This window comes from Rhizobium viscosum (assembly GCF_014873945.1).
Taxonomy (GTDB): Bacteria; Pseudomonadota; Alphaproteobacteria; order Rhizobiales; family Rhizobiaceae; genus Rhizobium; species Rhizobium viscosum.
In genome coordinates, this window is the sequence record NZ_JADBEC010000003.1 from 333,209 (window position 1) to 388,810 (window position 55,602).

55 protein-coding genes, 1 tRNA gene and 1 pseudogene (1 of these 57 running past the window's edge) are annotated in these 55,602 nt (G+C 60.7%); 27 read left to right on the top strand and 30 right to left on the bottom strand.

The window, feature by feature from the left end:
* Positions 1 to 175: 175 nt before the first annotated feature.
* Positions 176 to 505 (top strand): hypothetical protein, encoded by a 330-nt coding sequence (locus H4W29_RS33685; protein WP_112547690.1) that lies wholly within the window; start codon positions 176 to 178, stop codon positions 503 to 505.
* Positions 506 to 618: 113 nt separating this feature from the next.
* On the opposite strand, the gene H4W29_RS33690 is transcribed toward H4W29_RS33685, so the two are convergent.
* From H4W29_RS33690 to H4W29_RS33715, 6 genes are all read right to left on the bottom strand, one after another.
* The gene (locus H4W29_RS33690) at positions 619 to 1,782 is read right to left on the bottom strand and encodes a glutathionylspermidine synthase family protein (RefSeq protein WP_192733175.1); all 1,164 of its coding nucleotides are present in this window, start codon (positions 1,780 to 1,782) and stop codon (positions 619 to 621) included.
* Positions 1,783 to 1,931: 149 nt separating this feature from the next.
* Entirely contained in the window at positions 1,932 to 2,363 is a 432-nt protein-coding gene (locus H4W29_RS34630; RefSeq protein ID WP_246517656.1) for a DUF1190 domain-containing protein, read from the bottom strand.
* A 435-nt stretch (positions 2,364 to 2,798) separates the two neighbouring features.
* Positions 2,799 to 2,883 (bottom strand) — tRNA-Leu (locus tag H4W29_RS33700).
* Positions 2,884 to 3,077: 194 nt separating this feature from the next.
* Positions 3,078 to 3,449 (bottom strand): hypothetical protein, encoded by a 372-nt coding sequence (locus H4W29_RS33705; protein WP_192733177.1) that lies wholly within the window; start codon positions 3,447 to 3,449, stop codon positions 3,078 to 3,080.
* 329 nt (positions 3,450 to 3,778) lie between these two features.
* The gene (locus H4W29_RS33710) at positions 3,779 to 4,276 is read right to left on the bottom strand and encodes a BON domain-containing protein (RefSeq protein WP_192733178.1); all 498 of its coding nucleotides are present in this window, start codon (positions 4,274 to 4,276) and stop codon (positions 3,779 to 3,781) included.
* 79 nt (positions 4,277 to 4,355) lie between these two features.
* Positions 4,356 to 4,850, bottom strand: coding sequence for a peptide deformylase (locus tag H4W29_RS33715; RefSeq protein WP_192733179.1), 495 nt, complete (start codon positions 4,848 to 4,850; stop codon positions 4,356 to 4,358).
* A gap of 243 nt (positions 4,851 to 5,093) precedes the next feature.
* Here H4W29_RS33715 and mgtE point away from each other — a divergent pair, with 243 nt between their 5' ends.
* Together mgtE and H4W29_RS33725 are read left to right on the top strand one after the other, a co-directional pair.
* Positions 5,094 to 6,509 (top strand): magnesium transporter, encoded by a 1,416-nt coding sequence (gene mgtE / locus H4W29_RS33720; RefSeq protein WP_192733180.1) that lies wholly within the window; start codon positions 5,094 to 5,096, stop codon positions 6,507 to 6,509.
* A 63-nt stretch (positions 6,510 to 6,572) separates the two neighbouring features.
* Positions 6,573 to 6,965, top strand: a complete 393-nt coding sequence (locus H4W29_RS33725) for a MerR family transcriptional regulator (RefSeq protein ID WP_007826104.1) — start codon at positions 6,573 to 6,575, stop codon at positions 6,963 to 6,965.
* An 11-nt stretch (positions 6,966 to 6,976) separates the two neighbouring features.
* Here the strand turns inward: H4W29_RS33725 and H4W29_RS33730 are convergent, their stop codons facing one another.
* Together H4W29_RS33730 and H4W29_RS33735 are read right to left on the bottom strand one after the other, a co-directional pair.
* Entirely contained in the window at positions 6,977 to 7,996 is a 1,020-nt protein-coding gene (locus H4W29_RS33730; RefSeq protein WP_192733181.1) for a heparan-alpha-glucosaminide N-acetyltransferase, read from the bottom strand.
* Positions 7,997 to 8,764, bottom strand: coding sequence for a DUF599 domain-containing protein (locus tag H4W29_RS33735; RefSeq protein ID WP_192733289.1), 768 nt, complete (start codon positions 8,762 to 8,764; stop codon positions 7,997 to 7,999).
* Between the two features lie 213 nt (positions 8,765 to 8,977).
* On the opposite strand from H4W29_RS33735, the gene H4W29_RS33740 reads away from it, so the two are divergent.
* The gene (locus H4W29_RS33740; RefSeq protein WP_192733182.1) at positions 8,978 to 10,384 is read left to right on the top strand and encodes an L-serine ammonia-lyase; all 1,407 of its coding nucleotides are present in this window, start codon (positions 8,978 to 8,980) and stop codon (positions 10,382 to 10,384) included.
* Positions 10,385 to 10,565: 181 nt separating this feature from the next.
* Positions 10,566 to 11,003 (top strand): DUF1489 family protein, encoded by a 438-nt coding sequence (locus H4W29_RS33745; protein ID WP_192733183.1) that lies wholly within the window; start codon positions 10,566 to 10,568, stop codon positions 11,001 to 11,003.
* A 15-nt stretch (positions 11,004 to 11,018) separates the two neighbouring features.
* Here the strand turns inward: H4W29_RS33745 and H4W29_RS33750 are convergent, their stop codons facing one another.
* From H4W29_RS33750 to H4W29_RS33780, 7 genes and pseudogenes are all read right to left on the bottom strand, one after another.
* Positions 11,019 to 11,294: a hypothetical protein gene (locus tag H4W29_RS33750; protein WP_192733184.1), complete on the bottom strand. Its 276-nt coding sequence runs from the start codon at positions 11,292 to 11,294 to the stop codon at positions 11,019 to 11,021.
* Positions 11,295 to 11,406: 112 nt separating this feature from the next.
* Positions 11,407 to 12,990, bottom strand: a complete 1,584-nt coding sequence (locus tag H4W29_RS33755) for a serine hydrolase (RefSeq protein WP_192733185.1) — start codon at positions 12,988 to 12,990, stop codon at positions 11,407 to 11,409.
* 119 nt (positions 12,991 to 13,109) lie between these two features.
* Positions 13,110 to 13,870, bottom strand: a pseudogene (locus tag H4W29_RS33760) (hypothetical protein).
* A gap of 203 nt (positions 13,871 to 14,073) precedes the next feature.
* Positions 14,074 to 14,679: a transglutaminase-like cysteine peptidase gene (locus H4W29_RS33765; protein WP_192733187.1), complete on the bottom strand. Its 606-nt coding sequence runs from the start codon at positions 14,677 to 14,679 to the stop codon at positions 14,074 to 14,076.
* A 383-nt stretch (positions 14,680 to 15,062) separates the two neighbouring features.
* Positions 15,063 to 16,022, bottom strand: a complete 960-nt coding sequence (gene pip, locus H4W29_RS33770) for a prolyl aminopeptidase (protein ID WP_192733188.1) — start codon at positions 16,020 to 16,022, stop codon at positions 15,063 to 15,065.
* 207 nt (positions 16,023 to 16,229) lie between these two features.
* Positions 16,230 to 16,841, bottom strand: coding sequence for a PilZ domain-containing protein (locus H4W29_RS33775; protein WP_192733189.1), 612 nt, complete (start codon positions 16,839 to 16,841; stop codon positions 16,230 to 16,232).
* 122 nt (positions 16,842 to 16,963) lie between these two features.
* The gene (locus H4W29_RS33780; protein ID WP_192733190.1) at positions 16,964 to 17,581 is read right to left on the bottom strand and encodes a PAS domain-containing protein; all 618 of its coding nucleotides are present in this window, start codon (positions 17,579 to 17,581) and stop codon (positions 16,964 to 16,966) included.
* A 293-nt stretch (positions 17,582 to 17,874) separates the two neighbouring features.
* Between H4W29_RS33780 and H4W29_RS33785 the strand changes: the two genes are divergently transcribed.
* Both H4W29_RS33785 and H4W29_RS33790 read left to right on the top strand, forming a co-directional pair.
* Positions 17,875 to 18,654 (top strand): rhomboid family intramembrane serine protease, encoded by a 780-nt coding sequence (locus H4W29_RS33785; RefSeq protein ID WP_192733191.1) that lies wholly within the window; start codon positions 17,875 to 17,877, stop codon positions 18,652 to 18,654.
* A 98-nt stretch (positions 18,655 to 18,752) separates the two neighbouring features.
* Complete coding sequence (locus tag H4W29_RS33790) at positions 18,753 to 19,187, top strand: CBS domain-containing protein (protein WP_192733192.1); 435 nt, start codon at positions 18,753 to 18,755, stop codon at positions 19,185 to 19,187.
* 24 nt (positions 19,188 to 19,211) lie between these two features.
* On the opposite strand, the gene H4W29_RS33795 is transcribed toward H4W29_RS33790, so the two are convergent.
* The 3 genes from H4W29_RS33795 to folE form a co-directional block, all read right to left on the bottom strand.
* Positions 19,212 to 20,180 carry a patatin-like phospholipase family protein gene (locus tag H4W29_RS33795; RefSeq protein ID WP_192733193.1) on the bottom strand — a complete coding sequence of 323 codons (969 nt, stop codon included), beginning with the start codon at positions 20,178 to 20,180 and terminating at the stop codon, positions 19,212 to 19,214.
* 116 nt (positions 20,181 to 20,296) lie between these two features.
* Positions 20,297 to 20,749, bottom strand: coding sequence for a phosphoribosyl-AMP cyclohydrolase (gene hisI / locus H4W29_RS33800; protein ID WP_113202608.1), 453 nt, complete (start codon positions 20,747 to 20,749; stop codon positions 20,297 to 20,299).
* A 25-nt stretch (positions 20,750 to 20,774) separates the two neighbouring features.
* Positions 20,775 to 21,389, bottom strand: coding sequence for a GTP cyclohydrolase I FolE (folE, locus tag H4W29_RS33805; protein ID WP_192733194.1), 615 nt, complete (start codon positions 21,387 to 21,389; stop codon positions 20,775 to 20,777).
* A 341-nt stretch (positions 21,390 to 21,730) separates the two neighbouring features.
* Between folE and H4W29_RS33810 the strand changes: the two genes are divergently transcribed.
* From H4W29_RS33810 to H4W29_RS33830, 5 genes are all read left to right on the top strand, one after another.
* Positions 21,731 to 22,177, top strand: coding sequence for an iron-sulfur cluster assembly scaffold protein (locus H4W29_RS33810; protein ID WP_192733195.1), 447 nt, complete (start codon positions 21,731 to 21,733; stop codon positions 22,175 to 22,177).
* Positions 22,178 to 22,180: 3 nt separating this feature from the next.
* Positions 22,181 to 22,585, top strand: coding sequence for a membrane protein insertion efficiency factor YidD (gene yidD / locus H4W29_RS33815; protein WP_192733196.1), 405 nt, complete (start codon positions 22,181 to 22,183; stop codon positions 22,583 to 22,585).
* Position 22,586: 1 nt separating this feature from the next.
* Complete coding sequence (locus tag H4W29_RS33820) at positions 22,587 to 23,114, top strand: DUF1697 domain-containing protein (protein ID WP_192733197.1); 528 nt, start codon at positions 22,587 to 22,589, stop codon at positions 23,112 to 23,114.
* 120 nt (positions 23,115 to 23,234) lie between these two features.
* Positions 23,235 to 25,241, top strand: a complete 2,007-nt coding sequence (gene thrS, locus H4W29_RS33825) for a threonine--tRNA ligase (protein WP_192733198.1) — start codon at positions 23,235 to 23,237, stop codon at positions 25,239 to 25,241.
* A gap of 124 nt (positions 25,242 to 25,365) precedes the next feature.
* Positions 25,366 to 26,205 (top strand): lysophospholipid acyltransferase family protein, encoded by an 840-nt coding sequence (locus H4W29_RS33830; protein WP_192733199.1) that lies wholly within the window; start codon positions 25,366 to 25,368, stop codon positions 26,203 to 26,205.
* Positions 26,206 to 26,232: 27 nt separating this feature from the next.
* Here H4W29_RS33830 and H4W29_RS33835 read toward each other — a convergent pair whose 3' ends face one another.
* The gene (locus H4W29_RS33835; protein ID WP_192733200.1) at positions 26,233 to 27,342 is read right to left on the bottom strand and encodes an RgsD C-terminal domain-containing protein; all 1,110 of its coding nucleotides are present in this window, start codon (positions 27,340 to 27,342) and stop codon (positions 26,233 to 26,235) included.
* A gap of 113 nt (positions 27,343 to 27,455) precedes the next feature.
* On the opposite strand from H4W29_RS33835, the gene H4W29_RS33840 reads away from it, so the two are divergent.
* The 3 genes from H4W29_RS33840 to H4W29_RS33850 all read left to right on the top strand — a co-directional run bounded on the left by H4W29_RS33840 (position 27,456) and on the right by H4W29_RS33850 (position 29,895).
* On the top strand, positions 27,456 to 28,040 hold the full coding sequence (locus H4W29_RS33840) for a nitroreductase family protein (RefSeq protein WP_192733201.1): 585 nt from the start codon (positions 27,456 to 27,458) through the stop codon (positions 28,038 to 28,040).
* Positions 28,040 to 28,642, top strand: a complete 603-nt coding sequence (locus H4W29_RS33845) for a flavin reductase family protein (protein WP_192733202.1) — start codon at positions 28,040 to 28,042, stop codon at positions 28,640 to 28,642. The genes H4W29_RS33840 and H4W29_RS33845 overlap by 1 nt, the downstream gene beginning before the upstream one ends.
* A 122-nt stretch (positions 28,643 to 28,764) precedes the next feature.
* Complete coding sequence (locus H4W29_RS33850; protein WP_192733203.1) at positions 28,765 to 29,895, top strand: DUF2336 domain-containing protein; 1,131 nt, start codon at positions 28,765 to 28,767, stop codon at positions 29,893 to 29,895.
* On the opposite strand, the gene H4W29_RS33855 is transcribed toward H4W29_RS33850, so the two are convergent.
* A complete protein-coding gene (locus H4W29_RS33855) occupies positions 29,892 to 30,299 on the bottom strand; it encodes a hypothetical protein (protein ID WP_192733204.1) in 408 nt (135 codons plus the stop codon). The genes H4W29_RS33850 and H4W29_RS33855 overlap by 4 nt on opposite strands.
* A gap of 129 nt (positions 30,300 to 30,428) precedes the next feature.
* Between H4W29_RS33855 and H4W29_RS33860 the strand changes: the two genes are divergently transcribed.
* On the top strand, positions 30,429 to 30,890 hold the full coding sequence (locus H4W29_RS33860; RefSeq protein WP_192733205.1) for a GNAT family N-acetyltransferase: 462 nt from the start codon (positions 30,429 to 30,431) through the stop codon (positions 30,888 to 30,890).
* 20 nt (positions 30,891 to 30,910) lie between these two features.
* Here H4W29_RS33860 and H4W29_RS33865 read toward each other — a convergent pair whose 3' ends face one another.
* From H4W29_RS33865 to parE, 3 genes are all read right to left on the bottom strand, one after another.
* Positions 30,911 to 32,095 (bottom strand): AI-2E family transporter, encoded by a 1,185-nt coding sequence (locus H4W29_RS33865; RefSeq protein WP_192733206.1) that lies wholly within the window; start codon positions 32,093 to 32,095, stop codon positions 30,911 to 30,913.
* A 116-nt stretch (positions 32,096 to 32,211) separates the two neighbouring features.
* On the bottom strand, positions 32,212 to 33,348 hold the full coding sequence (locus H4W29_RS33870) for an esterase-like activity of phytase family protein (RefSeq protein WP_192733207.1): 1,137 nt from the start codon (positions 33,346 to 33,348) through the stop codon (positions 32,212 to 32,214).
* 142 nt (positions 33,349 to 33,490) lie between these two features.
* Entirely contained in the window at positions 33,491 to 35,563 is a 2,073-nt protein-coding gene (gene parE / locus H4W29_RS33875) for a DNA topoisomerase IV subunit B (RefSeq protein WP_192733208.1), read from the bottom strand.
* A 204-nt stretch (positions 35,564 to 35,767) separates the two neighbouring features.
* On the opposite strand from parE, the gene H4W29_RS33880 reads away from it, so the two are divergent.
* From H4W29_RS33880 to pyrG, 4 genes are all read left to right on the top strand, one after another.
* On the top strand, positions 35,768 to 36,652 hold the full coding sequence (locus H4W29_RS33880) for an alpha/beta hydrolase family protein (RefSeq protein WP_192733209.1): 885 nt from the start codon (positions 35,768 to 35,770) through the stop codon (positions 36,650 to 36,652).
* Positions 36,653 to 36,777: 125 nt separating this feature from the next.
* The gene (gene tpiA / locus H4W29_RS33885; RefSeq protein ID WP_192733210.1) at positions 36,778 to 37,548 is read left to right on the top strand and encodes a triose-phosphate isomerase; all 771 of its coding nucleotides are present in this window, start codon (positions 36,778 to 36,780) and stop codon (positions 37,546 to 37,548) included.
* 108 nt (positions 37,549 to 37,656) lie between these two features.
* Positions 37,657 to 38,232 (top strand): preprotein translocase subunit SecG, encoded by a 576-nt coding sequence (gene secG, locus H4W29_RS33890; RefSeq protein WP_192733211.1) that lies wholly within the window; start codon positions 37,657 to 37,659, stop codon positions 38,230 to 38,232.
* A 143-nt stretch (positions 38,233 to 38,375) separates the two neighbouring features.
* Entirely contained in the window at positions 38,376 to 40,004 is a 1,629-nt protein-coding gene (gene pyrG, locus H4W29_RS33895; protein ID WP_192733212.1) for a CTP synthase, read from the top strand.
* Positions 40,005 to 40,068: 64 nt separating this feature from the next.
* Here the strand turns inward: pyrG and H4W29_RS33900 are convergent, their stop codons facing one another.
* Positions 40,069 to 41,157 carry a citrate synthase/methylcitrate synthase gene (locus tag H4W29_RS33900; protein ID WP_192733213.1) on the bottom strand — a complete coding sequence of 363 codons (1,089 nt, stop codon included), beginning with the start codon at positions 41,155 to 41,157 and terminating at the stop codon, positions 40,069 to 40,071.
* 84 nt (positions 41,158 to 41,241) lie between these two features.
* Here H4W29_RS33900 and H4W29_RS33905 point away from each other — a divergent pair, with 84 nt between their 5' ends.
* From H4W29_RS33905 to H4W29_RS33920, 4 genes are all read left to right on the top strand, one after another.
* Complete coding sequence (locus tag H4W29_RS33905) at positions 41,242 to 42,381, top strand: citrate synthase (RefSeq protein WP_192733214.1); 1,140 nt, start codon at positions 41,242 to 41,244, stop codon at positions 42,379 to 42,381.
* A 117-nt stretch (positions 42,382 to 42,498) separates the two neighbouring features.
* The gene (locus H4W29_RS33910) at positions 42,499 to 43,026 is read left to right on the top strand and encodes a FecR domain-containing protein (protein ID WP_192733215.1); all 528 of its coding nucleotides are present in this window, start codon (positions 42,499 to 42,501) and stop codon (positions 43,024 to 43,026) included.
* 8 nt (positions 43,027 to 43,034) lie between these two features.
* Positions 43,035 to 44,897 (top strand): CHASE2 domain-containing protein, encoded by a 1,863-nt coding sequence (locus H4W29_RS33915; RefSeq protein ID WP_192733216.1) that lies wholly within the window; start codon positions 43,035 to 43,037, stop codon positions 44,895 to 44,897.
* 97 nt (positions 44,898 to 44,994) lie between these two features.
* Positions 44,995 to 46,887, top strand: coding sequence for a DEAD/DEAH box helicase (locus H4W29_RS33920; RefSeq protein WP_192733217.1), 1,893 nt, complete (start codon positions 44,995 to 44,997; stop codon positions 46,885 to 46,887).
* 53 nt (positions 46,888 to 46,940) lie between these two features.
* On the opposite strand, the gene H4W29_RS33925 is transcribed toward H4W29_RS33920, so the two are convergent.
* Positions 46,941 to 47,723: an alpha/beta fold hydrolase gene (locus H4W29_RS33925; protein ID WP_192733218.1), complete on the bottom strand. Its 783-nt coding sequence runs from the start codon at positions 47,721 to 47,723 to the stop codon at positions 46,941 to 46,943.
* A 166-nt stretch (positions 47,724 to 47,889) separates the two neighbouring features.
* On the opposite strand from H4W29_RS33925, the gene H4W29_RS33930 reads away from it, so the two are divergent.
* From H4W29_RS33930 to H4W29_RS33940, 3 genes are all read left to right on the top strand, one after another.
* Positions 47,890 to 48,552 (top strand): class I SAM-dependent methyltransferase, encoded by a 663-nt coding sequence (locus H4W29_RS33930; RefSeq protein ID WP_192733219.1) that lies wholly within the window; start codon positions 47,890 to 47,892, stop codon positions 48,550 to 48,552.
* A gap of 102 nt (positions 48,553 to 48,654) precedes the next feature.
* Positions 48,655 to 49,107, top strand: coding sequence for a MarR family winged helix-turn-helix transcriptional regulator (locus tag H4W29_RS33935; RefSeq protein WP_112968139.1), 453 nt, complete (start codon positions 48,655 to 48,657; stop codon positions 49,105 to 49,107).
* Entirely contained in the window at positions 49,104 to 50,345 is a 1,242-nt protein-coding gene (locus tag H4W29_RS33940; protein ID WP_312872546.1) for a multidrug effflux MFS transporter, read from the top strand. Before H4W29_RS33935 ends, H4W29_RS33940 begins: the two co-directional genes overlap by 4 nt.
* On the opposite strand, the gene H4W29_RS33945 is transcribed toward H4W29_RS33940, so the two are convergent.
* The 5 genes in view from H4W29_RS33945 to H4W29_RS33965 are tightly spaced (at most 13 nt apart) and all read right to left on the bottom strand, a layout consistent with a single transcriptional unit that may run on beyond the window.
* Positions 50,314 to 51,537, bottom strand: coding sequence for a molybdopterin molybdotransferase MoeA (locus tag H4W29_RS33945; protein ID WP_192733220.1), 1,224 nt, complete (start codon positions 51,535 to 51,537; stop codon positions 50,314 to 50,316). The genes H4W29_RS33940 and H4W29_RS33945 overlap by 32 nt on opposite strands.
* Positions 51,534 to 52,031: a cyclic pyranopterin monophosphate synthase MoaC gene (gene moaC / locus H4W29_RS33950; protein ID WP_192733221.1), complete on the bottom strand. Its 498-nt coding sequence runs from the start codon at positions 52,029 to 52,031 to the stop codon at positions 51,534 to 51,536. The genes H4W29_RS33945 and moaC overlap by 4 nt, the downstream gene beginning before the upstream one ends.
* Position 52,032: 1 nt before the next feature.
* Positions 52,033 to 52,845 (bottom strand): indole-3-glycerol phosphate synthase TrpC, encoded by an 813-nt coding sequence (trpC, locus tag H4W29_RS33955; protein WP_192733222.1) that lies wholly within the window; start codon positions 52,843 to 52,845, stop codon positions 52,033 to 52,035.
* Positions 52,846 to 52,854: 9 nt separating this feature from the next.
* Positions 52,855 to 53,871, bottom strand: coding sequence for an anthranilate phosphoribosyltransferase (gene trpD, locus H4W29_RS33960; RefSeq protein ID WP_192733223.1), 1,017 nt, complete (start codon positions 53,869 to 53,871; stop codon positions 52,855 to 52,857).
* A 13-nt stretch (positions 53,872 to 53,884) separates the two neighbouring features.
* A protein-coding gene (locus tag H4W29_RS33965) for a SurA N-terminal domain-containing protein (RefSeq protein ID WP_192733224.1) crosses the window boundary here: on the bottom strand, positions 53,885 to 55,602 show its 3' portion. 175 nt of this gene lie beyond the right edge of the window; the window shows 1,718 of its 1,893 coding nt (coding positions 176-1,893); its start codon lies off the right edge, out of view; it ends in the stop codon at positions 53,885 to 53,887.

Consider the following 55,602-nt stretch of genomic DNA (forward strand, 5'->3'; position numbering starts at 1 on the left):
TATGGACTTGGACGAAGGGTGATTCAATCGCTCTTTGCTGCACAACTCACGTCATGAACAAAACGCCAAACGCTCGCATCCGCCTGCGACACTGGGGATAACTTGGCCGGCTTATAGAGAAAAATTCAATCATCCAGATATTGCAACCTTGCAAATCATCTTATTGGGGTAATTCATGAAACGCATATTTCCCTCCGCGCTCCTCGTAGCGCTCCTGTCGGGCTGCGCTATGACGCTTCCTCTCAAGGGTCAGACGGAGAGTGGCGACGAGACGTTTACGGGCAAGGCGACAGGCTATGCCGACGGGGCCGGAACGCTCGAATTGACGAGCACCAAGGGTCTCAAATGCAACGGGAACTTCGTTTACGTCACGCACCGCAATGGCGAAGGCACGTTCACATGCAGCAACGGCCAAAGCGGTTCATTCAGCTTCGTTTCGACAGGCGTTCGAGGGACGGGATCAGGCTCGATTGGCAGCCGCAAATTCACTTTCACGTTTGGCTAACAGGAGCTGTGAGCGGCATGTTATGTCGCTCACATAGTTACGCGCAGCTATCCGATCGGCCACGTTGTTTTCCGTAATATCCGGGGAATCGGCCGCTGCAGCCCACCGTCATCTCAATCCATAATGAAATGCGGGACGAAACGGGAGAGGTTCTGGGTAATAGGCGATTTGTCCTCGCGGATGCAGATGCCGCAGGCTTCGCCGGCGACGACCCAAGAACCGATCACGGCATAGTCATCGCCGAACTGCGGGAGCAGGCGGGTTTCCTGGACGATGTAGCCCTCCGCCCCATATTCTCCCTCCACGGCGATCGTCGTGCCTCCTGACGTCAGCGTGACGTTTGCGCCTTCGCGCGACAGGAGCGGCTTTCTGACGGCGTTTTCCAGCCGCGGTGCCTGCGGATCGTCAGCGAAATAGGCGGGCAACAGGTTCGGATGGTTGGGCGCCATTTCCCAGAGGATGGGGAGGAGACCCTTGTTTGACAGGGTCATCTTCCACAGCGGTTCGTGCATCTTCGTGGGCGTGGAGATGAGATGCGCGCCAAACTCCTCGTGGACCATGAATTCCAGCGGGTAGAGCTTGAAGAGATTCTCCATTCGGCGGTCTTCGAGATCGGTGAACCAGTCCTCCGGGTCGATGCCGATCTCCTCCATATCGAGCAGCACGACTTCGAAGCCCGCCTGAAACGCGACATCGGCAAGATATTTCGTGGTGAGGTAATCCTCTTCGTTTTCGGTGATGCAGGCGAAATGGAAGACGCCGCTGTCGCTCGAATTCTTGAAATGCTGGAAAGCGCCGATCAGCTGTTCGTGGATCGAATTGAACTGGTCGGCATCGGCCTTCAATCGGCCGAGGCGCTTCATGTCCTGCAGCCATTCCCATTGAATGACGGCGCTCTCGAAAAGCGAGGTCGGGGTATCGGCATTGAACTCGAACAGCTTTGCCGGACCCTTGCCATCGTAACGCAGATCGAAGCGGCCGTAGATATCGCGATCGGACCATTTCCACGACCGCTGGATTGCCTCATGGAACGCTGCCGGGATCGCCATGCGGGTCATCAAGGCGGGATCGGAGCAGATGCGATCGACTGCCTTGTAGCAGAGCTGCAGGATCTCGTTGGTCGGGTCTTCCAGATCGTCTTCGATCTGAGCGAGCGTGAACTGATAGGCGTTGCGCTCGTCCCAATAGAGTTCGCCATACATATGATGGATGGTGAAATCCAAGGCCTCGACCTTCTGCGCCCAGTTCGGTCTTTCGCCGGTCGCGATACGCTTCATGGCGAGCCCTCAGGATGCAGAGACGTGGCGGGTGCCGAAGCCAGACCGGGCGAGCGTGGTCGTATGGACTTCTGGACGGATGGTCGCACCATTGCCATAAGTCATCTTGAAGCCGCCGAACTTATTGGTGACCAACTGGCCGGCAGCATTTACGAAGCCCGAGACATGGCTGCTTTCATAGAGTGCCGATGCCGGTACGGCCGGATAATAAATGCCATTGCCGCTCCTTTCGGGTTGGCCGATGAGGTAGCCTGACTGATAGGGCTGTAGTGCCCTCCACCGGCAAGATGCACTGAACTTGTCACCTCGCACTTGCCGCTGCCGAATTCCTCCTCGCAATCCTCGCGGCTCTGATAGGAAGGCGCATTCTTCAGATGCTCGGCACGAGCAGTCTCGAAGCTGTTCTTGCAGTCATCAGGGCCGAACTTGCTATCCTTGAGACACTCGTCGAGCGTCTTGTATGCCGCCGTCTCAGTCTCGCCCATTGAACGCGCTACGAGATAGAACGCGAAAACAAACGTTCCAAGAATGGCAAGCCTAACGCGTCCACTGACATGTCCATTGCGATCTTCCGGTGTCATGCGATCCCTAGCCGTAGAATGCCACGCAGTTGCGCAGGCAGAGCGAAATATTCGCCAAGCCGAATAGCCGGCTTGCGTTCGAATGATGAGAAAGAGTGGATTGCCGGTGAGCCCGCGGTATCGCGCATGAACCGGAATCAGCGGACGCTAGTTCCTAGCGACACGTCAAATATTACTGATCGAAATAAACTTCATGAAATGAACACCCCTGAAACCCCTAATCGTTCCAGTTATGTTCTCAATTCCAGATGGAAGTCAAGCAGAAGATTGCGCAGCAAAATTGTAACCGCCACCGGCAGACTCTGCGTTGACATCCAAGGGGAACACTTCGTCGGGAAGGGGCCACCGCGCGCCGTGTGTCGCGGTGTAAACTTTGGCACTGGATGGTGCCAAGCCTTTGGCAAAAAAGAAAAAACCCGCCGAAGCGGGTTTCTTTGGTGCGGTCGAGAAGACTCGAACTTCCACGGGTTGCCCCACAGCGACCTCAACGCTGCGCGTCTACCAATTCCGCCACGACCGCATCGTGGTAGGGCCGATTTGCGTCGGCGAGGCAGCATGTAGCAAAAGCCTCAGACGGACACAAGCGCGATGTGACAGTTTTTTTTAAAAGCTTGTCCGAGGTGTGGATTACGCGGCGTGGTGCATTGAAATTGCAAGAGAAAATGGGGATTTACAAAAGAAAAGGGCCGGAAACCGGCCCTTTCTCGGATCATGTCAGTGCATCGCACGGCATGCCTCGGTGCGGCTTGCGCCGCTATCGGCACCTTTCTGGCGGGAGCCCTTCGGGCCGATCATGCTATGGCAATCCGGAAGCGGCTTGATACTGGCGGTCGCGGTTCTGTCGACTTTCGCGGGCTTGGCCATCGCGGCCGGCGCGAAGCCGTCGCTGTCATTTGTATAGTCGCTGGAATAGGCCGGGGGCGCTACATGGGTCGGGTAGTGAACAGGCTTCGCCGGGGCGACCGGCGTCTGGTAGAGGCCATCACCATCGTTGGAATAATCGTCCATATATTTTGGCGCCGCGAAAGCAGCACTTGCCATGCTGACGGCAAACAGGGTGGCGGCGACGGCAAATTTCATACGCATGGGTCTATCTCCTCAATCTGCTGTTGAATTCAACAACGCAAAACCAACCCTCGGCAAGATGAGTTCGCGCCCCAATCTGGGCGATTTTGTGAGAAAGATGACGGTTGTCTTGCGGCGTTTTGTCCAAATGAAATCACATATTTGTCAACGTTTTTGACGAGCACGTTATCTTAGCCGGCACAGTTAATTGCCTGAGATGTCAGGGCTTTTGGCAAGATTACAATGTTGCAATCTTTGATTGATTAACTATTTTTAATTTTAGAGACAAGAAAACCGGGAAGCAGGCCACTTTCCGGTTTTCAAATGTGGCGACTTTGTGTTTTTTTGCCTCAATCCTCATTCGGGATATGGGCATCGACACCGTTCGTCCGCAGGTGGTTGCGGACGTGATGGACACCGTCCACCGACAGGGCGCCAAGTTCGACCTTGCGGGCGATGCCGATCGTTTCGACCGAACCCTCCAGCGTCACGGTGTGGCCGTCGGCGTGAACTTCCACACTGTCGATATCCACGCCGGGGATATTCTCCAGGTTCTCGGTCACGCGGGCTTCGAGGTCGTCGCTTTCGTCGCGGTCGATTGTATGAGGCTCGAGTGAATCCTTCAGGCGTTTTTCATTGCCGTCCTCGTCCGTGCCATCGATGCGGAAGCCGCTGTTGCGGTCACGATCGAAATTGGCAGAGGTTTCGCCATAGGCGCGGTTTTCGCTACCGGCAGCCCTGGCACCACTGCCGTCGGCATAGGGCCAGCCGTCGTCGAGATTGCGCTCTTCGAAGTCGCGGTAATCCTCTTCGCGGGAAAGCGAGGACTTGTCATTGATACCAGGCATTTCCGTCTCCTTCCGGTTTTCATCCTGCAAGGCAAACGCCGGAAGTGCGCCGTTGGTTCGCCCGATATTGACGCGGCCCTCAGCTTTTCGTCTTTTCCCATTTCCTGATCAGCCGATCACGCTTCAGCCGTGACAAGCGCTGCAGCCAGAAAATGCCGTCGAGCTGGTCGACTTCGTGCTGAATACAGATGGCGAGGAAGTCCGATGCCTCTTCTTCGTGCTGATGGCCATCCAGATCCTGATAGCGGAATCTTATTGTCTTCGGGCGCGTGACCTCGTCCGTTGCGCCGGGCATGGAGACGCTGCCTTCCATATGAACCATCGTCTCATCCGAAAACCAGATGATCTCGGGATTGGCGTAGATACGCACGCCATCCGCCTTGTCGAGTTCCAGCACCGTCAGGCGCTGGGGGACGCCGATATGGGCAGCGGTGATGCCGACGCCCGGTGCCGCACGCATCGTCTGCAACAGATCGTCTGCAAGGGCGACAAGGGCCGAATCGAACGCTGTCACCGGCGCGCAGACCGTCTTCAGGCCGGGATGCGGATAGCGGAGAATCGGGCGGATCGGCACGGCTGAGATTCCTTTCGATAAATGGCAGCGGAAACTATAGCTGGCCACAGGCATTGTCATCAGAAAGCATGGGTTTGCGCTTTACGGCAGAAATGCTTTCAGCTAGCAGGTCGATGTGCATTCCGGCGACCAAAAGGGCAGGGCGGAATTCGCTTATCCGCTTGTTGACAATGCATTTTCAGCCGACATTTTCGAATGCGGCGAGACAATCTTTGAAATCAGATAGAAATGCGAGGGCGGCATATGACGACGACCGATACCGAAGACCGCAATCGCAAACGTCCGGCAGACGAAGACGTCGATATCTATAATGAAGACGGCAACGTGCGCAGCGATTTCCTGGCGCGCCTCGGCGCCGCCATTGCCGATCGCGACACGCTGTTTCTCCGCCAGAACGTTGCACGCCTGCATGAATCGGAAATAGGCGACCTGCTCGAATCGATCCAGCCAGATCAGCGTCTGGCGCTGGTGCACCTGCTCGGCGACGATTTCGACATGACGGCGCTGACCGAGGTGGACGAGACGATCCGCCGCGAGATCGTCGACCAGTTGCCGAACGAACAGATTGCGGCAGCCATCGGCGAACTGGATTCGGACGACGCCGTCTACATTCTCGAAGATCTCGACCAGGAAGACCGGGAAGAGATTCTCGCGCAATTGCCCTTCACGGAACGGGTGCGCCTTCGCCGCGCGCTCGATTATCCCGAAAGCTCTGCCGGCCGCCGCATGCAGACGGAATTCGTCGCCGTGCCGCCATTCTGGACGGTCGGGCAGACGATCGACTACATGCGCGACGAGGAGGACCTGCCCTATTCCTTCTCACAGATCTTCGTCATCGACCCGACCTTCAAGCTGCTCGGCGCGGTCGATCTCGACCAGATCCTGCGCACCAAGCGGCAGACGAAGATCGAAACCATCATGCGGGAGACGAACCATCCGATCCCCGCCGAGATGGACCAGGAAGAGGCCGCCCAACTCTTCGAACAGTACGACCTTCTGTCGGCTGCCGTCGTCGACGAGAACGAACGGCTCGTCGGCGTGCTCACCATCGACGACGTGGTCGATGTGATCCATGAAGAAGCGGACGAAGACATCAAGCGCCTCGGCGGTGTCGGCGACGAAGAACTCTCCGACAACGTCGTTTCGACCGTGCGTTCGCGCTTCCTGTGGCTCTTGATCAATCTCGGCACGGCGATGCTGTCTGCCAGCGTTATCGGCCTGTTCGACGGCTCGATCGAGAAGATGATCGCGCTTGCCGTGCTGATGCCGATCGTCGCCTCCATGGGGGGCAATGCGGGCACGCAGACCATGACCGTGACCGTGCGTGCGCTCGCGACCCGCGATCTCGATATCTACAATGCCGGCCGCATCATCCGGAGAGAGGCCGGCGTCGGCATTCTGAACGGAATGCTCTTCGCCCTGCTCCTGGGCGTGATTGCCGGCACCTGGTTTCACAACTATCAGCTTGGCGCCGTCATCGGAGCGGCCATGATCATCAATCTGATTGCAGCTGCCCTTGCCGGCATCCTGTTGCCGCTGCTGCTCGACAAGATGGGAGCGGACCCGGCGATCGCCTCGTCCGTCTTCGTCACGACCGTCACCGACTGTACCGGCTTCTTCGCCTTCCTCGGCCTCGCAACATGGTGGTTCGGTATCTGACGCCCCCAGAAATTGACTATTACGTAAAAGTCAATATTATGTCAGGCCGATGACGGGGATGAGATGCTAGTGAACAAATACTATACCATAACGGAGCTGACGCGCGAATTCGGAGTGTCGACGCGCACGCTTCGCTTCTATGAAGATGAGGGTTTGATCCATCCGGAGCGCCGCGGACGCACGCGGTTGTTCCGGCCTGCCGATCGACGCCTCATTCAGGAAATCCTGCGCGGCCGGCGCATCGGCTTCACCATCGCCGAAATCCGCGAAATCATCCAGGTCTACAAGGAGCCGCCGGGCGAACTCGGCCAGCTCAAGCTTCTTATGAAGCGCGTGGACGAGAAGCGTGAAGACCTGCGCCAAAAGCGCAAGGATATCGACGAGACGATCACCGAACTCGACAATATCGAAGAGGCGTGCCTCGGCCGCCTCGCCGAAATCGGCGTTACCACCTGATCATTGCTTGATCACTGCTGGGGCTCGGGCTGCGACTGCGGCGCGGGCTCTATTTCGGCGCTGCACTGGCTGGCAAGCGCCATGATCCGCTCATCATCCGCCTTGACCTCACCTGCCTGAAACGGCGTGAAGAGCTGCTGTGCCTGCAGCTGATCGAGCGTGCATTGGCAGAAGCTGCGGCAGAGCGCTTCGCCCTGTTCGACCGCGCAGGACGTGTTGCATTGGCGCAGGTAGGTCGCAGCCGGATCGGGCTTCGGCGGCGCGACGATGAAGGTCAGGCCATAAGCAATGGCGATCAGCACCGGCTGGTGGATAAGGTAGAAGGCGAGGCTGTGGCGGCCGAGGCGCGCAAGCCATGTCTTACCCGTGCCCAATGATGCCAGCCGCTGCGGCAGGTTCGTGCGGAAAGCGAGGCGCGCCAGGCCCATGCCGAGGAGGAAGGGTATCGCCCAAGGAAAGAGCGGCACATAGTCGTTGGAGCGGTCGGGAGCCGCCGCGAAGCCGAGCCAGGCCAAGTATTTCGGGTCGAACAGGTGCGAGTCCAGTACGCCGGGCATGACGAAGGCATCGACGATCCAGGCAACGAACAGCGCCAGTGCGGCGAGCAGCGTCACGGGCAAGGGCAGGCGCAGGAAGATCACGCCGATCAGGCTCAGCACCGCGATGGAATGCAGGATGCCGAAATAGATCCATCCGCCGGGCACGAAATAGGCGGTCGCGGCCGATATGACCACGGCCGCGCCGGCGATCATGGCGAAGCGCTTCCAGAAGGACGGCCAGCGGATGTCCGGCCGGCTCGAAAGCACAAGGCTGACCCCGACGATGAAGAGGAAGGTGGTCGCGATCGCCCTGGCATATATCTTCAGCCAGCCGGTCTCGGCCGTTCCAGGCTGCAGGTAGCCCATGAACTCCAGATCCCAGCTGAAATGATAGGTGGCCATGGCAATGAGCGCGGCGCCCCGCGCCGTGTCCACGAGGCCGATACGCGGTGGCTTTGCGTCAACCGCCGCTTCCGTTGCCGACACCATCATTCACAATCCCTCGGACAGCTCATCACCGTCACTCGCTGACGGCTTGTTGCGCTGAACAGGAGAAAGGTGGAGATTTGGTGGCGGGTTTGCGTCCATGATGGCGAGGCGCGCTTCCGAAAAGAATTGCCGGCGGGTGAGGACGAAAACAACGATCGATGTCGTACCCATAAAAACATAGGGGTTAATGAACCAGCCGAGATAGCCGATCGACAGGAAGATCGCCCGAAGCCCCTCGTTGAAATGGCTGCCGGCAATGACGTTCATGCGGATGACGCGCTCCGCCGCCCGCTCCGCGGCAATGATGTCCTTCTCCGTATCATGTACCATCGGAATGCCGCCGAAAAGAATGGTACAATAATTAAAGAGCCGGTACGCCCAGCCGAACTTGAAGAAGGCGTAGCCGAAGAGGGCTGCAAGGCCGCCGATCTTCATTTCGAAGACGGCGTGGCCGCTATGGAAGACGAAAGGCAGGTCGGCAAAGACCGCATCCACCTTCTCCGTAGCACCAAGCAAGGCGAAGCAACTGCCGATCGCGAAAATGGATGTGGAAGCGAAAAAGGCAGTGCCGTTCTGCAACCCGGCCATTATCTGGGTGTCGATCATCTTCAGATCGCGGCGCAGGGAATTATATATCCATTCACGCCGCCGCTCCGCCATGGCATGGGTAAGGCTCGTGCGCCCGAAGAAGGTCTGGCCGTGCAACAGCCACGAATAGCCCATCCAGATAAAGATAAAGAAGGCAAGCGCGATATAATCCGCCGTCGTCATCATCAGTGATTCATTTCCCGCATCAAACGTGGCCACTCTACATATGCATGCGATTGCTGCAATGACCGGCAATATGAGAATGACTAGCAAGTTGGAGCGCTTCGAATTAGTGTCCCGCCGAATGTCGCACCGGTTCAAGGCGATGTCGGTCCGCCACGCGGATGCGGAGCCGGGCTCGCATAGTCTGCATCGTGCAATTTAAAAGGCGCTTCCATGTTTCTTTCGGTATTCGATGTGTTCAAGATCGGTGTCGGGCCGTCGAGCTCGCATACGATGGGGCCGATGACGGCTGCCAACCGGTTCCTCGAGCTCATCCTCTCCGATGAATGGCCGCGTCCTTCCATCGGCGCGCAGGTGGCCGCCATCAAGGTCAGCCTGCACGGTTCGCTCGCACATACGGGGATCGGCCATGGAACGGGCAGGGCGGTCATCCTCGGCCTGATGGGCGAGGCGCCTGACAAGGTCGATCCCGACCGCATGGATGCCATCATCAATGGGGTGGAAAAGAGCGGCCGGATCACGCCCGACGGGCACCCGGCCTACCAGTTCCAGCCGAAGACCGACCTGATCTTCGACAAGAAGCAGCCGCTGCCGGGTCACGCCAATGGCATGAGCTTCTCCGCCTATGACAAGGACGGTCGGCTTCTCGTCAAGCGCATCTATTATTCCGTCGGCGGCGGCTTCGTCGTCACCGATACCGAGCTGGAGCAGATGCGGGCGCGCAAGAAGGTATCGCAAGGCAATTACAAGGTGCCTTACCCCTTCGCCAGTGCCAAGCAGATGCTGGAAATGGCAGAACGTTCCGGCCTGTCGATCGCGCAGATGAAGCGTGCCAATGAGGAAAGCCAGCGCAGCCGCGAAGAGCTGGATGTAGGCCTCGACCGTATCTGGGACGCGATGCGCTCCTGTATCGAGCGCGGGCTGAAGGTCGAGGGCGTCATGCCCGGCGGCCTGAACGTCAGACGCCGCGCCAAGCATATTCACGACAAGCTGCAGGAAGAGTGGCGCAGCAACCGCGTCAACCCGCTGCTCGCCAACGACTGGCTGAGCGTCTACGCGATGGCGGTCAACGAGGAGAATGCCGCAGGCGGGCGCGTCGTCACGGCGCCGACCAATGGCGCGGCCGGCGTCATCCCGGCAACGATCCGCTACTACGAGCATTTCCATGAGGACTGGGACCGGAAGGGCATCCACGACTATCTGCTGACCGCAGCGGCGATCGGCGGTATCATCAAGCACAATGCGTCGATCTCGGGCGCGGAAGTGGGCTGTCAGGGCGAGGTCGGCTCGGCCGCCGCCATGGCAGCAGCCGGCCTCGCAGCCGTCATGGGCGGCACGCCGGCCCAGATCGAAAATGCCGCGGAAATCGCGCTCGAACATCATCTCGGCATGACCTGCGATCCGATCGCCGGTCTCGTTCAGGTTCCCTGCATCGAGCGCAATGCGCTGGGTGCGGTGAAGGCGGTCACGGCCGCATCCCTCGCAGTGAAGGGCGATGGCCAGCATTTCGTGCCGCTCGACGCCTGCATCGAGACGATGCGCCAGACGGGCTACGACATGAGCGAGAAGTACAAGGAAACCTCGACTGGAGGCCTTGCCGTCAACGTCGTCGAATGCTGATTTTGCCGACGCCCGTAGCTTCAGCTCTTTGTGTTACAGATGTCGTTACCGCAAAACCGCTGCACACTTTTGCGCGACATGCTTTGTTTCACGCATGTCGTTGACGCAAAACCGCGGTACACTTTTGCGCGACATGCTTTAGCCGCTTGACGCTGCCGATCAAAAGGATTTCAACGGCAGCATGGCACTAAATCTCATCAAACTCTGCGTCGGCTGCGACTCGATCGAAGACCTGCGCGAATGGGTGGCCGAGCGCTCGTTGCGCGCCATAGCCGCCGGACTGGAACCGCATTCGGTCCACACGACCCGAATGGTACCAAAGCGCGTGGAAGAACTGCTCGACGGCGGTTCGCTCTATTGGGTGATCAAGGGACAGGTACAGGCCCGCCAGAAGATTCTTGACGTCAGGACATTCACGGACGGAGAGGGGATCGGTCGCTGCCATCTGGTGCTTGGTCCGGAGGTGATCGAAACCTCGGTTCAGCCGAAGCGTGCTTTTCAGGGCTGGCGCTATTACCCTGATGAGGATGTGCCGCGCGATCTCGATAGCCTCGGCGCCGGCATTGCGGAAATGCCCGCGGATCTTCGCCGCGAGCTTTCGGAACTTGGGTTACTTTAGAACTTTTCCTGCACCTTATCGCAGGCGCAGTATCACGGGCGAATTGCCGTCAGGCGACGTGATGTGCAGATGGATATGCGCTTCCGGTTGCGAGTAGCGCCAGGCGCGCGCACCGTGGCAAAGCAACAGGTTGATGAGATCACGGGTCTTCGGCGATTTCGCCCTCGGGCGCTGCAGGCCGATTTCGGCAAGGCGAAGTGCCGCTTCGTGCAGCGGATGCAGGCCGGAGCGCCCCTTGCTAACCGCCCGGCGCCCCACAGGCGCATTTGGAACATTCTCGTTGATCGACATCGTCTTCCTCGTACGCAATACAAATCGAACTAGGATCGACTGCCGGCAGCGCGAACACCGCAGCCGGCAGGCAGGGGCGCCGCCAAATCAGTCATAGGCAGCGCCAGATATCTCATTGGGCAGCCGCCCAGCACTTGACGCCGGCCTTCTTGAGGGCCTTGCAGGCGTTGACCGCATCACGCTGGCCATCGAAGCCGCCGAAGCGGGCGCGGTAGATTTGATCGCCGTCATTGGCATAGGCGACGGCGAAGGGCTTGGCGGAACTCAGCGCCTTGCCGCCCTTAGCCTTGGCGTTTGCCAGAAGGTCCATCGCCATTTCACGGCTCGAGGAGACGCCGATCTGGACGACCCAGCCGGCTGGCTGCGGCACTTCCTTGGCGGCAATTTCCTTTGCCGGGGCAGCCTTGGTAGAGGCTGTCGTCAACTCGTCGACGGAGGTGTCGCCCTGTTCCGGCGGTATATAGGCAGGCGCCGGCGTCGGCACGGCGACGGAAGCCTGTTCCTGCCGCTGCTTGATCGCAACTGTCTTTACCTTGGTAGGAGACGGCATCGGCTGCGTCAGCAAGGGATTGTCCGTCTTGGGTGCCGCGGTTTCCGCATAGGCAACTTCGGTGCTTGCCGTCTGATAACGGCTGTCCGGAAGCGGGCCCTTGTGCGGCAGGCCGAGATCGGCAGCGGCTGCCGTGACCAGGGGCTGATTGGCTGATATCGTTTTCTTTTCAGCCACCAGGGCAACCTTAGCTGGGGAAACCGGAGCAGGCGTTTCGATCATCTCGGGCATCGGCTTCGCCTGGGCGACAAGCGCGCCGCCGCTGGCGGAAGCCTTCGGCATGTAGGTGGCGAGTAGCCTGCGCATCTGCGAGTCGCGGGCAGGGGTGGACGCACCGCCGAGGACCACACCGACGATCGACTTGCCATCGACCTGCAGCGAACTGACCAGATTGAAGCCAGCAGCGCGGGTGTACCCGGTCTTGATGCCATCGACGCCGCGCACGGAACCGACGAGGCGGTTATGGCTGCGGATCACGCGATTGCCGAACTTGAAGGCGCGCGTATTGAAATAGCCGTAATATTGCGGGAAATGCTGGCGAAGGGCGATGCCGAGGCGAGCCTGATCGCGGGCCGTCGTCATCTGCGCGGTATTCGGCAGGCCGTTGGCATTGCGATAGGTCGTGCGCGTCATGCCGAGCGCATGGGCCTTGGCTGTCATCATCTGGGCGAAACGATCTTCCGAACCGCCGAGCATTTCGCCGAGGGCGGTCGCGGCATCATTGGCAGACAGCGTCACGAGGCCGAGGATACCCTGTTCGACAGTGATCGTGCCGCCGGCGCGTACACCAAGCTTGGTCGGCGCCTGGGCGGCAGCGTGAGCGGAGAAAGGGACGGGCGTATCGAGGCGGATGCGACCCTGCTCGAGTGCTTCGAAGGTCATGTAAAGCGTCATCATCTTCGTGAGCGACGCCGGATATTGCAGACGGTCGGCATTCTCGCTGTAGAGAACATTTCCCGTCCGTGCATCGACGACGATACCGGCATATTTCGGATTTGCAGCTTCCGCTTCGGCATTGACCGAGTCGACCGCGACGATCGCGACGGCCATCGAAAGGATCGTCAGCACCTTTGCGAGGAAACCGGCAGACCGCGGCGATGATACGGAGGAAATTGACCTTGACACTATTCCACTCTTCGCTTGCATTTTGGATGTTCGGCGGGTCACGCGCCCCCTACTGCGTAACCGGCTGTCTTGGAAAACTACCGGTTCAGCGTTACCAATCCGTTTATGATGAATCGTTTCTTCAGACATTTGCGGGGATTTTAGCGGAGTGTTGCAGACCGGCTCATGAGCCGGGTTTCCACAAAGGTCCTGATCGCGGCATCAATATGGTCCCAGTCGGCCAAATGACGGCTTGAGAACCGGTAAAGCACACTTAAATCCTTGCCGACCTTGATATCGCGCTGGCAATCGCCGCTGGTGGCCATTTCTGCAGACGAGGGCAGGACGCAGCGCACGGCATAATCGGCCCTTCCTTCGCGCGGCGCGGTCAGCAGCACTTCGCCGTTGTAACCGGCATCAGCTCGCAAGCGATGCAGCGTCAGGCCATGCGCAAATGTTTCCGAGGCACCATCCATCAGGTGCGAGTAAATCGGCTCCAGCCGGCCTGACATGTCCCGCGACATCGTGCCTTGGGTGATCTGAAGGAAAATCAGGCCTGAGGATTGGGCGATGTCGTCGAAACGCTGGCGCGTTTCCTTGCCATAGCCCTGCATTTCCGGCCAGGTGAGATAGAGATCGACCCGTTCTGCTGCGCCATCACGGCGTTCGCTGGGGAAGCGGATCGTGTTGGCAGGCAGGCCGACCGTGTCGAGGCCGATGGTGAGCGTGATCCCGGCATTGCTTTCAGTATTGCCGGCGAGCGAGATGTGACGGCCGAACCAGCGGCCGGCAATGCTGATCGCAACCGTCAGCAGCGCCAGGACCGCAATCGTCGCCGTGACGCGGAGCAGGAAGCGGGTCGAAAGAAGGGGCTGCTCACCAAGATGGCCCACGGCAGAATTACTCATCGTCGTCCTCGGATATCGGGCCGCCGTAGGAAAAACGCGAGTCGTCGGTGCCGGTGAAGAATCTACAGACAAGGATGGAGTGACGGGAGTTAACGGGCCGTTAACTCAACCAAAAGGAAGTGCCGCGAAAGAAGCGAGCCGTTCCCGGGACAGCGGGAACGGCTCTGGGCGCCGGTCGGGACGGGGATGCGGGGACTGACCGGGGCCGGTATGCCTGTTACTTCACGCTACCCACAGCGACGGCGCGGCCGTCCTGCAGCTTCGTCCAGCGGGCCGGATCATCGGCGGACTGGCGCTTCAGGTAGGTGTATTCGGTATCCGACCACAGCAGCACCTTGTTGCGCATGTTGTCGAGAATGAAATCGCCGTGATCGGTACGCACCGTCAGCACGGCATGGCCTTCGCCATTTGGCTGAAGCACGACGGTTATCAGCGTATCTGATGGAGAGAAGCCGGCATCGATCAGCATCTTGCGCTTCAGCAGCGCGAAATCCTCGCAGTCGCCGACAGTGCGCGGATAGGCCCAGCGCTCCTCGACACCGTAGATCTCCTTGTCCGTCATCGGTTGGATGGCGGAGTTGACGGTGTAGTTGATCTTGAGAATCTCCTTCCAGCGATCCTCGGTCAGGATCGCCGGGCCGGCATCGCCGCCAGCATAGGCGCATTCACTCGGATTGGCCTGGCAGAATTCATAGTGCCCGATCGGCGGGCTCGCATTGCCTGCAAGCGTCATACTAGCGGGTGATGCCTGTCCTGCGCCCGCCATTGCCGCTATCATGCCAACGGCCAGAAGACCGCTCTTCAGTAGATTTCGAATTGACATTATCGTCTCCCCGTTATGAGGACGACAATGACACGGACGTTTTTATCTCACGCAAAATTACGCAATCAAATTAATGGCTTAGTTGATTCAAATACGCAGAGAACTTGAATCAAATCCATCTCGAATACGACTAAAATTAAAAACGCATTCGTCGCAAATTCGATTAAAATTGAAGCTTTGTGAAAAAGGCTTTTGGGCGGGAAATGGCCGAAAAGCGGACAGGCTGTTAACGATTTTCAATAAGCCGGGTAAATTTCTGCGACAAGCTGCAGTAGGGATGGCGGCCGGCGGATATCCGATTGAAGCCTACAAACAGGCGGAATCGCCATGGAGAAAGCCGATTCCGCCTTACATCCCGATTCTCCGCCGCAAAAATAATTTTATCAGAGATCGCGGAATCTGTTCGTCGCTGCGACAATTGCGGCGGCAATATCGGCATTTGCAGTAGAATGGGCCGCCTTTGGCAGCACGATGAGCTCGGCGTCCGGCCATGCGCGGGCAAGTTCCCAGGCGGTGACAAGCGGTGCTTCTATGTCGAAGCGTCCGTGGATGAGAAAGCCGGGGATGTCGGCGAGGCGATCGGCATTCTTCAGTAGGATGCCGTCCTCGAGCCACGCGCCCTCACGGAAATAGTGGGTGATGATGCGGGCGCGCGTCAGAAGGTAGCGTGGATCGGACCAGCGCCCGGGCAGACCGGCAGGATCGGCAAGAAGGATTGTCGCCGCTTCCCATTCATGCCAGTCCCGCGCCGCTTTCAGCCGCACCTGCTCTTCGGGATCGTTGAGGAGTTGATGATAGGCGCTCACCCTGTCGATGCCACGGAGTTCCGGTGGCAGCGCCTTGCCGAACCGGTGCCATTCCTCGGGAAAGAGCGGCGCCATGCCGCGATAGAGCCAGTCGATCTCGGAACGCCGTGTCGTGGTGACGCCTGCAATGACTATGCCGCTGACATGATTCGGATGGGATTGCGCATAGGCGAGCGCCAGCGTCGAACCCCAGGAATTGCCGAAGATGATCCACTTTTCCACATCGAGGAGGCCGCGAAGCTTCTCTATGTCCTCAATCAGATGGGCAGTCGTGTTGCGGGAGAGGTCGGTCGTAGTGTCAGCGGCATTCGGCAGGCTGCGTCCGCAATTACGCTGATCGAAGAGGATGATGCGGTAGGCTGAAGGATCGAAATAGCGCCGTGCCGTTGCCGAGCAGCCGGAACCCGGTCCGCCATGCAGGACGAGCGCAGGCTTGCCCGCAGGATTGCCGCAAGCTTCCCAGTAGACGAGGTTGCCATCGCCTGTGTCGAGCAAGCCATGTTCGTAAGGTTCGATTTCGGGAAACAGGACTGACATGACGGTGCCCTTCGGTGAGGCGCGCTGTATCCTTCAAGTCTGTAACGGATAGATGACGGACGTGGCACTCCACGGCATATGCCGCATAGGATGAGGATGACAGCCCCGAAACCGGACGCAAAACCGCTGCACACTTTTGCTGGATTTGCTTTTTTGCTTTACGCAATTCTGAACGCAAAACCGCTGCACACTTTTGCTGGATTTGCTTCAGAGAAATTCGCGAAGTGTCTCGCGCGACTGGACCGACAGGAATTCGATCGCAACGCCTTCCGAGAAATGGCGAACGACGCGACCGCGCATGTTGCCGAGACGAACAGGCGTGCCGAGCGGCGGGCGCACTTCGCAATCGACGGCAGCGCCCGAGAGCGAAAGGTCCATGATGCGGCAGATGTAGCGTGTGCCGTCTTCAAGCGTGAGGTCGGTCTTGGTCTCGCGCGGGGTCAGACGATCATGACGGCGATCTTCCGGCAGGCCGAGCTCGTGTTTGTTGGCAAGCCAGGTGAGCTGGGCCGCGAGTTTCTCGCGCTTGCGCTCGGTGGCGTTGATCGACATGGTGAAGCCGCGCATATCGACGGTCTGTACATGGCCTTCGACGCGGCCGAGATGGTCGATATAGGCGACGATGCGTTCATTGGCGCGCGGGCGGCCAGCGCAGGTGACATACATGTCGCCGGGCGACATATCGATCACCATGCACTCGAATTCCTCGTAGTTCGCAAGCATCAGTCGGCCCTGCATATTGATGGGCACGCGCTGGAACACTCCCTGTTCTGGGCGCGGCGCAGGCCGGTGCGTCTGAGCGGGCTGGAACGAGTGCATCAAAGGGCTTCTTTATGAAATCTCTAAGCCCAATCCTTACCCGCAATCCCTTAACAGAAGGTTGTGGAACGAGCCGCCGCATAACCCTAAAGTACTATGGGCGGCGACCCAAAATGAAGCGGTCAGCGGGCGGCTGCCCCATGCAGGAAATGCGACATGGCGCGCAGCATGGCCCGGCCGAACGTGGCCTGTTTTTCAGCGGCGACCTCGACAGGGCGACGCGGTTCAGCCTCGGCCATGCGGCCGAACTTGTCGTGCAGCAGCCGGCTGCGATCGAGGGCGAGAAGTTCCAGCGGCACGATCTCCAGCCAGCTTGCAGCAGTGGCAGGCGCGATGGCACCGAGCAAGCGGTCGCAGCCGCCTTCGGGCGAACGCAGCGGCATCATGATGATCTCGAAGGCTGCGTGATGGCCGGCGGTACTGTAGCCCGTCGCGTTGAAAAGCGTTGGGATGGCGTGAGTCATGACGCCCTGCGCCGTTCTTTCGATATCCTCATGCTGGCCGTTGGCCCAGAGGGCGGAGAAACGCTCGCCGCGCAGATCGCGGCCGAAGAGATCGCAGATCTTTGTGCCGGCGAGGCGGAAGCGGATATGCCGGTCCGCCTCGGTCTCCAAGATGAAGAGGCTCGACAGGAGATGAGGGATCGCGCCGGGCTCGATCTGCGATTTCAGCGGGGCATCCCGCCCGCCGCGCAGAGCATTCCAGTAGTCGAATATGTCGATCGTGATCTGAAGGCGCATGGCAGTGTCTCATTTCGGTTCATTAGGGCGCGGTTTTCGCCCCTTCACCTTCTACCTTGCGGATTTCATGCCAAATCCGGCGAGTTAAGGTTAAGAAAGGGTTTTGCTTGAGTGCGGGGGCCCGCCATGAGACCGTCTCTCCATCACTTCGAACAGTGAAGTTCTGCACAAAGACTGCCAGGGGAGGGGTCATCCTTCGGGGAGCCCTGGCTAGCCGTCCGGCCAAATCCGGACGGCTTTTTTTTTGATGCCGGCTCCTGTATGGCTGTGGCCTCCAATGAGGCGAGATGAGCATGAACGAACAGACGTCCGGGCCTGATCAGGCATTCCAGCCTTCACGGCCCGAACCGCCGGCCCGGCCGCCACGTCAACCGGTTTTCAATCTTCCGCCCGCGCTGTTTACCACGCTCCTGCTTCTGATCCTGATCTACGCCGGGCAGTCGCTACTGTCTCCCGACGGGCTTTCCTGGTTTCTGTTCAACTTCGGCTTCATCCCGTTGCGCTATGCCGTTTCGCTTGCTGAGCAGGGGCCGCAGCTCTACTGGACGCCGGTCACCTATTCGCTACTGCACGGAAGCATTGAGCATATCGTCTTCAACGGTCTCTGGCTGATGGCCTTTGGCGCGCCGGTGGTGCGCCGCATCGGCACGTTCCGCTTCATCATCTTCTGGATTCTCTCCTCTGTCGCCTCGGCAGCGCTGCATGCGGCCCTGAACTGGGGGAGTGAAGGGCTGCTCATCGGTGCATCGGGTGTGGTCTCGGGCCTCATGGGCGCGGCCTGCCGCTTTGCCTTCCCTTCCGGGCGGCAGATGGTCCGCCCCGCGCATCTCAATCCGCGACTGTCGGTGCTACAGGCGATGCAGAGCCGCACGGTGATCATCTTCACGCTGTTATGGCTGGTCGGCAATGCGCTGATCGCCGTCGGCATCCCGCTCGTCGGCGACGGCAGCCAGGAGATTGCCTGGGATGCACATATCGGCGGTTTCGTCTTCGGCTTCTTCCTTTTCGCGTTCTTCGACCGGAAACTGCCTGAAGAACCCGTGCCCCGCCCTGACGACGAGTTGCAATCCTGACCCAAGCAGTGCACCATTGATCAATCCGCGTTGGGAGGAGAACCTCCGCGGAGCCTGTGTTCCCGACAAGTGTTTCACTTTCGCCATGGGAGGTACAAATGGCCAGTTCCGTCAAGGCAATACTCGATCTGAAGGGTCGTGACGTCGTCACCGCCGGGCCGAATACCACGGTTGCGGAAGCGGCTGCGATTCTCAGCAAAAAGAAGATCGGCGCGATCGTCGTCGTCGGCATGGAAAACAAGATTTCCGGCATGTTCACCGAGCGCGATCTCGTGCATGTCATCGCCAAGTCCGGCAAGGACGGGCTCGATCAGACGCTTTCTTCCGTCATGACCTCGAAGGTCCTCCGCTGCAACGAGCAGACCTCGGTCAACGAGCTCATGGAGCTGATGACCAGCAAGCGTTTCCGCCACGTTCCAGTGGAAGCCAACGGCAAGCTTGCAGGCATCATTTCGATCGGTGACGTCGTGAAATCACGCATCGCCGAAGTCGAGCGCGAGGCCGAAGAGATTAAGGCTTATATTGCAAGCTAAGGGAACGACGCTTTTCGCTAGGCACTAGGGGTGCCTGCCGTAGAGTTCCTGCATACGCTGCAGCTCGGGCAGCCTTGCCCGGGCTTCCTCATAGCCACGTTCGATGGCTTCCCCCGCACGATGGAATTCCGAAAGACCGATATCCGACAGTCGCGGCTGCAGCGAAATGTCCGGCGGGTCGCCGGCAAGCCGGGCCCGCGCGATACGATCCTGGATGATGTTGAAGGCCTGCACCATGACGCCGGTCATGCCCATACGCGCGGAATAGGGAGCCTGCTTCTGCTGCTGCACTTCGGCGGGCGATAGGCTGGCATTGTGGCGGACGACAGCGGAGCGGCCGTAGAGATCATAATTGAGATTGACGGCGACGACGAGCGGCTGCTCGTAGCTGCGGCAGACGGAAACCGGCACGGGATTGACGAGCGCGCCATCGACCAATGTGCGGTTATTACTGCGTACCGGCTCGAAAATGCCGGGCAGGGCATAGGAAGCGCGGATCGCGGTGATCAGCGAGCCGTTGGCGATCCAGACTTCGTGGCCTGTGTTGACCTCTGCCGCGACGGCGACGAAGGGCCGGTCGAGCTCCTCGATCGTCAGTCCTTCCAAATGTTCCTGCATGCGCTTGGTCAGCCGCATGCCCCCGAAGAGACCGGAGCCGCCGATCGTCAGGTCGAGAAGGCTTGCGATGCGGCGCATGGTGAGGGAACGGGCGAAATTTTCCAGCTCGTCGAGCTTGCCGGCGAGATAGCAGCCGCCGACGAGCGCGCCGATCGATGTGCCCGCGATCATGCCGATCTCGATGCGGGCTTCATCGAGCGCACGCAGCACACCGATATGCGCCCAGCCGCGGGCTGCGCCGCCGCCGAGCGCCAGGGCAAGCTTTGCTTTCTTTTCCGATGAGGTCTCGACTGGGGGAATTGCCCTATCCTGGAGCGCTGTTGTGGCAGAACCTCCGCCCTCGGCGCTTTGACGATGCATATTCCAGCCCAGCATGGCGTTCCTCCCTCCCGGCAGAACACTCGGGTTCCCATTAACAGCCCCAAACCCTTTCCAAAGGGTATATGGAAGCGACTTGCGTCGCAATAAGGGGCAGGCGACGGGGATTCAGTCTATTTTCCGTACACATCCTTGGGATCGAAATGCAGGTCGTCATCGACGATGGTCAGCATGGGCTTTCCATCCTCCAGGGTGACGGTGCGATAGAAGCAGGAGCGGCGGCCCGTGTGACAGGTCGCATCATGGCCGGCGACCTCGACCTTCAGCCAGATTGCGTCCTGGTCGCAATCGGTGCGGATTTCCTTGACGGTCTGCAGGTTGCCCGAGGTTTCGCCCTTCTTCCAGATCTTTCCGCGCGAGCGGCTGAAATAGTGGGCGATGCCGGTCTGGATGGTCAGCGCCAGCGCATTGGCGTTCATATGAGCGACCATCAGCAATTCGCCGTCGCCGGCATCGGTGACGATGGCTGTGATCAGGCCGCGATCATCGAAGCGCGGCGTAAAATCGCCGGCGTCCTCCAGCTCGGATTTATCGTCCGATGGCTGATTGAAAATCAGTTCACTCATCGCGGCCCTCCTGAGGGAGCCGGTATCAGCGGCCCCTAACCATTGTCATGAATCGGACCTGATCGGCCGGTTCAGTCTTGAACGTTCCTGTAAAGGTTGTCGTCAATGTGGTCGAGCCCTGCTTCTGAACGCCGCGCATGGCCATGCACATATGTTCGGCCTCGATCATGACCGCAACGCCGCGCGGACGCAGCGTTTCGTCGATGGCCTTGGCGATCTGCGAGGTCATCGTTTCCTGCGTCTGGAGGCGGCGACCGTAGATTTCGACGACGCGGGCGATCTTGGAAAGGCCGAGAACGCGTCCGTCCGGCATATAGGCGACGTGCGCCTTGCCGATGATCGGCACCATGTGATGTTCGCAGTGAGAGAAGAAGGGAATGTCCTTCACCAGCACCATGTCGTCGTAACCGGCAACCTCCTCGAAGGTCCGGCCGAGCACGTCTTCCGGGCTCATTTCGTAACCGGCGAAGAGCTCGCGATAGGACTTGGCGACACGGGCAGGCGTATCCAGCAGGCCTTCGCGCGACGGATCGTCGCCGGCCCAGCGCAGCAGCACGCGAACGGCGTCCTCTGCCTCCTGCTGGGAGGGACGATCGGTTTCACGGACGGTATGCGGAAAATTCTTGACGATGGCGTCCATATTCAATGGTCTCCTGGCCCGCAACGCGGACCGTATTCGGACTAGCCACTGGTACCCCAAGCGGGAATTCTTGCACCTTTGGCAGGCTCCGGGGCTTTCCAGGTTCGCTTTCTCGAACCCTTCCGGCACGGTTTCCCAATCAAACTCAATTGGCAAACTTATTGGTTTCCCAATCAAAGTTATTCAGGGCCATTGCATTTCGATGACCCTCGAACGACATACATATAGGAAGACGACCCTGGTATGTAAGTATGTTGTCGTTTGACTGTGTGTTTTTTGTTTACACGACAATCACATAGGAATTAGCGTCTCTTTTAGGCGTTTTTGGAGCCAAATCCGTCATGGACGACATCTATAACAGCAAAATCCTCGAATTTGCCGGCAATATTCCTCTGATCGGCACGCTTGATGACGCGGATGGGACCGCCCAGGCGCATTCGAGACTGTGCGGTTCGAAAGTGCGCATCTGGCTGAAAATGGATGGCGATACGATCAGCGCCTTTTCGCATGACGTGAAGGCCTGTGCGCTCGGCCAGGCGTCCTCCTCGATCATGGCCCGCCATGTCGTCGGCGCGACATCAGACGAAGTGCGCAGGGCGCGAGAGGATATGCTCGCCATGCTGAAGGCGGATGGCGAGGGACCGGATGGACGGTTCGCCGACATGCGCTATCTTCTTCCCGTGCGTGATTACAAGGCGCGTCACGCCTCCACCATGTTGACCTTCGATGCCGTCGTTGACGCCATCAGCCAGATAGAGGCGAAACGCGCCGAAGTCGTCGAGGCGTGAACTATGTGCGAATTCTGTCTGCTGCGTGAGGAGGAGGAAGACGAGGGTGGTGCCGCCGCGCCGAAGCCTCGTGCCCAGTCGCCGCAGAGATTTTCACGAAATTACACTGGTCCCTTCAGCAAGACGCCTGACCGCCTTTTCGGCATGGGGCTCATCCGCCTCTATCAGCTGACGCTTTCCGGCTTCGTCGGCAATTCCTGCCGGCATATCCCGACCTGTTCCGAATACGGCTATGAGGCGATCGCCCGCCACGGGCTCTGGGCCGGAGGCTGGATGACGCTCTTTCGCGTCGGACGCTGCGGTCCCGGTGGCACGAGCGGGCTCGACCCGGTGCCGGAACATCTTGCAATGCGTTATCGCTGGTTCACGCCCTGGCGCTATTTCGCGCTCGGGCGAAAGGAGGCATAAGGTGTGTACCTTCATCGCACTTCTGCACAGCATCGTCCTGACCTCCGAGCGACGCGTCATCATGGAGGATCTACGCACGCTTGCCAAAGAGCTCGGCTATCGCGATCCCCGCACATTGGTTTCCACCGGCAACCTCGTTTTCGAGGCGGACGACATGCGGCCGCATGAAGTCGAAGAGCAGCTGGAAGAGGCTTTTGAGGAAAAGTTCGGCAAGCATGTCGATATCATCGTGCGCAGCGACTGCACTTGGATGGCACTGTGCAGCGCCAATCCCTTCAAGGACGGCGTCGGCGATCAGGTAATCGTGCGCGTCAACCGCCTGCCGATCGATCCGGAAAAAGTGGAAGCGCTGAAGCCGCTTCTTGCCGAGGGGCAGCGGATGAAGCTGATCGGTTGCGATCTCTGGATCGATTTCCACGGCAAGCCGAGCCAATCGAAGCTGCTGTCGGCACTCACCACCAAGCGCATGGGTGTGGGAACAATGCGCAACTGGAACACCGTGCGCGGCCTTTTCGAAATGGTTCTTTAAGCCGGGTTCTTCTTTACTCAGACAGCAAATATCAGTATCAGGCGGCTGCGCATCCGCTAAGGATGACGCTCCGTTTCAACCACCCGCATTCGTTGGCGGGACTGGACAAGGAGAATTTCAATGTCCCAATCCGTTTCCCTGACATTTCCCGATGGTTCGGTGCGCAGTTTCCCAGCTGGCGCGACCGGCAAGGATGTCGCCGAATCCATTTCCAAGTCGCTTGCCAAGAGCGCCGTCGCCATTGCGATCGACGGCACTGTGCGCGACCTTTCCGATGCCGTAACCGACGGCAAGATCGAGATCATCACGCGTAAGGACGGCCGCGCGCTGGAACTCATCCGGCATGACGCAGCGCACGTGATGGCCGAGGCCGTGCAGGAACTGTGGCCCGGTACGCAGGTGACGATCGGTCCCGTGATCGAGAACGGCTTCTACTACGATTTCGCCAAGAACGAGCCGTTTACGCCCGACGACCTGCCCAAGATCGAAAAGAAGATGAAGGAGATCATTGCCCGCAACGCGCCCTTCACCAAACAGATCTGGTCGCGCGAGAAGGCCAAGGAAGTTTTCGCCGCCAAGGGCGAGCAGTACAAGGTCGAGCTCGTCGACGCGATCCCCGAAGGCCAGGATCTGAAGATCTACAATCAGGGCGAATGGTTCGACCTTTGCCGTGGCCCGCACATGGCCTCCACCGGCCAGATCGGCAGCGCCTTCAAGCTGATGAAGGTTGCCGGCGCCTATTGGCGTGGCGACAGCAATAACGCCATGCTGTCGCGTATCTACGGCACGGCATGGGCCGAGCAGGCCGATCTCGACAATTACCTGCACATGCTGGCGGAAGCCGAAAAGCGCGACCACCGCAAGCTCGGCCGCGAAATGGACCTGTTCCATTTCCAGGAAGAAGGCCCGGGCGTCGTCTTCTGGCATGGCAAGGGCTGGCGCATCTTCCAGTCTCTGGTTTCCTACATGCGTCGCCGGCTCGCTGTCGATTATGAAGAAGTCAACGCGCCGCAGGTGCTCGACACTTCGCTCTGGGAAACCTCTGGGCACTGGGGCTGGTATCAGGAGAACATGTTCGCGGTGAAATCGGCGCATGCGATGACGCATCCCGAAGACAAGGAAGCGGACAATCGCGTCTTTGCGCTGAAGCCGATGAACTGCCCCGGTCACGTGCAGATCTTCAAGCATGGCCTGAAGTCCTACCGCGAACTGCCGATCCGCATGGCGGAATTCGGCCTGGTGCACCGTTACGAGCCTTCGGGCGCGCTGCACGGGCTGATGCGCGTGCGCGGCTTCACGCAGGACGACGCGCACATCTTCTGCACCGATGAGCAGATGGCGGCGGAATGCCTGAAGATCAACGACCTGATCCTGTCGGTCTATGAAGATTTCGGCTTCAAGGAAATCGTCGTCAAGCTTTCGACCCGTCCGGACAAGCGTGTTGGCTCCGATGCGCTCTGGGATCGTGCGGAAGCCGTCATGACCGACGTGCTGAAGACGATCGAGGCGCAGTCCGAGGGGCGCATCAAGACCGGCATCCTGCCAGGCGAGGGCGCTTTCTACGGACCGAAGTTCGAATATACGCTGAAGGACGCGATCGGACGCGAATGGCAGTGCGGCACGACGCAGGTCGACTTCAACCTGCCGGAACGCTTCGGCGCCTTTTACATCGACAGCAATTCCGAGAAGACACAGCCCGTCATGATCCACCGCGCCATCTGCGGCTCGATGGAACGTTTCCTCGGCATCCTGATCGAGAACTTCGCCGGCCATCTGCCGCTGTGGGTATCGCCGCTGCAGGTCGTCGTTGCGACGATCACGTCTGAAGCCGACGCTTACGGCCAGGAAGTGGCCGATGCGCTGCGCGACGCCGGACTGCATGTCGAGACTGACTTCCGTAACGAGAAGATCAATTACAAGATCCGCGAACATTCCGTTACGAAAGTTCCCGTCATTATCGTCTGCGGCAAGAAGGAAGCGGAAGAGCGCACGGTCAATATCCGCCGCCTCGGCAGCCAGGAGCAGACATCGATGTCGTTGGATTCGGCAATCGAAAGCCTTGCCCTGGAGGCGACTGCGCCCGATATCCGTCGTAAGCTCGAGGCAAAGAAGGCGAAAGCCGCCTGAAAATTGCTTTTGGATAAGGACAGCGCCCGGCATTGATCTGCTCGGCGCTGTCAGAAATCTGACATGCAACAGTAATATAGCCGCCACAAAACAGGGGACGGGTTTCATCCCGGCAGGCATTCGAGTGCGCTTCAAAGAGCTTTCCTACGCGAATGAACGGGATCCACGCTTCAAGCGCTGGCTCATCCGCTCCATCGAGGGGCTTTCGGGCCGTGACCGCTATGTACGGCTCTATGATATCTGGCGCAGCGATATCGTCGGCAAGAGCGACCGCGTCTTCGGCAAGATGCTCGATCTCATCGATGTTGAGATCAATGTGAAGGGCAGCTGGCCGCTTGAGCCGGTACCGAACGAGCCGATCGTTATCGTCGCGAACCATCCTTTCGGCATCGGCGACGGCATTGCAGTGCTGGCGCTTGCCGAGCAGCTTGGCCGCCCGTTCCGGGTGCTGATTCACAATGATCTCCTGAAGGTGCCGGAAATGGCCCCTTATTCGCTGCCGATCTCCTTCGAGGAGACAAAGGAAGCGATGGCGATGAACATGAAGAGCCGTCACGAGGCCGTTCGCCTGCTGAAGGAAGGTACGACGATCGTGGTTTTCCCGGCCGGTGGTGTCGCCACCGCCAAGAAGGGTTTCGGCCGCGCCGAGGACCTTCCTTGGAAAATGTTCCCGGCCAAGCTCATCCAGGCGGCGCGCGCTAGCGTGCTGCCGATCTATTTCGAAGGCCAGAACGGCCGGCTCTTCCATCTCGCCAGCCGGGTTTCGATGACGCTGCGCCTATCGCTGCTGATCCGCGAATTTCGCCGTCTCTCAGGCAGCACGATCATTGCGCATGTTGGCAGCGTATTATCCTGGGAGGAATTGAGCAGCGGCAGCGATCGCAAGGACCTGCTCGCCCGTCTCTTTGACGCCGTCTTCTCGATGGCGCCGAAGAAGAAGGTCTTCCTCAAGCGCGCAAGCTGAGAATTCCCTGATACTCCGGATGCGGCGTCAGTCGAGGCTGGCGCCGTCGCCACCGTTCTGCAGGTCTTCGTATGATGGCAAGGGCGGCTGCGGCGGGATCTCGCCGCCAGGCTGAGGCACACCCTTCGGGCCGGCGGCGGTCTGTCCCGGCGGTACGGCCGTGGCGGCGGGGGCAATCGGCTGCTGGGCCTGCAGGTCCTTCATCAGCACTTCGACATCGGTATTGACACCGGCAGCGACCGTGAAGTCGCGCTGATAGATCTTGTCCTTGTTGCGGGCGACCGCCGTATATTCACCTTCCGACAGGACCATGGTCGGAAATGCGCTCACACTTTCGCCGACGCTGTCGCCTGCTGCCGTCAGGATCGACCAGGCCGTATCGGCAATCGCTTCGCCGCCGGTTTCCGACACCAGCTTGAAATTGATCTGTGCCGCCCTGTGCTGGATCGTCGCTTCGGTGAGCTTGCCGGCCTCGACCTGGATATCGGCGCGGATGCTGGCGTTGACGTTGCCGTATTCGGAAACGATGTGATAGGTGCCGGCATTGAGGCGCACGACCGTATTCGGCGGCACATCGGCCATGACAAGGCCGCGCTCGCCGTCGTCGCGGATCTCCGCGGAGTAGATCGAAAAGCTTAGCTGGTTGGGTCGAATGCGGACGTCGGAGCCGGAGACGGCATTAAGCAGCAGGCCGCCAGCATCGAGCACCATGACCTGTTTGTCGACCTCGCCTTCATCCGGCACCGTCAGCTTCTTGGTGACGCCGGCGCGGCCGAAGGAAACGTTGACAAAATAGTCGCCGGCAGCGAGCTGGAAGGCTGCGGTGCCGCCACGAGAGCTGGCGATGAGCGGCAGCTTGCCATCATTTCCAGCGACGGGACTGAATACATACCAGGAAAGCCCGTCTTCCACAGGCGCGCCATCAGCCGTGAGTTTGGCCTCCAGGGAGACGTCACGCAGGTGCACGCCTTCCTGCGCCGAGCCTGGGGCGATGAAGGCGTTGAGCTTCGGCATTTTCGGCGTCGATTCGAGCTGCTTGAATTCCTTGAAGGCATCCTGAGCGGCAGCGCCAAACGGCGTCAGCATCATCAAGGCAATAGCAAGGCCGATCCGTGCAAAAGGCAAAATGCCAGACATCCTGTTCGTGAACCGATTGACTTCTGAAATCGCAGAGTCCACTTCAAGACCAATGCCATGGCAAATTCAAGACCTGTGGCCAGTCTCTGCATACAAATGAGAGTTTCTCCCGCATGAAATCCGACATCAAGCTGATCGATTATCTCGCCGTGCGCCGCTCCATCCCCGCGTTCCAGATGTGCGAACCGGGGCCGGAAAAGGCCGAGATCGAGGAAATCCTGCGCCTTGCATCGCGTGTTCCCGATCACGGCAAGCTCGCCCCCTGGCGCTTCATCGTCTATCGCGGCGAAGAGCGCGTGCAGCTCGGCGAGAAGCTGCTGAAGCTCGCTCTCGAAGCAAAACCCGATCTCTCGGAGGAGATGATCCAGGTGGAGCGTACGCGCTTTACACGTGCACCCGTCGTCGTCGGCATCGTCAGCAAGGCTGGCCCGCATTTCAAAATCCCGGAATGGGAACAGCTCATGTCTGCGGGCGCGCTGTGCCTCAATGTCATCCTGGCTGCTAATGCCCATGGCTATGTCGCCAACTGGCTGACGGAATGGTTCGCCTTCGACGAGCGTGCCTATCCGCTGCTCGGCGTCCAGCCTGGTGAAAAGGTCGCCGGCTTCATCCATATCGGCTCGACCACCTTCCCACCCGTCGAGCGTCCGCGCCCTGAACTGACCGAGACCGTGACCTGGGTCGGCGGCGAAGACTGATGTTCTACACGACGGACACCAACCGGCACGGGCTGGCGCACGATCCCTTCAAGGCGATCGTCGCGCCACGACCGATCGGCTGGATCGGCAGCAAGGGCAGAGACGGATCGCTCAATCTCGCGCCCTATTCCTTTTTCAATGCAGTGGCCGACAAGCCGAAGCTGGTGATGTTTTCATCGAGCGGGCACAAGCATAGCCAGAAGAACGCCAGGGAAACCGGCGTTTTCACCTGCAACTTCGTCAGCCGCAATCTGGCTGATAAAATGAACCTTTCCTCAGCCGGCTTGCCTTACGGAACGAGCGAATTCGAATTCGCCGGACTGACGCCGAAACAGGCCGAGCTCATCGACGCGCCCTATGTGGCTGAGGCCTTCGCTGTACTGGAATGCAAAGTGACCGAGATCATCGAGCCGAAGACGCTTTCCGGCGAAGAAACCGAGAATGTCTTCGTTTTCGGAGAGGTCGTCGGCATCCATATCGATGAGGCTATCATCAACAATGGCCGGTTCGATGAGGCGCTGGCGCGGCCGGTCGCACGCATGGGCTACATGGACTATTGCGAAGGCAGCGAGGTCTTCGAAATGTTCAGGCCGAAAGTCTGACGGTTTTCCGCGTAAGGCCGCGCAAATCCTAACAAATATGGTGAACCAATCATAAACTTTTTCCGGCTACCGTCTCTGTATTGAATGAGACGCGAAGGAATCGCGTTTGCTGGGGCGTGGTTGTGATCATAGAGGCATTTCTTCGTTGGGCCGAAACGGCCAAGACGGCTGACAGGGCGGCCGCTGCAAGTGCTCTGGGACGCGTCTATCTCAAATCCGAAATGTCGGACGAGCGGCGCGACGCGGCTGAAAAGGCGATGACCTACCTGCTCGACGATCCGTCGCCGCGTGTGCGGCTTGCGCTCGCCGAAGCGATTGCCTGGGCGCCACATGCGCCGCGCAACATCATTCTTTCGCTCGCCGAAGACCAGCCGGAGATCGCCTGCCACGCGGTGACCTGTTCGCCGATCCTGACCGATGCTGATCTCGTCGATCTTGCGGCACGCGGCAGCGGCGCAACGCGCATGCTGATTGCGGCGCGCGCCCATGTGACACGTCCGGTATCGGCGGCACTTGCCGAAGTCGGCGACGAAGATGAAATTCTCTGCCTGCTCGAAAATGACGGCGCCTCGATTTCCGCCCAATCCCTCAAGCGGATTGCCGAACGGCTCGGCGATGTCGGCGACATCAGAAACCTGCTTCTCGACCGCATCGACTTGCCGGCCGATGCCCGTCAGCTTCTGACGCAACATGTCAGCAATGCGCTGGTCGGCCTGCCGCTGGCGCAAGCGGCAATCGGCCTACAGAGGCTGCAGCGCATCAGCCGCGAGGCGACGGAAGCGGCGATCATTTCCATCGCCGGCGATATCGCGCCGATCGAAGTGCCAGATCTCGTCGAACATCTTCGCCTAAACGACCGTCTAACGCCGTCGTTCCTCATGCATGCGCTGTGCTGCGGCAAAGTGGAGTTCTTCGCCTGCGCCATCGTCAACCTGTCCGGCTGCAGCGATCGGCGCGTGCGGGCAATCCTCGCCACCGGCCGCATGCATGCGGTGCGCGCGCTTTATGAATCGGCAGGCCTGCCGCGCGATATCAGCATCATCTTCGTGGAAGCGACCTTCCTCTGGCGTGAGGCTTCACGCAAGACATCGGGCTCGTTGCTCGGCAGCATTTGCGGACGCCTGCTTCAGAAATTCCATAGCCGGATAGGGCAGCATGACACCGTCGGTGAACTGCTCGATATGGTCGAGAAGTTGCATGTGGCCGAGCAGCGCCGGTCGGCCCGGGTCTATGCGTCGCTTGCGGCCGCTTAATCGGTAAAGCGGGCCGCGGCCCAGGAATAGCTCGCAGAGACGAAATGCAATGGCTTCGCCAGGGTGTTCTTCACATCATGGCCGGAAGGCAGCTTGGCGCGAACACGCTCGGCGATATTGTCCACGAAACCGCCAAGGCCATCTCGCTGCTCGGTTACTTCGGGCGTTTCTGGTGCAGCACGCGCCGGCTTAGCCGGTTCGGCGGCGGCAAGCGACTTCGGCGCCTCGCAGACGGCGATGACGGTCGGATAGCTGGCATTGGCATAAGTCTTCAGCCGCTGTTCGGCCTCGGCATCGCAGGCGACGACGGTTTCCCAGTGCTTGTCGACCGTGGCGACGTAATTGCACTGGCTGACGGAATCATCGCAACCGAGGATCGTCATGGCGATGAGGACGGCTTGCATATTCTGGCTCCATGGCTATTGAGCATGTCACCATCTTCGAAAGCGCAATTCCAACGGAATGAAGGCAGCGACACTAACTTTTCGTCATATCGGCGAAAAATTGCGCCCTGTACCGGAAAAGGAGTGAGAATGTCCGTCACCATCGCCCTTGAACCGCCGCGTCAGGACGGCGTGATCCGCCTTCTCGATCTCTCGGATGCCTATGCGCAGTCGCTCTATCCGCCCGAGAGCAACCACCTCGTCGATATCTCCACACTGGAAAAGCCATCGGTGAGCTTCCTCGTGGCGCGCAACGGCGGCGAGATCGTCGGCTGCTGCGCGTTGGTGGAGGCAGGCGACGGGACGGCCGAGGTCAAGCGCATGTTTGTCGATCCCGAGGCGAGGGGCCTGAAGATCGCCAGCCGCCTGATGGACCGACTGGAGGAGATCGGCAGAGGGAAGGGTCTCGACGCAATCCGCCTAGAGACCGGTATCTATCAGCCGGAAGCGATCAGCCTCTACAGGAAATACGGATATATCGAGATCGAGCCTTTTGGCTCCTATCAGCCGGATCCGCTGAGCCTCTTCATGGAAAAACGGCTAACGGCCTGATCATCTTTTCTGGCGGGATATCAGCCGTCGGCCGCACGCTGCACAGGCGGCGCCTGCTCGTCAAGGATCACCTGTGGCCCTGCATCGGCGGTGCGGACCTCATGTATCCATTCGCGCCAGATCGCGACCAGCAGCGCCATCAGGACCGGGCCGATGAAGAGGCCAAGGAAGCCCATCGTCTTCACGCCGCCGACGAGACCGAAGAAGGTCGGCAGGAACGGCAGCTTGATCGGCCCGCCGACAAGCTTGGGGCGCAGCGTCTTGTCGACAATGAAGAGTTCGACCGTGCCCCAGACGAAGAGGCCGATACCGGCGACATGCGAGCCGCTGGCCAGCAAATAGACGGATACGAGCGTGAAGGAGAGCGGTGCTCCGCCGGGGATCAGCGCCATGACGCCGGTCAGCACACCAAGCGTGACAGGCGAGGGAACGCCAGCGATCCAATAGGCGACACCGAGCACGATGCCTTCGCCAATGGCAATCAGCGTCATGCCCATGACCGTCGAGCTGATGGTCGCAGGCACGACGCGAGAAATACGCTCCCAACGGTTCGGCAGAATGCGCTCGCCGAGCATGTCAATCTGCTTGGAGAAGGAGAACCCGTCGCGATAGACGAAGAACAGCGCAATCAGCATGAAAAGCAGCGTCAGGAACAGGTGGAAGGCACCGCCGCCCGCCGCCAGAACTGCGCGGTAGATGTTGCCGATATGGGCGCCGCTAACTGCCTGGATGAGCTCACCCATGGCGCCGGGGCTGCCGATATATTTCGTCCAGAGTTCATCGAGATAGGAGCCAGCGAGCGGGAGCGCGATGATCCATTGCGGCGTCTCCGCCCCGAAGCGGTTGGCGTGGATTGCCCATGCCACCCAAGTGCGCACTTCACCGGTCGTATAGGCAACCGCAAGGCTGATCGGAATGACGAGGAAGGTGACGATGAGGACAATCGCGATCGTCGCGGCGATCGTCGTATTGCCGCCGACACGGGCGACCAGTTTGCGGTAAAGCGGCCAGCTCGCAAAGCCGATGACGAGGGCTGCGAGCACCGGCACGACGAAGCCATAGAAGAAATAGACGCCGGCTGCGGCAACGAGCACAAGCAGCCAGCGGGCAGCCGAAATGGAGGGTATCAGCGGCGTACGTATCGTCGCCGACGGCCCCAGCCATCGCGGCTCCGTATTGGTTTTCTGACGATTAAACACACCCACGCGCGCCTCTTTTTATTGTTGCCCTAGTTTATGGGCCATGAACCGGGCGGTTTCAAGGTCCGCCCGGATAAAGCGTATACAAAGCGTGGTTATTTGGTGGCTGAATCCTCGAGATATTATTGCGGGCGGCGGTTGATCTTGAAGGCGTAAAACTGTGTCTTCTGGCCGGTCGAGAAATTATTGTCGGAACCGAGGATCAGGACATCCGTGCCATCCTTCGCCTTGCCGATCGCCATGGCTTCGATATTGTCAGGCGTCAGGCCGATGGCGCGCAGATCCAGTACCTGGCTCTTGCGAACCGGGACGACACGCTGATTGTTCCTGGCGAGAGAGGCGATGCCGGAAACGTCGGTCGCACCGTCGAGATCCATCATGAAAAGCTTGATGTTATTGCCGAAGCCCTGGGCATAGCTGCGCTCGACGGAGAGCAGGCGGTGATCGTCAAGGGCAATCATTTCCGACATGCCATTGTCGTTGCCGCCGTCGGGTTTAGCGGCAGCCTGGGGGATCGGTGAGATCGGATAGACGTATTGAGCCTTCGGCTCGCCGGTTGCGCCGTCATAGCGGATGATGCGCGAGAGGCTGCCGGTCGTCAGGCTGGGATTCGGGCCGTCCTGATAGAGGGCTGCCTCGACGCCCGCGAAGACATCACCAGATGGAGACACTGCGAGATCCTCGAAAGCAAGATTGTCTCGGATGCCGGTCGACTTGTCGGCGGTCGGTGCAAACCCGTCTGGCAGCTTGAACTCACGCACGAAAGCACCGTCCGGCGAGGTGACGCGGATGAAGGGGGCGATCAGTGCCTTGGCGTCACCTTCGCTGCCCCAATAGATGCCGTCCTTGGCGAAGCGGATGGATTCCGGATCGACGGTCTTGACGGCGAAGGGCTGGCCGTTCTTGTCCTGGAAGGTGGTGTGCTTGACGATGGTGACGCCCTTCAGGCCGGCGGCGCCGACATCGATATCGAGATCGTAGAAGCGGGCAGGAGCCTTTTCGGAGCGGTCGTCGCTGATGGCGATGTAATGGCCGGTGGCCGCATCAAAATCGAGGCCGGAAATGCCGCCGAATTCAACGCCATTTTCCATCTGTCCGGTCGGGATGACGAATTCACCGAGATAGGAAAGGGAGATCGCTGCCGCGCAATCGCCGAAGGGGCAGGCGGCATCGACGGTCGCGCCGATATCGGTAGCGAAAACGGAGGCGGTGCTGGACAGGAGAACGAAAGCGGCGGTCGCAAGAAAACGCTTGATCATGGCAAATATCCGGCAGGGGGTTGAAACAAAACGGCCGGCGCTGCAGTGACCTTTCGGGGGGCAGAGCGCCGGCCGTTCTATTGCGCCGGTATTTTGACGGAAGCGTAACGGTTCTTCGTCAGTTCGATGAATTCGCTACGGCTTAAATATCGAGGTCTTCCGCGAAAGCCGCGCGTTCCTGGATAAAACGGAAACGGGCCTCGGCCTTGGTTCCCATCAGGTCGTCGACTGCATTGCGTGTGCCTTCGAAATCCACCTCGTCGATCAGCACACGCAGAAGCGTGCGCTTGGACGGGTCCATGGTGGTTTCCTTGAGCTGGGCGGGCAGCATTTCACCGAGGCCTTTGAAGCGGCTGATCTCGATCTTGGCCTTGCCCTTGAATTCCGTCTCCATCAGTTCGGCGCGATGCTCATCATCACGAGCATAGGCGGACTTCGCCCCCTGCGTGATCTTGTAGAGCGGCGGCACGGCGAGGAACAGATGGCCGCCGCGCACCAGTTCCGGCATCTCCTGATAGAAGAAGGTGATCAGCAGCGAGGCGATATGCGCGCCGTCCACGTCGGCATCGGTCATGACGATGATGCGTTCGTAGCGAAGGTCTTCTTCGCGGTATTTCGACCGCGTGCCGCAGCCAAGCGCCTGGATGAGATCGGAGATCTGCTGGTTGGCCGACAACTTCTCGCGGCCGGCGCTGGCGACATTGAGGATCTTGCCGCGCAACGGCAGGATCGCCTGGTTGGCGCGGTTACGCGCCTGCTTGGCGGAGCCACCTGCCGAGTCACCCTCGACTAGGAAAAGTTCGGCGCCTTCCGCAGTGTTCTGTGAGCAGTCGGCTAGCTTTCCGGGCAGGCGCAGCTTGCGCACCGCGGTCTTGCGGTTGACTTCCTTCTCCTTGCGACGGCGCAGGCGCTCTTCGGCGCGCTCGATCACCCAGTCGAGAAGCTTTTCGGCTTCACCCGGATTGTCGGCGAGATAGTGGTCGAAAGGATCGCGCAACGCGTTTTCGACGAGACGCTGGGCTTCGACGGTCGCCAGGCGATCCTTGGTCTGGCCGACAAATTCCGGCTCGCGGATGAAGACTGAGAGCATGCCGACGGCAGAAATCATCACGTCGTCGGTGGTGATCTGCGCGGCGCGCTTGTTCTGCGTCAGTTCGGCGTAGCTCTTCAGGCCCTTTGTCAGCGCGATGCGCAGACCCGCCTCATGCGTGCCGCCTTCGGGTGTCGGGATGGTATTGCAATAGGAATGAACCTGCGGATCGCCGCCATACCAGGTGATCGCCCATTCCAGCGCACCGTGGCCGGCAACCTTTTCACTCTTGCCGGCGAAGATTTCGCGGGTGACGGTGAATTCCTTGCCCATCGTCGCCTGCAGGTAATCCTTCAGGCCGCCGGGGAAGTGGAAGACGGCCTTGTCAGGCACGTCGGAGCCCTCGGGCAGCACGCCCGGATCGCAGCTCCAGCGGATCTCGACACCGCCGAATAGATAGGCTTTTGACCGGGCCATGCGGAAGACACGGCCCGCATCGAACTTCGCGTGGTCGCCGAAGATCTGCGGGTCGGGGTGGAAGCGAACCTTGGTGCCGCGGCGATTGTGCACATCGCCCAGTTCCTCGATCCCGCCCTGCGGCACGCCGCGCGAGAAGCGCTGGCGGTAGAGCTTGCGGTTACGAGCGACTTCGACTTCGAGAACATCCGACAGTGCATTGACGACGGACACGCCGACGCCGTGCAGACCGCCGGAGGTCTCGTAGGCCTTGCCGTCGAACTTACCGCCGGCATGCAGCTTGGTCATGATGACTTCGAGCGTCGACTTGCCGGGAACCTGCGGGTGGTTCTCGACCGGAATACCGCGGCCGTTGTCGGTGACCGTGAGATAGCCCTGGATATCGAGATGCACGTCGATGAAATCGGCATGGCCGGCCACCGCTTCGTCCATCGAGTTGTCGATGACTTCGGCAAAAAGATGGTGCAGCGCCTTTTCGTCGGTGCCGCCGATATACATGCCTGGGCGCATGCGAACGGGTTCCAGACCTTCCAGAACGCGGATCGAGGATGCGCCGTAATCATCGCCGTTCGACGTCGTCGGGGCAGGGCGTGCGGTAGCGGGTGCCGCAGCCGCGGCGGGCCGTTCGGCGGGTGCTGCAGGCTTTGCAGCCTCCTCCTGCTTCTGCGTCAGGGGCATTCCGGAAAAGAGGTCGTTGCTGTCTTCCATGGAACCGTTCAGATCTTATTCTCGTGAAGGGCCGCCGCTGGCCCACAATAGTCACAGTCCGCGTCGCGTTTGCGAATCAGGGGGATTCTGACAGAAAGCGCCCCGATACGCGACGCGCCCCGGATTTGCGGAGCTTTTCAAGATGTGATTTGCGTTGCCGGGCGCCGAATGGCAAGTCGCGGCAGCTCTATGGGAACCATCTGCATGCCGATGTCCACAAGTCATTGCACCATAATCACTGCAATTGCGGCCTTTTTCCTGTCCGCGGCTGTCACGACCGCCGCGGCCGAGACGTTGCCGCCCTATAAGGACGATCTGTTTTCGGCGCAGACAGTGCTGCAGACGGGCGATGACGGCGCATCGGAAGTAATCGATTACGACGAGATGCGGGATATCAACGGGCGCGACCAGATCCCGCAAAAGCGGGTGCAGCAGAAATATGTCTCGCTCGGCGTCAAGAAGCTGCAGACAGATGAAACGCTGTCGCTCGACGGCATCAGGCTCGATGTCACCAGGGTGGGACCAGCCCAGAACGCCGCCTTCACGGTCATCTTCATCCACGGCCGCGACGGCGACCGACGGCTCGGCGCCAATGACTATTCCTTCGGCGGCAATTTCAACCGGCTGAAGAACCTTACGGCCGGCAATGGCGGCGCCTACTATTCGCCGACCGTGAAGAGCTTCGATGCCAATGGCGTTGCAGCCATTGCCGAGCTGATCCGCTATGCGAGCGCACAATCACCCGGTCGCCCGATCATCCTGAGCTGCGCCTCGATGGGCAGCCAGATCTGCTGGGGCATCACGCGCGATGCCGAAAGCGTCAAGCGGCTGAAGGGCATGCTGATCATGAGCGGTGTCTCGGATCCCGATTTCGTGAAAAGCCCGTTCTACAAAGCCAAGCTGCCGCTCTGGTTTGCACATGGCAGCCGTGACCCTGTCTATGCCGCCGCCGACCAGCAGGCGCTGTACGAAAAGCTCCACAAGGCGAAGTACCCGACACATTTCACGCTCTTCCAGAACGGCAATCATGGAACGCCGATCCGCATGGTCGACTGGCGCAGGGTGCTGAACTGGGTTTTGGCGTCCTGAGCGGGCGGATTCCAGGTCATATAGGGCCTTCAAGCCATCATATTTCGCCGGGACCATCCCCGGCGCTTTCCTTTGAGCCGCGCTTTTGCTAAGGCCGCCGGATATGCGGATTTTGGGAGAGCAGCATGACACCTGATGTACGCCCGCTCGTGGCGGGGAACTGGAAGATGAACGGCACGCGCGATTCATTGGACCAGATCAAGGCGATTGCCCAGGGCGTCATGATTCCCTTGTCGGAAAAGGTCGAAACGCTGATCTGCCCGCCGGCGACACTGCTTTACGTCTCGACCGCGCTTGCCACCGACAGCCCACTTGCGATCGGCGGACAGGATTGCCATCAGGCCCAGTCCGGTGCGCATACGGGCGATATTTCGGCTGACATGATTGCCGATTGCTTCGGCACCTACGTGATCGTTGGCCATTCGGAACGGCGTATCGACCATGCCGAGACCGACCATATGATCCGCGGCAAGGCGCAAGCCGCCTATCAGGCGGACCTGACGGCGATCGTCTGCGTCGGCGAGACTGGCGAAGAGCGCGACGCCTATCAGACGCTCGACATTCTCAAGCGCCAGCTTTCCGGCTCGCTGCCGGAGGAAGCAACCGCGGAGAATACCGTCATTGCCTATGAGCCCGTCTGGGCGATCGGCACCGGACTGACACCGACGGCAAAGGACGTGGAAATCGCCCATGCCTTCATCCGCTCCGAACTCGTCCACCGCTTTGGTGACGAGGGCAAGGGCATGCGCATCCTCTACGGCGGCTCGGTCAAGCCCGGCAATGCCCGCGAACTGCTCGCCGTCGACAATGTCGATGGCGCGCTGATCGGCGGGGCGAGCTTGAAAGCCACCGACTTCCTCGCCATCTACGGCACATACGAAGCGCTGCTTGACTGAGGCGATTGCATATTCCTGGCCGAAGGGCTTGGAATAGCAGAGGACCTCATGTAAAGAGCCGCCAGATTTTTACTTTATGTCCGTCCTCAGACGGGCAGGACTGGACCCATGCAGACAGTATTGATTGTCATCCATCTCATGATCGTGCTCGCGCTCGTCGGCGTTGTGCTCATCCAGCGCTCCGAAGGCGGCGGCCTCGGCATCGGCGGCGGATCGGGCTTCATGTCGGCCCGAGGCACGGCCAATGCGCTGACGCGCACGACGGCGATCCTGGCGACGCTGTTCTTCATCACCTCGCTCGGCCTCGGCATCCTGACCCGTTACGAAAGCCGTCCGACGGATATTCTCAACCGTATTCCGGCCACGAGCGGGCAGGGCAACGGCATTCTCGATTCGCTCGGCGGCGCCAACACGCCGGCTCCGGCCCCGGCTCAGCCTGCTGACAACAGCGGCATTCCGAATAGCGGCGCTGCTGCTCCGGCCCCGGCCGCTCCGCAGTCACCGGCTGCCCAGGCTCCGGCAACAGTTGCACCGGCAACCCAGGCACCAGCTACTCAGGCTCCGGCTGCAAGCGCCCCTGCGGCGACTGCGCCTGCAGCCCCGTCGACGACTGCTCCGGCTCAGCCCGAGGCCCCGGCCGCTACGCAGCCGGCCCAGCCTTCCGGCGTCCCCACGGGACAATAAGCCGGACCACAAAATAAACTGCCGGCAGGCCCTCGGGTCTGCCGGTTTTCTTTTGTTCAGATTCCTGCGCCACGCACCAAAAGTTCCGGAAAAGAATTTTTGGGCTGGTGGAATCGTTTTTGAAAAGGTATCCGGTGACTCCCATGGCGCGATACGTATTCATCACTGGCGGCGTGGTTTCTTCCCTCGGAAAAGGAATTGCGGCTGCGGCTCTCGGAGCGTTGTTGCAGGCCCGTGGTTATCGGGTCCGGCTTCGCAAACTTGACCCCTATCTGAACGTGGATCCGGGCACTATGAGCCCGACCCAGCACGGCGAAGTCTTCGTCACTGACGACGGCGCGGAAACCGACCTCGATCTTGGCCACTATGAGCGCTTTACAGGGCGCTCGGCGACCAAGACCGACAACATCACCACCGGCCGCATCTACAAGAACATCATCGACAAGGAACGCCGCGGCGACTATCTCGGCGCGACCGTCCAGGTCATTCCGCACGTCACCAACGAGATCAAGGATTTCGTCATCGAAGGCAATGACGACTATGATTTCGTCATCTGCGAAATCGGCGGCACGGTCGGCGATATCGAGGCGATGCCCTTCATGGAAGCGATCCGCCAGCTCGGCAACGACCTGCCGCGCGGCACCGCAATCTACGTCCATCTGACGCTGATGCCGTATATTCCGGCAGCCGGCGAATTGAAGACCAAGCCGACGCAGCATTCGGTCAAGGAACTGCAGGCGCTCGGTATTCACCCCGACATTCTGCTCGTGCGCGCCGACCGGGAAATCCCGGAAGCCGAACGCCGCAAGCTGTCGCTGTTCTGCAACGTGCGTCCCTCCGCCGTCATCCAGGCGCTCGACGTTGCCAATATTTACGATGTGCCGATGGCCTATCACAAGGAAGGCCTCGACGATGAAGTGCTGGCAGCCTTCGGCATCGAGCCGGCTCCGAAGCCGCGCCTCGACCAGTGGGAAGAGGTCTGCAATCGCATCCGCACGCCGGAAGGCGAGGTCACGATTGCGATCGTCGGCAAGTATACCGGCCTCAAGGATGCCTATAAGTCGCTGATCGAAGCGCTGCATCACGGCGGCATCGCCAACCGCGTCAAGGTCAAGCTCGAGTGGATCGAGTCCGAGGTCTTCGAGAAGGAAGATCCGGCGCCGTATCTGGAAAAGGTCCACGGTATCCTGGTACCGGGCGGCTTTGGCGAGCGCGGCTCTGAGGGCAAGATCCATGCAGCGCGTTTCGCGCGCGAGCGCAAGGTGCCGTATTTCGGCATCTGCTTCGGCATGCAGATGGCCGTCATCGAAGCTGCCCGCAACCTCGCCGACGTCCAGAACGCCTCCTCGACCGAATTCGGCCCAACGCCGGAGCCGGTCGTCGGCCTGATGACGGAATGGGTGAAGGGCAACGAGCTGCAGAAGCGCACCGCATCAGGCGATCTCGGCGGCACGATGCGTCTCGGCGCCTACAAGGCTTCTCTGAAGAAGGGCACGAAGATTTCGGATATCTACGGCTCGACTGATATTTCCGAGCGTCACCGCCATCGCTACGAAGTCAACATCGACTACAAGGACCGGCTGGAAGATTGCGGCCTCGTCTTCTCGGGCATGTCACCTGATGGTGTTCTGCCGGAGACGATCGAATACCCCGACCATCCCTGGTTCATCGGCGTTCAGTACCATCCGGAATTGAAGTCCCGCCCGCTCGATCCGCATCCGCTCTTTGCGAGCTTCATCGAAGCTGCAACGGAACAGAGCCGGTTGGTTTAATTATTCGCTGTTACACAATTCCAGCCGCTCCCTTTGAAACGAGGGAGCGGCTTTTTTCATTCCGTCATGCCGCTTCCGGCAGCGGTCCCACGTAGACCGAGCGTGGACGGATGAGGCGGCCTTCCAAGGCCTGCTCGCGGGCATGCGCAATCCAGCCGACGGTGCGGCCGATGGCAAAGACACCTGTGAAAGCTTCGCGCGAGAAGCCGAGGCTTTCCAAGAGCAACGCGGTATAGAATTCCACATTCACATCCAGCGACCGGTCCGGCTTGCGTTCCCTTAGAACCGCAAGCGCTGCCTGTTCCACCGCCTCGGCAAGCGCGATTCTGGCGGCATTGACCTGGCCGGCGGCAACAAGTGGCTTCAACGCATTTTTCAGGGCGTCAGCACGTGGGTCGCGCACACGATAGACGCGGTGGCCGAAGCCCATCAGCCGCTCACCGCGATCGAGCGCGGAACGCAGCCAGGGGTCGGCATTGGCCTCGCTTCCAATCCCATCGAGCATATCGAGCACCGGTCCCGGCGCGCCACCATGCAGCGGTCCCTTGAGCGCGCTGATTGCCGCCAGAACAGAGGAGGTGAGGCCGGCGCGGGTGGAGGCAATGACACGCGATGCGAAGGTCGAGGCGTTCAGGCCGTGATCCGAGATCGTCACGAGATAGGTGTCGAGGGCTGCGGTCTGCTCGGCACTCGGCACCGCACCTGAGAGCATGCGCAGGATATCGGTCGACTGTGAGAGGCCCAAATTGGGCTTTACCGGCTTTTCGCCTCGTTGCAGCCGCAGAACCGCCGGCAGGAAGACGGCGGGTGCGGCAAGCAGACGGAGCACGGTATCTATGTCCTCGCCGTCAGGTAGGCGGGCAACAAGAGCACGCATAGCATCGACCGGTGGCAGCTTCAGCAGGCGAGTGTCGGCAGTCTTGACTTCGGCGAAAACTTCCATTCGCGCCTGGCCGAGCCGGCGGCGCAATTCGCTTGCGTCGAGATGCGGCTCGATCAACCCGTCCAGCAGGAGGGCGGCGACATCCTCATAGGTGCTGCTTCCTGCCAGATGATCCAGGGATATGCCGCGGATGATCAGCCGGCCTGCTTCGCCGTCGACATCCGAGAGCTGGGTTTCAGCGGCAATGACATCTTCCAAACCATTTTTCATGGGTCTTTCTCCTTTACCGGAGGAAAGATCGGACCTAGTTTGGTTGACGTCAATCTTGATGTAATTGATCAATATGAGGCTGAGATGACCTGGCTGACAGCCGAGGAAGCGTTGGCGGAACTCGGGACCAAACCGCAGACGCTTTATGCCAATGTCAGCCGGGGCCGTATCCGTGCCAAGGCCGACCCAGCCGACCCACGCCGCAGCCTCTATCAGCAAAGCGACGTCAAACGGCTTGCTGAGCGGCATGCCGGCCGGCGCAAGAGCGAGACGGTCGCCGCCGAGGCGATCAGCTGGGGCGATCCCGTACTGACATCCGCGATCTCAACCATTGCCGCCGGACGATTGCTGTATCGTGGGCAGGATGCGGCGGAGCTTTCAGTGCATGCGACGCTGGAGGAGACTGCGCTGCTCCTTTGGAATGCGGAGAGTTTTGCCTGCGTACCATCACGTACCCCGGAGCCGGCAGCGCCTTCCGTTCACGCTGCACTTCTGGCGCTGGCGGGACGGGTGAGCGCCGATCTGCCGTCGCTCGGACGTGCGCGCCCCGCCCTGCAGATGGAAGCATGCAGCGTGCTTTCCACCGTTGCCGATGCACTGGCGCCCGGCCTGGCGGACCATTCCCTGCATCACCGTCTTGCCGCATGCTGGCGCAGGCCGGAGGCTGCCGATTGCCTGCGTCGGGCGCTTGTCATGCTCGCCGATCATGAGCTGAATGCCTCGACCTTCGCTGTCCGTGTCACGGTTTCGACAGGGGCCGCACTTTCTGCCGCCGTGCTCTCGGGTCTTTCGACACTGACTGGCCCGCTGCATGGCTCGGCGTGGCGGAGTATCGATGCCCTTGTCGAAGCCGCATCCAGCATCGGGGCAGAGCACGCGATCCGCCACCAGCTGCTGCGGGGAAGCAGGCCTGTGGCCTTCGGGCATCCGCTTTATCCTGACGGCGATGTGCGGGCGCGCGTTCTGCTCTCGTCTTTCGACATGCCTCCGGTCTTTCGCGATGTGCAGCGGGCCGGCGAAGAGATGGTGGGCGACCCAGTCAACGCCGATTTCGCGCTTGCCGCCATGACGGCGGCCTTCGATCTGCCGGAGGAGGCGCCGATCATCATCTTCGCACTGGCGCGCACGGCCGGCTGGCTGGCGCATGCGATGGAACAGATTGAAAGCGGCCATCTTATCCGCCCCCGCGCCCGCTACATCGGGCCGTTACCGGGCGAATCCTGAATGTTTCCGAATGGCTTGCGCAGCTTCCGATTTTTGCATAGGGAAACCGGCGAATTCAGCTAGTATGGGCCGGCCGGTATCTTCGAAGATGTACCGGCGGGTCATGAGAGGCGGATCATGAAAGCCATTCCAGCAATCTCCCTCAGCCTGTTTTCCGCTGTCCTGACCATCGGGCCCCTGCCTCAGGGAGCAGCCTATGCCCAGTCCGCGAGCTGCGCGGTTTCGCGGGCGGCGAACGGCAACCAGATCTTCCGCTGCCCTGGCGGCGTCAATATCACTGCCGAACGCGGAGCATCCTTCGCACTCATCGATCGCAATCGCGACGGCAGCCCGGATTCGCTGTCGTTGCGCAGCAAGGCTGCCCTTGTCGACGTGGACAGCAGCCAGCATCGCGGCGGTTTCCAGGTGGTGACGCCGCAGGCGATCGCGGCCGTCCGCGGCACCCAATGGGCCGTCGATGTCAAAGGCGGCACGACCTCCGTACTGGTCACCCGCGGCCGCGTCGGCGTACGCCGTCCGGCAGGGGCAGCCGTCGTGCTTGGACCGGGCGAGGGTGTGGACGTGACGCGCGGAACGGCTGCACTCACCGTTCGCACCTGGCCTGCGCCACGCGTCGCAGCTCTTCTTTCACGCCTCGGTCAATAAGCGGTCTCATGAACCACCGGCTTCCGACAGTGATCGCACTGCTGCTCGCCGGTCTGTGGGGCGCGGCCCTCGGCTATTTGCATCTGCAGCAGCAGTCGAACTCCGGCCTCATCGAGCGTGTGGAAGCCACGCTTGTCGATCTGCGCAGCATGATCGTCGGTGTCCGGTCTCCACCCGATATCGTTTCCATTGTCGCGATCGATGACCGCACCGCCGCAGCGCATGGCTATCCGCTCAAGCGGGAGACGCTTGCACAGCTCGTCACATCCATCGGAGCGTTGAAACCAAAGGCCCTGGCTCTCGATATACTGCTCGTCGATCCCGGCACGGAGGAGGGGGATGCGGCACTTGCAATGGCGATCAAAGCGGCGCCCAGCATCATCGCCGGTGCCGCGACCTTCCCTCAAAGTCTCCAATCAGTGACGACCAATGCCGAGGATCCGTTTGCAACGGTCCCCGAGGCACAGCAGCTTCTGCTGCCTCAGCCGCGCTTCGCGGAGGCTGCGCCGCTCGGCATCGTCAATGTCGCGACGGACCAGAGCGGCGTACCGCGTTTCATCCCGCTGTTTTCTCGCGCCGCCGACCGTCTGGACGCAGCCTTTCCGCTGCGAGCAGCCTCGATTGCGCTCGGGGCCGAACCCTTGATCGAAAACCACGGCATCCGGCTCGGTGCTCACCGCATTCCAACGGATACAGGCCAGCGCCTGCCGCTGACTTTCTATGGTCCCGCGGGCAGCATCAGCACCTTCAGCGCGGCCGATGCGCTCGATGGAAAGCTGCCGGCGGATGCCATTACCGGCAAGGTGGTGGTGATCGGCGCAACGGTCACCGGCGGCGGCGATGTCTTTCCCACGCCGTTCGATCCCATCCTGCCGGGTGTCGAGGTCATGTCGACCGCAATCACCCATCTGATCGCGGGCGATGGCATGGTGCGCGACAGCAGGACACGGCAGGCGGATGCCGGCATTGCGACGGCTTTGCCTGTTCTCCTGGTCGCGCTGGTCGCCTGGCGCCGCGGCGCTCTCGGCTTCGTCATCATCTGCCTTACGGTCATTGCCTGGGCGATGCTCAACCTTGCTGCTTTCGCGAACGGTTACTGGCTGAGTGCTGCATTGCCGATTGCGGCTGCACTCCCGCCTGCGATCATTTTCGGCGCCGCAGAACTCTGGCGGGACCGCCGCCGTGCGCGGCACTTTGCCGATCAATCCGAGCGCCTGCAGCGCATCGAAGCGCCGGGCCTCGGGGAGTGGCTGGCGCGCGACCCGGCGTTCCTGGCCGAGCCTGTGCGGCAGAATGCTTCCGTCGTCTTCATCGATCTCTCGGGCTTCACCGGCCTCAGCGAAGCGGTCGGACCGGCCATGGTGCGCGAGATCCTCAGCGGCTTCTTTGAACTGATCGATGAGGAAGTACGGCTTCTCGGCGGCGCGATCACCAGCTTCATGGGCGACGGCGCCATGATCCTCTTCGGATTGCCGGCACCGGCGGCGGACGATGCGGCGCGAGCCGCAGCCTGCGCCATACGGCTTGCCGATCGCACGCGCCTCTTCCTCGCAGGCCATCCGGAGCTCCGCCGCAGGAAGATAGGCTTCAAGCTCGGCGCCCATTGCGGCCCGATCGTCGCTTCGCGCCTTGGTACCGGCGACCGGCAGCAAATCACCGCGACGGGCGATACCGTGAATGTCGCGCAGCGGCTGATGGAAGTGGCGGCAAGCCGCGGCGCGGAGCTTGCATTCAGCGCCAGCCTGCTCGAGGCTGCTGGCCCCGATGCCGTTCCGTTGCAAACGGGGCGGTTGGCCGGACCGTTCGAGACGAAGCTTCGCGGCCGCTCTGGCGGCATCGCCATCTACACATGGCGCGGCGAGACACTTTGACATTCGCAGCCGGAGCGGGTAGGAACGGCCCAACTCTTCGGCCGGACGATCCGGCTACGGCGCGTTACGCGCCTGACAGCTCCGAAAGATCGAACACATGACTGACTATAACGGCGTCTCTCCGGCGATCGCCAAGGCGTTGCAGAAGCGCGGCTATACCGAGCTCACCCCCGTCCAGAAGGCGATGCTCGATCCGGCGCTCGCGGAATCGGACGCTCTCGTTTCCGCCCAGACCGGCTCGGGCAAGACGGTGGCATTCGGGCTGGCGCTTGCGCCGACGCTGCTTGAAGATGCCGAGCGTTTTGCGCCGGCTGCCGCACCCCTTGCTCTCGTGATTGCGCCGACGCGCGAACTGGCGCTGCAGGTCAAGCGTGAGCTGGAATGGCTTTACGAAATGGCAGGTGCCGTGATCGTCAGTTGCGTCGGCGGCATGGATATCCGCAGCGAGCGCCGTGCACTGGAACGCGGTGCGCATATCGTCGTCGGCACGCCGGGACGCCTTTGCGACCACATCCGCCGCCATGCGCTCGACATGAGCGAACTCAAGGCTGCCGTGCTGGATGAGGCGGACGAGATGCTCGATCTCGGCTTCCGCGAAGATCTGGAATTCATCCTGGAAGCGGCGCCCGATCAGCGCCGTACCCTGATGTTCTCGGCAACGGTTCCGGCTGCGATCGCCAAGCTCGCCAAGAGCTATCAGCGCGATGCCGTGCGCATCAGCACGCAGGCGGAAGAGAAGCAGCATATCGACATCGATTATCGCGCGCTCGTCGTTTCGCCAAGCGACCGTGAAAACGCTATCATCAACGTGCTGCGCTATTACGAGGCGCGCAATGCGATCGTCTTCTGTTCGACGCGTGCGGCCGTCAATCACCTGACGGCACGGTTCCACAACCGCAATTTCAATGTCGTGGCACTGTCCGGCGAGTTGACCCAGAACGAACGCAGCCATGCGCTGCAGGCCATGCGCGACGGACGCGCGCGCGTCTGTATCGCAACCGATGTCGCCGCACGCGGCATCGACCTGCCGGGTCTCGATCTCGTCGTGCATGCCGATCTGCCAACTAATCCGGAAACGCTGCTGCATCGTAGCGGCCGTACCGGCCGTGCGGGACGTAAGGGCGTCAGCGCGCTCATCGTGCCACTGAATGTTCGCCGCAAGGCCGAGCGGCTGCTGGAAAATGCCGGTATCAACGCCACCTGGGCACGTCCGCCGTCCGTCGAAGAAGTGACGGCGCGTGACGATGAGCGGCTGCTCGCCGATCCGATCTTTGCCGACAAGCCGCAGGATGAAGAACAGGATCTAGTGCAGAAGCTGATCGCCAGCCATGGCGCCGAGACGCTTGCCGCCGCTTTCGTGCGTCTCTATCGCGCCAACCAGTCTGCGCCTGAGGATCTGATCGAGGTTTCGGTGCAGGACGACCGCGCCCGCAAACGCCGCGACAACGGCGAGGCACGCGAATTTGCTCCGGCGCAGAAAGGACCGCGCGACGACTTCGGTCCGAGCGTCTGGTTCTCAGTCTCCGTTGGCCGCAAGCAGAATGCCGAGCCGCGCTGGCTGATCCCGATGCTTTGCCGCAACGGCAACCTTACCAAGCGTGAGATCGGCGCGATCAAGATGCAGCCCGACGAAACCTTTGTGGAAATTGCTGCTGATAGCGCCGACGGTTTTCTCGGCGCGCTCGGCCCGAACAAGACGATGGAACGCGGTATCCGCGTGGTCAGGCTGAACGGCATGCCTGATTTCAGCAAACCGGCTGCCAAACCCTTTGCCAAGAAGCCGTTCGAAGATCGTGGCGATGATCGTTTCCGCGGCGACAAGCCGAAGGGCAAGTTCGGCAAGGACAGGCCCGCCAGCGCCGAGCGTCAGGACGACAAGCCCTGGACGAAGAAAGGCCCGAAGCCGAAATTCGAGGGCGGCAAAGGCAAGTTCGATGGCCCTAAGTTTGATGGTGGCAAAGGCAAGTTCGGCAAGAAAAAGGACCGCTAAGGCAGTCGCCGGCCGCACTGGTAAGGCGATACGGCCGGCATGCTGCAAAGGTCTCAGATATGTTCGCTCTGGCCGGCTGCTGCGAGGATGAGATCGGCGACGGCGCGTGGCTGCGAGATCAGGGAAACGTGGCTGGCGTCGAGTTCCACAGTCGTCGCATTCATGCGCTTTGCCATGAAGCGTTCGAGATCGGGATTGATGGTGCGGTCGTTCTTCGAAACGGCGTACCATGACGGCTTGGAACGCCAGGCGGCAACCGTCGTCTTGGCAGTGAACAGCGTATCGGAAATGCGGCCCTGCACGGCATAGAGCGCCTTGGCGCGGGCAACCGGCAGATCGCCGGCGAAGTCCCTCACGAAAGCTTCCTCGCTCAACTGAGCATAACCGCCATTGTGAACAAGGCCGGCACTGGCTGGTGGCGTCGGATATTGCTTGGCGAGCGCGGTATAATCCTCGCCGGCATCAGGCGCGCGGGCGGCGATGTAGACGAGTGCCGTGACCTTCGGATCGACACCGGCTTCGGTAACGAGCATGCCGGAATAGGAATGGCCGACAAGCACGGTCGGACCATCCATCAGCGCCAGGATGCGCTTTGTGGCTTCGACATCATCGGCAAAAGAGGTGAGGGGGTTCTGAACGGCCATGACGTTCAGGCCGGCGGCCTGCAGATGGGGGATGACATCCAGCCAGCAGGATGCATCGGCATAAGCGCCATGGACGAGAACAACATTCTTTGCCTTGGTGACGGTGGCGGCCCGGCTGGCAGCCGGAAGCATGCTGAGTGCGGCCCCTGCAACGAGAGCGGCCGAAAATGAGCGTCTGGTGATCGGTTGCATAACGGAGTTCCTCCAGCTTTGGGAAATCGGGGCGATGACCTCGGGGATCGCGGGGGGAAATTACGCCGAGGCGCGGGCTTCCATAACTATACAAAGGTCCAGCGAGGTATTATGCCGCCAGGGAGGGCCTGAAGGCCTGTCGCAGCGAGGGGGCAATCGATAGCAGATGAGACCGGCGTCCGCAGATGATCGTCTCGACCTGACGGCCTTCATCAAGGCGAACCTGCCGCTTGCGGAAGTGCCTTCCATACCTGAGGTTAAGCTGCATACGGCGACACCGAGGAGCGGCCTCTATCGGCTTGCAATGGCTGACGATTCCGATCTGATGCCGCCCTACTGGGCCTATCCCTGGGCAGGTGGCGCCGTGCTTGCGCGCTACCTCTTCGAACATCCCGAAACGGTTGCCGGCAAACGCATCGTCGATCTCGGCACAGGCTCCGGTCTCGTCGCCATTGCGGCAATGAAATGCGGTGCATCACATGCTCTGGCCGTTGATATAGATGACAAGGCGATTGCTGCCACAGTGCTGAACGCTGCGGCGAATGGTGTCATGATCCAGACGCAACTCGGCGACATCGTAGGAGATGCCCCGCCTGTCGCCGACATAATCCTGGCCGGCGATATCTTCTATGACGAGGCGTTGGCGGAGCGTGTCCTGCCTTTTCTCGAACGCTGCCGCATGGCCGGTCTCGATGTGCTCGTCGGCGATCCCGGGAGGGCGCCCCTTCCTACGAACTCACTGCTGCGGCTTGCAAACTATGCGGTGCCGGATTTTGGCGGAGCCCAGAGCCACTCGACCGCCGACAGCGCTGTTTTCCGACTGAAGTGAACCGAGAAAAGTCCATCGCTTGAAACGACGCACCAATCACACACTTTCGTCTTGCGCCACAATAGATGACATGTCATTTATTGCTATCCCATCGATATTGACATGACCGACGACAAGATCACAACCTCATTCGGGAGCCTCATCTCCCAGACCGCTCGCTACTGGCGGCGCGTCGCCAATCTGCGTTTGCAGCCTTTCGGGCTGACGGAAGCGACATGGCTGCCGCTGCTGCGCATCGCCCGCTCGCCGACGCCGATGCACCAGAAGGAACTGGCCGCCTCGCTCTCACTCGACAATTCCTCGGTCGTACGCCTGATCGATAATCTGGAGAAGGCGGGACTGGTTGAGCGGCGAGAAGGCGAAGACAGACGTGCAAAGGAAATCCTGCTCACGGAGGAGGGCAGGAGGACCGTGGAGGCGGTCGAACGCGTGGCACAGGGCATCCGCGAGGAAGCGCTTGCTCTTCTGCCGCGTGAGGACATCGAAACCACGTGGCGCGTGCTCGATCACATCAGCGACGTGCTTGCCCGGCAGCTCGAGGAGCCAGAACAGTGAATTCGCATCCCGGCCCGATGACGGAAGCGCGACCACTTGGCGCAAAGCGTCACATACCGATCTGGCTGCTCGGGCTCATCACCTTCAGTGGTACGCTGGCCATGCATATTTTCGTGCCTGCGCTTCCGGCAGCGGCCACAGATCTCGGCGCGTCGATCGGCGAGATGCAGCTGACCGTCAGCCTCTACATTTTCGGCCTTGCTGTCGGTCAGCTGGTCTATGGTCCGCTTTCGGATCGCTACGGACGCCGACCGGTGCTGATGAGCGGGCTTGTGCTCTATACGTTCGCCGGCGTTGCGGCGCTTGTCTCGCCCGGCGTGCATGCGTTGATCGCGGCTAGGCTCTTCCAGGCCTTCGGCGGTTGTGCCGGTCTCGTCATTGCCCGCACCATCGTGCGCGACACGTCCAGTCCCGATGAAACGGCCAAGCGGCTTGCGATCATGAACCTGATGGTCACGGTCGGGCCGGGGCTTGCGCCGATCGTCGGCGGAGCGCTTGCTTCGACGCTCGGCTGGCGTTCGATCTTCGTGGCGCTCTGCGTGCTCGGTATCGTCAACCTGCTGCTGACATGGCGCAAGGTGCCGGAAACCGGCACTCGCAATACCGGGACCTCCATGAAGTCACTGAGCCGTGACTATCTGGGACTGCTCGCGTCGCGCTCCTTCGTCGGTTATGCCATTGGCGGCGGTTGTGCGACGACCTCCATGTATGCCTTCACGGCGTCAGCCCCGTTCATCGTCATTAACGAGCTTGGCCGACCGGCAACGGAGGTAGGCATTTGTCTTGCGCTGCTCATCTTCGGCTACTGGATCGGCAGCATGATCGCCACGCGGCTGATCGGCCGGTTTGCGATGAAGCGACTGATGGTGATTTCCAATCTCGTCAGCATTGCTGCCGCACTCGTCTTCTTCGGCCTTGCCGTGACCCATCATCTGACGCTGCTACCGATGATGGCTGCGATCATGGTCTATACGATCGGTGCCGGCGTGGCTTCGCCCAATGCGCTGACGCTCGCTGTCAGCGTCAATCCGAAAGTCACCGGCTCGGCTTCCGGCCTCTACGGCTCGACGCAGATGGCCGTCGGCGCCGTCTGCAGTGCGCTTTCGGGCATAGGCGGTGACCCCGGACTTGCGGCCGCAACCGTCATCCTCGGCGCAAGCGTGCTGGCACAGCTCTGTTTCTGGCTTGCGATCGCTTCGGGAAATGTCAGGCGAGGAGATCTGGCCGCAGAAACATGACCGGGCAGTTGGCTCCCGCCGGCAGTTCCGGCGCATGCGGCGGGCGAATGATGAGGCAGTCCGAATGGGCGAAGGTCTTCATCATCGATGAATCCTGCTTATCGAAGGGTTCGACAAGCCAGCCGCCGGCGGCGGATTTCGAGAGCTTCGCGCGCACATAATCCTGACGGTGATCATTGGCGCGCAACGTGACGGCGGCCTCCACCATCGTCTCGCGCGGGACTGATGGCAGCGAGCCAAGCTTACGGATCAGCGGCTCCAGAAAGAGCAGCGAGCAGACGAGGCTCGAGACGGGATTGCCGGGCAGGCCGAGCACATGGGTCTTTCCGAAACTGCCAACCATCAGCGGCTTGCCGGGGCGCATGGCGATACGCCAGAAATCGAGCTGCATGCCGGCTTCGATCAATGTCGCCTGCATCAGATCATGATCGCCAACCGAAGCGCCGCCGAGGGTGACGATCACATCGACTTTCGCATTGCGCGCCTTGTCGATCGCCTTCGTGATCTTTGCCTTGTCATCAGGCACGATGCCGAGATCGAGCACGTCGGCACCGGCGCGGCGAGCAAGGGCTGCGACGCCAAAGGTGTTGGAGGCGATGATCTGCGAGGGACCGGGCGTGCTTCCGGGCGGCAGAAGTTCGTCGCCGGTCGCAAGAATGGCGATGAGGGGACGGCGCAACACCTCGACATCGGGCCGGTTCATGCCGGCTGCGACCGTCAGCCGCGAGAAATCGAGGACCGTACCGGCGGCCAACACCACTTCGCCTTCGGTGAAATCCTGACCGCGCGGGCGAACATGCTGGTTCTGCCGCACGGGGAAATTGGTTCTGAGACCACCTTCGATCTTTTCCGCATCCTCCTGCAACAACACGCTATCGGCACCCGACGGTACGGGTGCGCCGGTGAAAATGCGGACAGCCTCGCCCGGGCCAACGCTACCTTCGAAGCCGTGGCCGGCAGACGATGTGCCGATGACCTTCAGAACGGCGCCCGGCTCCGGTGCATCCTCACGGCGCAACGCATAGCCATCCATGGCGGAGGAGTTAAACGGCGGCTGGGTTAGGCCGGCCGTGAGATCAATGGCGAGGACGCGACCTTCAGCCTCGGCGAGCGGCAGCGTTTCGGACGCCGTGACGGGCGCGGCGCTGGACAGCAGGCGGCTTAAGGCCTCGGAAACCGGCAGAAGGCTCATCTTGCCTCCGGATGGCGGAAATCGCCGGATTTGCCGCCGGATTTTTCAAGCAGCCTGACGCCGCCGATTTCCATTGCCTTGTCGGCGGCCTTGGCCATGTCATAGATCGTCAGGCACGCGACGGAGACGGCAGTCAGCGCTTCCATCTCCACACCGGTCTTGCCGGTGAGCTTGGCAGTGGCCGTGACCCGCAGGCCGGGCAGGCCGGCATCTTCCTCGATCTCGACAGTGACCTTTGTCAGCATAAGCGGATGGCAGAGCGGAATGAGGTCGGCCGTGCGCTTGGCGGCCATGATGCCGGCAAGGCGAGCGGTACCGATGACATCGCCCTTCTTGGCATTGCCTTGACGAATGAGCGAAAGCGTCTCCGGCGCCATTTTCACATGACCCTCGGCAGTAGCGATGCGCACGGTCTCGGCCTTGTCGGAGACATCGACCATATGTGCCTCGCCAGAGGCATCGATATGGGTGAGGCCTGGCTTTTCGCCGCTCATGTCATTCGGCCGCGATTGCGGCTTCGCCTGTCAGCAGCGCGCGTGTGGCAGCCGCCACGTCATCCTTGCGCATCAGGCTTTCGCCGACGAGGAAGGTATTGATGCTGACGGCCTGCAAACGCTTGCAATCGTCATGGGTGAAGATGCCGCTTTCGCCGACCAGAAGACGATCGTCAGGGACCATGGCAGCCAGCGTCTCGCTGACGGCGAGGCTGACTTCGAATGTGCGCAGGTTGCGGTTGTTGATGCCGACGAGCGGCGAAGACAGCTTGAGCGCACGTTCCATTTCCGGCGCATCGTGGACCTCGACAAGCACATCCATGCCAAGCGAGAAGGCTTCATCCTGCAGGCGCTCGGCATCGTCATCGCTGAGCGAGGCCATGATGAGCAGGATGCAGTCGGCACCCCAGGCGCGGGCTTCATGGACCTGATAGGTCTCGAACATGAAATCCTTGCGCAGCGCGGGCAGGGCGCAGGCGGCACGTGCTGCTGTCAAGAACTCCGGTGCGCCCTGGAAGCTCGGCGTATCGGTCAGCACGGAAAGGCAGGCAGCACCGCCGGCTTCGTAAGCCTTGGCGAGAACGGGCGGATCGAAATCCGGACGGATGAGGCCCTTGGAGGGGCTTGCCTTCTTGATCTCGGCGATCAGGCCGAACTCTCCGGCATCGCGCTTGGCAACGAGCGCCTTGTGGAAGCCGCGCGGCGCGGACTGGCCGGCCTGCATGGCCTTGAGATCAGCAAGCGAGATCTTTGCCATGGCGGCAGCGATTTCCTCGCGCTTATAGGCTTCGATCTTCTTCAGGATATCGGTCATGAGACGATCCTAGTCGATATCGTTGGATACGGCGATCAGTTTGTCTAGCGCAGATGCTGTGGCGCCGCTATCGAGCGATTCCGTTGCAAGCGTCATGCCGTCACGAATCGTCTCTGCCTTGCCCGCGATGACGAGCGAGGCGGCGGCATTGGCGAGCGCAATATCGCGATAGGCGTTCTTGGCGCCGCCGAGCACCTCGCGCAGCGCTGCGGCATTGACGGTGCCGTCGCCGCCCTTGATCTCGGCGAGCACGCGAGGCGCCACACCGAAATCGGCCGGAGAAAGCTCGAAGGTGCGGATCTTGCCGTTTTCTAGGGCCGCTACGCTGGTCGTGCCGGTCGTGGTGATTTCATCGAGGCCGTCGCCATGGACGACCCAGACGCTCTCGGCGCCGAGGTCGCGCATGACCTCGGCAAGCGGTACGACCCATTGCGGGGCGAAGACGCCGAGAAGCTGGCGCTTGACGCCGGCCGGATTAGAGAGGGGACCAAGCAGGTTGAAGATCGTACGCGTGCCAAGTTCGACGCGAGTCGGGCCGACATGGCGCATGGCCGAATGATGCTGCTGTGCGAACATGAAGCCGACACCGGCCTCGGCGATGCAGCGGGAAATCATCTCGGGGGTAACCTCGAGATTGACGCCAAGCGCGGCAAGGCTGTCGGCGGCGCCCGATTTCGAGCTCAGCGCGCGATTGCCGTGCTTGGCAACCGGGACACCGGCGCCGGCAACGATGAGCGCCGCCAGCGTCGAGATATTATAGGTGCCGCTGGCGTCACCGCCCGTGCCCACGATATCGATCGCGTCGGCAGGGGCGACGACCCGCAGCATCTTCGATCGCATCGTGGTGACGGCGCCGACGATCTCGTCGACCGTCTCACCGCGAACGCGGAGCGCCATCAGGAAGCCGCCGATCTGCGAAGGCGTTGCCTGGCCGGACATGAGAATATCGAAGGCCTGGCGGGCCTCGTCACGGGTCAGGGGCTCGCGGCTTGCTGCCTTTGCCAGAAGCGGCTTCAGATCGGTCATGCGTCGCTTCCCCCTAGCGGACGGTCGCCTGTTCGGCGAGTTTCTGGTTAACCTGTGCGCCGTACTGGCTCTGCAGCAGGTTCACCATCTGATCGAGAATGTCATCACCGGCCTGGTTTGCGATAGCAGTGATCTGCTGGTCGCGGTTGTTCAAGGCATCGGTCGTCGGTTCGTCGTTGACCTCGGTCACTTTCAGCAGGATCTGCGTGCTCGGGTCAGCGCCGACGGCTGCTGCGACGGTATCGACAGGGCCGGAGAAGGCGGCGTTGATGCCGGCGCGACCGAGAACGGGATCGTCGGTCGAGCGGGTAAAGCCGCTCTTGCTTTCGACGGCGATGCCGAGCGGGGTGGCGATATCGGCAAGCGAGGTGCCCTTCTGCGCCTCGGCCTTCAGCTCGTCGGCCTTCTTGGCGAGCTCGACCTTCTGTTGTTCTGCGGTCCAGTCCTGAACCGCCTTGTCACGCACTTCGGCAAGCGGACGCTCACGCTCCGGCATGATGTCGCGGACATCGAACCAGACATAGCCGTCATTGCCGACGGAAATGGCGACCGCATCGGCGCCGACATCGGTCTTGAAAGCTTCCGGCAGAAGCTGCTGTTGAGCCGGAATGTCCTTGACCGGATTACCGTCTTTGTCTGCACCCGTCATGTCGACGGCGTCGATGACGACGGTCTTCAGCTTGAGCTGGTTGGCGATCTCTTCCAGAGACGTACCGCCGGCCCGCATATCTTCGATACGGTCGTGAACATTGATGACTTCCTGCGAAGCATTGGCGACCGAAAGCTGCTTGCGGAGCTCCTCCTTGACCTCGTCGAAGCTCTTCGTGGTCTCCGGCTTGATATTGGTCACGCGCAGGATCACAGGACCGAAAGTACCGTCGACGACAGGCGTGGTGCCGCCATCCGCCTTCACCGCGAAGGCGGCGTCAGCAACAGCCTGATCGGGAACCTTGTCCTTGGTGAATTCGCCGAGCAGCACGTCGCCCGCAGTCTTGCCCTGATCGGTGACGAGCTGGTCGAAGCTCGTGCCGCTCTTCAGCGCGGTTTCGGCCGCGTTGGCGAGATCCTTGCTGGCGAAAGTCAGCTGTTCCAGCGTGCGGCTTTCCGGCGTCGTGTAGGTCGCCTTGGCCTTGTCGAAGGCTTCCTTGATCTGGTCGTCGGTAACGGTTGTCGGATCGGCAATATCGTCGGGCTGAAGCTTCAGATAGGCGATCTTGCGGTATTCCGGCGCGCGGTAGCGCTGCTTGGCGTCTTCGAACCACTTGGAGAGCACATCGTCGGCCGGCGCCTTGATCGGCTCGATATTGGCGTTGGTGAGCAGCAGGTAGTCGACGCTGCGGCTCTCATTGCCGTAGAGTTTCAGCGCGTTGACGAGCGTTGCAGGCGCCTGGAAACCGTTGGCAACGGCTTCGATGATCTGGCTGCGGACAGCTTGCTTGCTGCGATCCTTGATATAGTCGTCTTCGCGAATGCCGGCATTGCGCAGACGAGAGGTGAAGAGCGAGCGGTCAAACTGGCCGTTGACTGCCTTGAAAGCCGGATCATCACCGATCAGCTGGGCGAGGCGGTCCTCGGAAAGGCCGAGGCCCATCTCATCGGCAAGCTGATCGAGCGAGGCACCGGCAACGAGCTGGGCGAGGACCTGCTGTTCAACGCCGAAAGCGCGGGCCTGCTCCGGCGTCAGACGCACGCCGTATTGCTGGCCGAGCTGGGCGACCTGGCGCTGATAGG

Coding starts and splice junctions, on each gene's coding strand:
- H4W29_RS33685 (WP_112547690.1), top strand. CDS start 176: ATGAAACGCATATTTCCCTCCGCGCTCCTCGTAGCGCTCCTGTCGGGC.
- H4W29_RS33690 (WP_192733175.1), bottom strand. CDS start 1,782: ATGAAGCGTATCGCGACCGGCGAAAGACCGAACTGGGCGCAGAAGGTC.
- H4W29_RS34630 (WP_246517656.1), bottom strand. CDS start 2,363: ATGACACCGGAAGATCGCAATGGACATGTCAGTGGACGCGTTAGGCTT.
- H4W29_RS33705 (WP_192733177.1), bottom strand. CDS start 3,449: ATGCGTATGAAATTTGCCGTCGCCGCCACCCTGTTTGCCGTCAGCATG.
- H4W29_RS33710 (WP_192733178.1), bottom strand. CDS start 4,276: ATGCCTGGTATCAATGACAAGTCCTCGCTTTCCCGCGAAGAGGATTAC.
- mgtE (WP_192733180.1), top strand. CDS start 5,094: ATGACGACGACCGATACCGAAGACCGCAATCGCAAACGTCCGGCAGAC.
- H4W29_RS33725 (WP_007826104.1), top strand. CDS start 6,573: ATGCTAGTGAACAAATACTATACCATAACGGAGCTGACGCGCGAATTC.
- H4W29_RS33730 (WP_192733181.1), bottom strand. CDS start 7,996: ATGATGGTGTCGGCAACGGAAGCGGCGGTTGACGCAAAGCCACCGCGT.
- H4W29_RS33735 (WP_192733289.1), bottom strand. CDS start 8,764: ATGACGACGGCGGATTATATCGCGCTTGCCTTCTTTATCTTTATCTGG.
- H4W29_RS33740 (WP_192733182.1), top strand. CDS start 8,978: ATGTTTCTTTCGGTATTCGATGTGTTCAAGATCGGTGTCGGGCCGTCG.
- H4W29_RS33745 (WP_192733183.1), top strand. CDS start 10,566: ATGGCACTAAATCTCATCAAACTCTGCGTCGGCTGCGACTCGATCGAA.
- H4W29_RS33750 (WP_192733184.1), bottom strand. CDS start 11,294: ATGTCGATCAACGAGAATGTTCCAAATGCGCCTGTGGGGCGCCGGGCG.
- H4W29_RS33755 (WP_192733185.1), bottom strand. CDS start 12,990: ATGCAAGCGAAGAGTGGAATAGTGTCAAGGTCAATTTCCTCCGTATCA.
- H4W29_RS33765 (WP_192733187.1), bottom strand. CDS start 14,679: ATGTCAATTCGAAATCTACTGAAGAGCGGTCTTCTGGCCGTTGGCATG.
- pip (WP_192733188.1), bottom strand. CDS start 16,022: ATGTCAGTCCTGTTTCCCGAAATCGAACCTTACGAACATGGCTTGCTC.
- H4W29_RS33775 (WP_192733189.1), bottom strand. CDS start 16,841: ATGCACTCGTTCCAGCCCGCTCAGACGCACCGGCCTGCGCCGCGCCCA.
- H4W29_RS33780 (WP_192733190.1), bottom strand. CDS start 17,581: ATGCGCCTTCAGATCACGATCGACATATTCGACTACTGGAATGCTCTG.
- H4W29_RS33785 (WP_192733191.1), top strand. CDS start 17,875: ATGAACGAACAGACGTCCGGGCCTGATCAGGCATTCCAGCCTTCACGG.
- H4W29_RS33790 (WP_192733192.1), top strand. CDS start 18,753: ATGGCCAGTTCCGTCAAGGCAATACTCGATCTGAAGGGTCGTGACGTC.
- H4W29_RS33795 (WP_192733193.1), bottom strand. CDS start 20,180: ATGCTGGGCTGGAATATGCATCGTCAAAGCGCCGAGGGCGGAGGTTCT.
- hisI (WP_113202608.1), bottom strand. CDS start 20,749: ATGAGTGAACTGATTTTCAATCAGCCATCGGACGATAAATCCGAGCTG.
- folE (WP_192733194.1), bottom strand. CDS start 21,389: ATGGACGCCATCGTCAAGAATTTTCCGCATACCGTCCGTGAAACCGAT.
- H4W29_RS33810 (WP_192733195.1), top strand. CDS start 21,731: ATGGACGACATCTATAACAGCAAAATCCTCGAATTTGCCGGCAATATT.
- yidD (WP_192733196.1), top strand. CDS start 22,181: ATGTGCGAATTCTGTCTGCTGCGTGAGGAGGAGGAAGACGAGGGTGGT.
- thrS (WP_192733198.1), top strand. CDS start 23,235: ATGTCCCAATCCGTTTCCCTGACATTTCCCGATGGTTCGGTGCGCAGT.
- H4W29_RS33835 (WP_192733200.1), bottom strand. CDS start 27,342: ATGTCTGGCATTTTGCCTTTTGCACGGATCGGCCTTGCTATTGCCTTG.
- H4W29_RS33840 (WP_192733201.1), top strand. CDS start 27,456: ATGAAATCCGACATCAAGCTGATCGATTATCTCGCCGTGCGCCGCTCC.
- H4W29_RS33845 (WP_192733202.1), top strand. CDS start 28,040: ATGTTCTACACGACGGACACCAACCGGCACGGGCTGGCGCACGATCCC.
- H4W29_RS33855 (WP_192733204.1), bottom strand. CDS start 30,299: ATGCAAGCCGTCCTCATCGCCATGACGATCCTCGGTTGCGATGATTCC.
- H4W29_RS33860 (WP_192733205.1), top strand. CDS start 30,429: ATGTCCGTCACCATCGCCCTTGAACCGCCGCGTCAGGACGGCGTGATC.
- H4W29_RS33870 (WP_192733207.1), bottom strand. CDS start 33,348: ATGATCAAGCGTTTTCTTGCGACCGCCGCTTTCGTTCTCCTGTCCAGC.
- parE (WP_192733208.1), bottom strand. CDS start 35,563: ATGGAAGACAGCAACGACCTCTTTTCCGGAATGCCCCTGACGCAGAAG.
- H4W29_RS33880 (WP_192733209.1), top strand. CDS start 35,768: ATGCCGATGTCCACAAGTCATTGCACCATAATCACTGCAATTGCGGCC.
- tpiA (WP_192733210.1), top strand. CDS start 36,778: ATGACACCTGATGTACGCCCGCTCGTGGCGGGGAACTGGAAGATGAAC.
- secG (WP_192733211.1), top strand. CDS start 37,657: ATGCAGACAGTATTGATTGTCATCCATCTCATGATCGTGCTCGCGCTC.
- pyrG (WP_192733212.1), top strand. CDS start 38,376: ATGGCGCGATACGTATTCATCACTGGCGGCGTGGTTTCTTCCCTCGGA.
- H4W29_RS33900 (WP_192733213.1), bottom strand. CDS start 41,157: ATGAAAAATGGTTTGGAAGATGTCATTGCCGCTGAAACCCAGCTCTCG.
- H4W29_RS33905 (WP_192733214.1), top strand. CDS start 41,242: ATGACCTGGCTGACAGCCGAGGAAGCGTTGGCGGAACTCGGGACCAAA.
- H4W29_RS33910 (WP_192733215.1), top strand. CDS start 42,499: ATGAAAGCCATTCCAGCAATCTCCCTCAGCCTGTTTTCCGCTGTCCTG.
- H4W29_RS33915 (WP_192733216.1), top strand. CDS start 43,035: ATGAACCACCGGCTTCCGACAGTGATCGCACTGCTGCTCGCCGGTCTG.
- H4W29_RS33920 (WP_192733217.1), top strand. CDS start 44,995: ATGACTGACTATAACGGCGTCTCTCCGGCGATCGCCAAGGCGTTGCAG.
- H4W29_RS33925 (WP_192733218.1), bottom strand. CDS start 47,723: ATGCAACCGATCACCAGACGCTCATTTTCGGCCGCTCTCGTTGCAGGG.
- H4W29_RS33930 (WP_192733219.1), top strand. CDS start 47,890: ATGAGACCGGCGTCCGCAGATGATCGTCTCGACCTGACGGCCTTCATC.
- H4W29_RS33935 (WP_112968139.1), top strand. CDS start 48,655: ATGACCGACGACAAGATCACAACCTCATTCGGGAGCCTCATCTCCCAG.
- H4W29_RS33945 (WP_192733220.1), bottom strand. CDS start 51,537: ATGAGCCTTCTGCCGGTTTCCGAGGCCTTAAGCCGCCTGCTGTCCAGC.
- moaC (WP_192733221.1), bottom strand. CDS start 52,031: ATGAGCGGCGAAAAGCCAGGCCTCACCCATATCGATGCCTCTGGCGAG.
- trpC (WP_192733222.1), bottom strand. CDS start 52,845: ATGACCGATATCCTGAAGAAGATCGAAGCCTATAAGCGCGAGGAAATC.
- trpD (WP_192733223.1), bottom strand. CDS start 53,871: ATGACCGATCTGAAGCCGCTTCTGGCAAAGGCAGCAAGCCGCGAGCCC.